The organism is Anaerocolumna sp. AGMB13025 (assembly GCF_029689925.1).
In the GTDB taxonomy this organism is placed as follows: Bacteria; Bacillota; Clostridia; order Lachnospirales; family Lachnospiraceae; genus Anaerocolumna.
In genome coordinates this window covers 4,867,986-4,925,656 of record NZ_CP121445.1, presented here as the reverse complement: position 1 = coordinate 4,925,656, position 57,671 = coordinate 4,867,986, and the positions used below count along the sequence as shown (strand labels likewise).

Genomic DNA, 57,671 nt, shown 5'->3' with positions numbered 1-57,671 from the left:
ACCTTCCCAGACGTATCTAGTTGCAGAATGCAATCAAAATAACTACGAATCAATTTTTGAATCGGTCATAAAGGAGTATATACCAGCCAATCACTTAAGTCTTGTAGGTGCTGTCCATGAACATTATCCGGTACCTGGAAATAAAGAGGTGGTGGAATTATATTTCCCAATCGCCAAAGGAAATTATTTCTGCCAAAGCTGCGGTATGCCAATGAACAACGAGGAAGACAGGGGAACGAATAAGGATAAGACTAAGAGCGAGGATTACTGTCATTATTGCTATGAAGACGGCAATTTTTTATCCGAGGAAACCATGGATGAAATGATTGAAAGTTGTGTTCCCTTTACCTTGGAGTCAAATACTTACCCTGATGAAAAGACAGCAAAAGAAGCAATGTACTCATATTTCCCCACTTTAAAACGATGGAAACAGGCGTAAGGAACAGTAGTAAAAAGGCAAGTCAAATTATCACAGAAGCAGACATGTTATTGACCGATTCAATTTATAGTTTTTAAATTACCGGTCTTCAAGGAGACTGTTGCAAAATTTATAAGAGTAATTGCAGGTAGACAATAATCCTTAATCTACCGCTAGGTGAACCAACTCTTTGATTTTGTAGCAGCCTCCTTTTTATCTTTTTAATTAAGTTAAAATAGTTAATGTATTAAGCTAATTAATTAACCTGGATACAATGGAGTATATGCATCTATACTGTATAATATTGCTTTTTTTGGCTTATAGTTTAAAAGAGCTATTTCATTTTAATAAAAACACGTTACTTAGAAAACGATTAAGCTGCTTATATTATGATATTACTTGATAATATATCCATAAATTGTTTTATAATGTGAAAAAATCATCATTTTTCTGTCTTTTTTTTAATTGCCTTCTGAAACAAGAAGATATTTACAATTAAACTACATAATAGTACATGGTTAACCCTTAATAAAAGTAATAATCAACATATAATTCAACCTTTATATGGCGTAATTATTAAATTTTACAAATGACCAAAAATAAGTATTGCATTAACTAGTAAAATGTTATATACTAAGTCCGTACTTAATCGTTATAGTAAATCGATTAAGTAGTAAATGTATACATATTACACCTTGGTTGCACTTTTGGCTGATTATTTTAGCTAAACGTTAACCTGCACGGGGTAAGGAGGAACGTTCATGGTGTCTATGAAGGATATCTCGGCTGTATGCGGCGTGTCTGTGGCAACAGTGAGTAAAGCTTTAAATGGACATAAAGACATCGGCGAAGAGACGAAGAGATTGGTGCGGGAAACGGCAAAGGAGATGGGATATTTTCCGAATTCCTCTGCACGTACCTTAAAGACTAACAGAAGTTATAATCTCGGAGTACTGATGATTGATGAAGCCCACAGTGGTTTGACCCATGACTATTTTATCATGGTTCTGGAAAGCTTAAAGGCTGCTGCAGAGAGGCATGGTTATGATATTACTTTTATCAGCGGCAGTAAACAGAGAAAAGATAAAATGTCTTATGTGGAACACTGCAGATACCGGGGGCTGGACGGAGTGGTCATTGCCTGTATCGATTATGATGAAGTGGAAGTGATTGAATTAATCCACAGTGATTTACCAGTAGTAACCATTGACCATCTATTTAACGACAGAACGGCGATTATGTCTGATAATATCAGAGGAATGCAGGATTTGTTCAATTATGTATATGAATGCGGACACAGAAAGATCGCTTATATACATGGAGCTGAGAATGCTGCAGTAACTACTAACCGTCTGCACAGTTTTTTCAAACTTGCTGAAGAATACGGACTGGAAATTCCTGTAGAATATATCAGGGAATCTGCATATCGTGATACGGTTTCCACAGCGCTTTTAACCAATGAATTATTAGAACTGCCGGATCCGCCTACCTGTATTTTATTTCCGGATGATTTCGCTAGTTTAGGCGGCATCAATGCAATAAAGGCCAGAGGTCTTAAGATTCCAAAGGATATTTCCGTAGCAGGTTATGATGGAATCCGGGTTACAAAATTCATTGATCCCCAGTTAACTACCATAACTCAGGATACTCAAAAACTAGGGCAGTTAGCAGCAGAGAAACTAATTGATCTGATTGAAAGACCAAAGACTACATTGATTGAACATATTGTAGTACCCGGAGTATTGGATAAAGGAGCTACGGTCAGCAAAATTAATTAGTAAAATAAATTAAAGGTAAGTTTAATTAAAGTAAATATTTACAATAAGATCAGTTCAGATTAAATTTGTACAAAGTAAATGTATATAAAAGTAAGATAAATTTATAAGTAAATTTAATTAGACAGTTAAATAATATGTTAAAAAAAAGTATTGGTATTTTTATTACCGTAGTGGTGATAATAATATAAATGAAACACACTTTAATAATGGAGGACTAGCTTATGAAAAAGAAGTTTTTAAGCGTATTACTGGCAACGGCTATGGTAGCATCTATGTTAACTGCCTGTGGAAGTAAAACACCGGCAACTGACAACAACACTACTTCAGAAACCGCTGAACAAACGCAGACTCAAACACAGGATACTGCAACATCAGAAAATACAGGGACAGGAGACGCAACAACAAAAACTGATGTAGCTAAAACGAATCTTGCATATAAGGGCGAACTAGAACTTATGCATTTCTCAACATCAGAAGAATCTCAAGGAAACGGTGGTTCCGATGGATTCCGTACCGTACTTGCTGATTGGAAAACAGTACATCCTGAAATTAATGTAGTTGAGAATGTACTTGCTAACGCTGATTACAAGACACAGATTGCAACACTTGCAGCAGCGAACGATTTGCCGGATGTGTTTTTATTACAAGGTATGAATACGAAGGCTTGGGCATCACAGGGACTGCTTCTTGATATGACAGATATCATTTCAAAATCCCCTTATGCCTCCCAATATGATAACACAACTTTCTATCCATTTACTTCTGACAGCAAAATGTACGGACTTCCTGCTTTAACAGGTGGTACTTGCGCAGTTGTTGTATATGATTCCGCTAAATGGAAAGAAGCTGGATTTGATACGTTCCCTGAAACTTGGGCTGACGTTCAGAAAGCAAAAGATTACTTCTCAGGTAAAGGTATTGATACCATTGCTTTTGGTAACGGTGGTAAATGGCAGGTTAACTCAACTTTCTTAGCAACCATTGGAGACAGATTCACAGGTGCTGACTGGACTCACTCCTTAATTGAAAAGAAAGGTGCTTCCTTTACAGATAAACCTTTCGTAGATGCTCTTAAATTCACAAAAGACATATTTGCTTCCGGTATCTTCAATGCAGATTTTAATGCAATTACCAATGAAGATGCGAGAGAGTACTATATCTCCGGTGATGCAGCAGCTTATATTGGTGGTAACTGGGATGTTTCCTATATTCAGGCTACTTTAAAAGATACTGATCTTTACAATACTACAAAGTTTGCAGTTCTTCCTCAGCCAGATGGTGCTACTGCTTCTTACAAGACACATGACACTGGACTTGGATATGCAGTTGCAATCAATCCTAAAGTAGCAGATGATCCTAACAAATTAGCTGCAGCTGTAGATTTAGCTTATGAACTTACAGGACCTGCTTTTGCTAACTATGTTGCTTCCAATTATGCATTAGGTGGTTTAACAAAAGTACAGAACGTAGATTTAAGCAAGTTTGACCAGTTCACACAGGATTTCTACAACTATCAGTATGTTGATAACAAACCTTGTGAAATATATGACTCTTATATTTCAAGTGCTGTTTGGGATGTATTAAATACAGATCTTCAAACAATGTTAAATGGACAGCTTTCACCAGAAGATGTAGCTAAGAATGCAGCAAAAGCATATAATGATAATTATTAATTCTTAGACAGAAAATTAATATCATAATAAGTATTAATTCCTAATTAGTGTATTGTTGAAAGTAGTAAAATTTAAAGCTTGATGTCATAAAAATAGTTCTTATAACTTAAAATAGTAATATAACTTGAAGCAGGCCTTATCTGAGCAGGGTTTCTCAGGTAAGGCCTATATAAATAACGATACGTTTTAGGAGGCGAAAAATGTTAAGTTCAATTCGACCCAAAAATAGAGTAATATTTGCATATTTGTTATTCCCGATTGCATTGTACGTATTTGCTGTATTTATTCCTTTAGTTACAGCCGGATTTTACAGCTTCTTTGAATGGAAAGGTGGACCTAATAAAACCTTTATTGGATTTGAAAATTATGCGACTCTTTTTAAGGATTCTGTTTTTTGGAACTCTTTCAGTCATAACATATATTTAGTAATTGCATGTATCATCGGACAGATTGGTCTGGCATTTGTATTTGTTTTAATGATTAACTCACGTTTGGTTAAATTAAAGGGAATCCACCGTACCTTCGGTTTTTTCCCAAGTACCGTATCTGCTGTTTCCATCGGTTTTATCTGGTCAATGGTATATGATTACAAACGTGGTATTTTAAACTGGTTCTTAGATTTAATCGGTAAACATGACGCTACAAAGGTTTGGTTAAATGAACCAAAATTAGTTATGTTATTAATAGCGATACCGCTTATCTGGCAGTTTATTGGTTATTATATGGTTATTATCCTATCGGCTATCTCTTCCGTGGATAAAGAAATATTTGAGGTTGCAGAAATTGATGGAGCCAATGGCTTTCAAAGGGCAATCTATATAGTACTTCCATTAATTAAAAATACCTTATTAGTCTGTGTAACACTTTGCGTTGCAGGTAATATGAAAGCCTTCGATCATATCTTTGTTATGACCGCCGGCGGTCCTGGCAATGCCTCCATGGTTATGGCACTCTATGGTTATAAGATTTCTTTTGCACAGCAGAACATGGGTTATGGTAGTGCGATATCAATTGGTATCTTTTTTGCAAGCTTGGTCGTAATCGGTGCGACACAACTGTTGGTAAAAGCATTATCAAAGGATCAAGGAGGAGATAAATAATGGCTAAGAATAACGGCAGAGATACTGGTTTGATTGTAAGAACCAGGATAATATCCTTCTTTATGAATGCAATTTTGATTATTTTTTCGATATCTTGTATATTCCCTTTGGTTTGGATGTTCTATTCATCCTTAAAAGATAAAAGAGTTTTTAACGCTGACATTATGGGTTTACCAAGGAATCCAAGCTTTAGGAATTATGTGAATATTCTTACCAACAAAGATTATCATATATTTGAATCCGTATTTAACAGTTTAAGAACAACGGTAATTTCTGTGTTTCTAATTATTATTTTCGGATTTATAATCGGATATATATTAGCAAGAATTAAGTTTCCCGGAAATCGTTTTTTATACGTAATCTTTTTAATGGGTATGTTAATTCCAATCCACTCCTTATTGGTACCGATTTATGTTGTATTTACCCGTACCGGCTTAGGTAATCAGTGGTTTACCTTAATTATGCCGTATGTTGCTTTTGGTTTTCCGATTGCTATATTCTTAGTAGAGGGTTACGTAAAGGGAATACCGGTTGCCCTAGAAGAGGCGGCGGCCATTGACGGCAGTAGTTTCAGCAGAACGTTGTTCTCCATTATTTTGCCTATGTGCAAACCGATTCTAACAACCGTTGGTATTATTCAGACCTTTAGCTGCTGGAATGAATTCTCTTTCGCATTAGTACTGATTAAGGACCCCAGACTCCAGACGGTACCTTTGGCAATGACACAATTTACCGGACAATTCAGTTCTGACTATACCAAGATTATGGCAGCTATGCTAATTACAATGGCGCCTATCGTTGTATTCTATTTCGTATTCAGCAAACAGATTATTCAAGGTATGGTTGCTGGTGCTGTTAAAGGCTAATAATATAATCAAAGGATCTCCCTTTACTTCGGATGAAGACAAGGGGGATTTTTTTGTTTACCCTAAAAAGCTATGAATAAATAGTATAATTATTATCAGTCAAGTTTAGCAGGTTGATTGGGATAGTACTGTAATATAAGGATTGAATTTAGGATATGAATTAATATACAATAAAAGTGAATAAAACATTAAGTTAAATATAATTATTTATACAGATATAGTCGGAATTACATTTTATTTGCCAGATTTTAAAGAAAAATGTTTATTTATAGATTTATATTTACATAATACTCTTGTAATATTATGCGGGTTATGGTAACATAAGGAAATAATACATAACAATTAATACAAATACATGGCAAACTTATTGAAAAATAAGGACGCAAAGCTAGAGCCTGTCAAAAGATAAAGATATCCTTTTATGGTAGTTCAGTTGCAACTAGAGTAGAATTGATTAAATTCTATCCGGTTGCTTTTTTTATTTTACAGGAAGTTCTTTGAACCATCCTGTAAAATAAAAAGCCCTCCGTGCTGGATGCGCACCTCGCGGATAGGAAGTAGTTGCTTCGCAACCTGCTATTGCGCGGTAAATGTGCCAAGGCAACCTCCGGGCTTTACTCGAAGCTTTGTCCATATATACATAAGAGATGGAAGGAATGATAATTATGAAGCTGTATGAAAAATTACTAAAAGGGGAAGAAAAGCTTGCAGTCGTTGGACTTGGATATGTTGGTCTGCCTATCGCAGTTGCCTTTGCCGAAAAAGTAAAAACCATAGGATTTGATATTAACAGAAATAAAATAGAACAGTATCAAAAAGGGGAAGATGCTACCAAAGAAGTTGGAGAAGAGGTTATAAGAACTACCTCATTACAATTTACCTGGGAGGAAGAAAAGCTTCGGGAGGCAAAGTTTATTATTATAGCAGTACCTACCCCGGTTCATATTGATAAAACCCCTGATTTGTCACCGGTAATACAAGCTTGTATCCTTGCAGGGCGAAATCTTGCAAAAGATTCCATTATTGTATTTGAATCAACCGTGTATCCCGGAGTAACAGAAGAAATATGCGTTCCGGTACTCGAAAAGGAATCAGGATTCCTCTGCGGCAGAGATTTTAAGGTAGGTTATTCCCCGGAACGGATTAATCCTGGCGATAAAGTACATAGATTAAAAAATATCGTAAAAATTGTATCCGGAATGGATGTTGAAACCAGGGAAACCGTGGCCAAAGTATATGAATTGATTATTGATGCCGGCGTACATAAGGTTGGAAGCATTAAAGCTGCGGAAGCAGCCAAATTAGTAGAAAATGCCCAAAGAGACATCAATATTGCTTTTATGAACGAACTTGCCATGGTATTTGAAAAGATGGATATTAATACCAGAGAAGTGATCGAAGCAATGAATACAAAGTGGAATGCTCTTGGCTTCACTCCAGGTTTGGTAGGTGGTCATTGTATAGGAGTTGATCCTTATTACTTTATTTATCAGGCGGAAATTCTGGGATATCATTCCCAGATTATTTTATCAGGCAGAAAAATCAATGATGATATGGGCGGTTATATCGGAGAAATTATTGTAAAGAGAATGATTAAAGCTGGAAAGCTTGTGAATAAAGCTAAAATCTATATTATGGGTATTACATTTAAAGAGAATTGTCCGGATATCAGAAATTCGAAAGTCCTTGATATTATTAATAGATTAAGGGAATATGATGCAGAAGTTACGGTTGTAGATCCCCAGGCAGATAGTGCTGAAGTAAAAAAATTTTATAATCTGGAAGTTGTTAATTTATCAGAGGTAACAGAAGCGGATTGCATCGTCTTTGCTGTTGCACATAAAGAATTTGTTGAATTAACAAGAGCGCAGATTGATCGTATGTACCGGGTCCTTCCTCCAAGAGAAAAATTGATGATTGATGTAAAAAGTATCTTTAACAAAGAGGAAATGGAAGATTTAGGTTACGCCTATTGGAGTTTATAAGGAAAGGGGAGATATTATAACATGAGAAAATTATCAGGTTATGTTAAGGTCTTAATGTTCTTGTTCGCTTGTATCTTAATTGTAATTACCGTATTAGTTTACCCTAAATACAGTAAAGAGGGTATCAAGCCGGTTGCGCAAACCTTATATGATGCAACTGCTTCCATTAGTAAAGCTATGAGTCAGTTGCAGGAGGAAAATTTAGTAGAAGCGGATATTATTAAAGATGTTAAAACCTCAGATAATGTAATTGCACTTACCTTTCAAGGTTTGTCTGATACACAGACCAATAAAGAAATTCTCAGGCTGTTAAAAAACAACAAAAGAAAGGTTAGCTTTTTCATACCGGGTATTTCAGCAGCTGAGGATGAGGAATCCGTTCATGCCATATTTGCAGAGGGTCATAAAATAGAAAGCAATACCTTATTAGCAACAAAACACTTAGAGACTTACTCCCAGAAAGACTTAGTGGAGGATTTCTGCAATGCCAACAGTATTATTCAGACCATTGTGAATGTAGATCCAGAGATTTTATTATGTAATGCTACCGAATATACTCCTGAATTATTAAAAGCCGCTTATGCTTCGGGAAATCATAAGGTTCTACAAAGTACTCATTATTTAAACTATCAAAGTTTCAGGAATTATGAACAGGTTGCTGCTTACATCAGTAAGTTGGAAAAAGGCAGTATACTTACCTTTAAAATGAATGGGGTACTAGACAAAGAAGAATACGAACCCGCAGAACGAGAAGAGACTCCTGCGATAGACAAAGCCCCGGGTCTTGATAAGAACGAAGCAACCGTGGAAGTTTTATCGGATAAAGAGCGGTTATTATTAGTTGTCCAATGGGTTCTAAAAGCACTAGATGAGTCCAATTATCAAACCGTATTTGCAGAAGATTTAACGAATTATTACGATCCGGATTATGTATTAAATTTCGCTGATACAAGAAAAAAGAACAATGGTAAACACTCTGAAGTATATAAACAGGTAAAAACCCATAGTAACAGATTATCTTTTACTTTTCGAGGGCTTGATGACGAAGATAAGTTAAATGAAATTCTGGATTTTTTGGAATATAATCAGTTAAATGCTACTTTTTTTGTTACTGCTGATGATATCCTTCGCTATCCTGACAGAATTAAGACAATACTTGATAAAAATCAAAGAATTGCAAACGGAGGCATGACCGGTAAGGATCTAACTACAATGGATTTTGACGAAATCTGTTTGGAAATCTATAAATGTGATAAGCTCCTTATGGAGAAATATTTAGTAAACAGTGATTTATTTATGCCGGCTTATGGTAAGTATAATGAGTTGGTCTTAGAAGCCGCCTCTTCCTTAGGTTATAAGGTGGTGACATATAATAAAATTCCTCTGGCAAGTAATACTGCATCCCTTGATGAAGTCATGGATAAATATAAAAAGGGTTATAACAAAGGAGATATTGTCTTTTTTAATCTGGATTATAAGCAGCTTTTAACTGTTATTACCCAGATATACGCATCTTATATTAAAGATACCTATGAGGTATGTGATGCGGAAACGCTGATTGAAAATATTGAATTGAAACAGAGTAATAACAGCAAGGACGTTGTTAACTTTACTAAGCTGGCTACCGTAGATAAAGCTGATATGAATGTAGTAAGCTATATTAGAAAGCTTCCACAGTACTTGACTTCTAAGACTGCGAATGGGGATAAAAACAAAACTGCAAAGACGTCAAGCCAAACGGGACAGACATCAAAGCAATCGGTGGCGGTCTCAAAGCAATCAGTGGGGGCATCAAAGCAATCGGTGACAGCATCAAAGCAAACAGGAAAGACATCAGGAAAAACGGTTACACCAGCAACACAAACTACAAAATCAATAAATAAAACGGAGCAGCCAGTTTACACAAAAAAAGAACTGGATGTTATTCGAAAGAAGAATAAAAATAAAAAGGCACAGGTAATCAATACCGTTCACACCACAGAACAGGCAATCAGTTTTACATTTTATGGAGTTGGTAATAAAGCAGTTACGAACGATGTATTAAACAAGCTGGATTCTTTAAATGCTAAAGCTACCTTCTTTGTAACAGAAAAAGATTTAAAAGATAATGCCAAAGTAATAAAGAAAATAACGGATCAGGGACATGAAATTGGAATCTGTCTGATTATGCCGGAGAAAGCAGATTTTTATTCCGTAGCCGGTAATATTTTAACGATGCAGAGCCAGGTAAAAAAATTATGTGGTAAAAAACCTGTTTTAGTAAGATATGCTTATAATGTGGATATGACGGATGAGATGCTGGAAGCGGTATCTAGTACGGGCTGCAAAGTGGTAGGGCAGGATTTAGCCCTTACCAGTTCCAGATTGGGAGCAGCAGCGACCCTTGAGGATATAAACAGATATGCGTTTAACAGCGGCAATGTTGTAGTGAAGCGAGGTTACATAATATATATCAGAATGGATTTTTACGAAGATCCTGCTCTAGTGGGTAACCTTATACTTAATATTGTAAAAAACAGGATTGAACCCATTACATTTAATGATGGATTTTTAGATAATGGTTCTTCCTATACAATAAAAACACTGGGAAGTTTATTAAGCAGCAATAAAGTATACACCTATCCTTTAAACGATACGGCGGTTTTGCAGACAGTCAAAAATGCCATATACCCGGGACATCTGATTTCTCTTAATGCAGATGAGCAATTTGATTATATGAAAAAACATTATATCGGCAATCCATTTATTAATACCGTATCCACATTACCTGGATTTACTACCTCCCAGGTCAGTGAAATGGATCAGACGGGAAGATTTACCTACGACAAGGTATTGTTTTTAACCTTTGATGACTGGGGATCTGACAAACCAATTACTCAGATCTTGTATGTATTAAATAAATACAATGTTAAAGCAACCTTTTTTGTCAGAACCAGTTATGTCCAGGACAATCCCAACTTGTTAAGGGCAATTGCCGAGGCAGGTCATGCCGTCGGAAGCCATACGGATAAACATCTTCCGTTTGCTAATTCCCGAACAGGAGATGCCTTTGATATCAGTACTGATTTTACATCCCTGACTTATGAGGATATGAATCAAAGAAAAGGGGATTTATTAGTATCCTATAATAAACTACAAGGTATTATCGGTGATGTTGAAGTAAATGGAATGCCTTCCTTAACAAAAATATTGAGACCGCCTACCCTTGCAATGAGCAAAGAGGGTATGGAAACCATCTTTGACATGGGATTTCAATACATCGTAAGCGGAGATTACAGTACACATGATTATGCGGAAACAGATGCTGCTGTTTTGGCAGATCATTTAGTAAATGGATTAACACTTAATGACGGCTCGATCCAACCGCTGACAAATGGCAGTATATTTGTTATGCATATGTCGGATGACAGCTTTACACCAACCCCAAATGCTGATATTACAGCACAGGCTTTAGATATGGCAATTCCTAAATTATTAGCCCAGGGGTACAAGTTTGCCAGATTAAGTGATTATTTGCCGGATACCAGCGTGGCAGATAAATCCAAGTAAAGGACGGGACATGATTTTTAAAAAGAAAAAAAAGAGAGAGAACAACGGTCTGGATATATTGTTAGAAACGAAGAGCGACAGGCGGGTACTGCCCAATGTGCCGGATAAAACTGAAGTACGCAGTAATCTGGACCGAAGAGGTAAAGTAAACGGAAACTCCCAGGAAACAATTTATGACTATATCGAAAATCATCATAAGGGAGTTCGTTATAAAGTTTCATATGACGTAGAGGTAACTTATAAAAAGGGCAGGAAAAAGGTGAGTTTTACCTGCTCTGGAATTGATATATCCATGTCTGGCATTTTATTAAGCATTTCAGAAAAAGAACAGATAGACGGGATGAAGGGTGCTAAGAAGATTTGGCTGAAATTTGATATATTACCAGGTACCATGCCGGAAGGGTTAGAGATGACGGTAAACATGACAGCTGGTATAGCCAGGATAAAGGAAGTATCCGACCAGGAATTTTTATGCGGTTTGGCATTTCACCAGCCTTTATCTGTATATGCCTCCAAAAGAAGAGGCAGATATATGCTTATGATATCCAGTTTATTGCTGTTGTGTATCACCTCTTTTATTGTGTTAATGCGTGCAGAAAGTGTTATATATTTTAAGTTTAATAAATGGCTGTATTTATATAGTATCATTGCCGCCGGATTTTTACTCAGCAGATATTTATTTGGATTTTTATACCGGGAGGTGCCAATTGATATTGACTATACCCCTGGTGTAACGATCCTGATTCCATGTTTTAATGAAGAAGAGTGGATACAAAGAACGATAATCAGTTGCATGAATCAGGATTATCCGGTTGACAAGTTGGAAGTAATTGTAATTGATGATTGTTCAGACGACAAGTCAGTAGAAAAAATTGATGAAATCTGCCAGTCCCTCTATGAGGCCGGTGAACAGTATGATGTCAGAAGCCGTTTAAAATATATTGTGCAGGAACAGAATGCCGGTAAAAGGGAAGCACTGGCCAAGGGAGTATTAGAGGCAAAACATGACCTTATTGTCTTCGTAGATTCCGACAGCTTCTTAGATCCTTTTGCAATCCGTAATCTGGTTCAACCCTTTAAAGATCCTAAAATGGGCGGAGTTTCAGGAAGGACAGATGTAGCCAATACTTATACCAATAATTTAACCAAGATGCAGTCTGTCCGGTATTACATAGCTTTTCGAATTATGAAAGCAGCCGAAGCATATTTTGATACAGTGACTTGTTTATCCGGTCCTCTGGCATGTTACCGAAAAGAGATTATCTTAAAAAACCGGGAAGCCTGGTTAAATCAGAAATTCCTGGGACAAAGGGCGACCTTTGGCGATGACAGGGCAATGACTAATTTTGTGCTGAAAGAATACCGAACAAGTTATCAGGATTCTGCAATATGTTCAACGATAGTTCCCAATAAGTATAAAGTTTTTCTAAAGCAGCAAATGCGTTGGAAGAGGTCCTGGCTGCGGGAATCCTTAATAGCCGGGAAATTTATGTGGAGGAAGGAGCCCTTTGCGGGATTGTCCTTTTACATGGGGTTAATCGTTCCAATAGCGGCTCCTATTGTGGTTTTATATAATCTTTTCTATGTACCGATTATGCAGGGGATATTCCCGAAAACATTTCTTATTGGCTTGATTTTAATGTCACTTCTAATGAGTATTGCACAGATGTTACTTAGAAGGAGTACCACTTGGGTCTTTGGTCTGCTGTTTTGCTTTTATTATGAAGCGGTTTTATTATGGCAGATGCCAATTGCATGGGTTACCTTCTGGAAATCCACTTGGGGAACGCGTATGACTCCCAGTGATATCTTAGAACAGCAGAAAAGAAGAAAACAGGACATCAGTAGCATGAAGAGCATGCATAGTACAGAATAGGGGTGGATTCCCATGAAATCAATAAGAAATAAGAACAAGATAAAGGTAGTCAGAAGTATTGTAGAAGGTTTGATTTTAGCTGGTTTACTAATCCTTTTACTACGGGCCTTTCTAAATTTCGATCAGTATGAACCTTTCGATAAAGATGATGAGAATATCGTAACAGGCATGGATAATGGCTTTATAGGTATCTCCTATCTTGCAGTAGACAGAAGCGGTACGGAAACAATGATAGGTACAAAAAGGCTTCAGGAACAACTAGAGGCCTTATATCAGAACGGATATAAAACGATAACGCAGGAGGATATCATAAACTATTATAAGAATGATGTGGCATTACCTGAAAAAGCCATGTTTCTAATGTTTGAAGATGGTCGGACCGATACCTCCATATTTGCCCAGAAGATAATGGAGAAGTACAATTTTATCGGAACAATGTTAAGCTATGGGGATAAACTTAATACGAAAGATCAAAAGTTCCTAAAAGGCAAAGATTTAAAAGACCTGGAAAAAAGCACCTTCTGGGAACTGGGTACAAACGGATACCGTTTATCCTATATTAATGTATTTGACCGGTATAAAAATTACCTGGGAGAGCTTAGCTCACTGGAGTATTATCGTATAAAGCCATATCTGGACCGGGATTATAATCAATATCTGATGGATTATATCAGAGATAAGAATTTTATACCAAAAGAGACCTATACCCAGATGGCTGCCCGCATTCGAAATGATTATGAACTGATGGATGATACCTACAAAAAGGAAATAGGAAAAGTACCGGAATTATATACCTTGATGCACGCGAATACCGGAAGTTTTGGTAATAATGAAAAGGTAAGTGCAGTCAATGAAACTTGTATGAAAGATTTATTTACCATGAATTTTAACAGAGAAGGGTATTCCTTCAATAATAGAAAAAGCAGTATCTATGATTTAACCAGGATGCAGCCCCAGGCTTATTGGTATCCCAATCATTTGCTTATGAGAATAAAGGATGACACGAAGGCGGATATCAAATTTGTAGATGGGGACTTAAAAAAGAAAGAAGATTGGGAAATACTAAAGGGAGCTGCAGAATTCAGAGATGCAGTAATAGCCCTTACCTCCGAATCAGAGGGTAACGGACTTCTTCGGTTAAAGAATAGCAAGGACTATAAAAATATTGAACTATCGGTTATACTAAAAGGAAATAAGCTAGGTACCCAGTCCATCTTTATGAGGGCAGATCAGGAATTAAAACAATATATATCCGTTAAACTGCAAAACAATACGATCTACCTGGAACAAGATGGAAAGCAAATATTTAAACTTGATTTAAATGAGTTTGATGGTATAAAAAAGCAGTCTGTCGAAGAAAATAAGCAAATGGCCGAAGAAGCAGAATATAATTTATACAAAAAGAATACCGGCTTTCAAAAAACCACCAGTATGGAAAAACAGTCAGAAGTCATAGATAAAACTGCTAAATCAGTGGAAGACGGCGCGAAGGAGTATATCCCGCCAATACAGATACAGGAAGCTGGAAACAGAAAGATTGATGTTATCTTAAAAGAGGATAAAATTTCACTATCCATTGATGATAAAGAAGTGGTAAAAGAATTATCAATACACAGCAATTCCACCGGTTCTGTTTACCTCCAATCGGCTTGGGGTGAATATGGATACAGCCAAAGGAATATTGCAGATGATGTTTATGATGGGGTTTTTGAAAATCTTTTGATAACCGGCAGTGAAAATAGCAGTGATATTTTATATGACAATCAAATCCATGGCTGGAACAGGGCTGTATATGACATTAAGGATACCTGGAACAATGTACTGAATTGGTTTATTAAAACCTTATAAAAATAAATATAGTTAATGGAGTTGATGTGGATGAGAAAAAAAATTTCAGCATGTATCCTGTGTGCCTTGTGTTTTTTACTTTTAGGCTGTGATAATAAGAATGCATTGAATAATGGCAACAGTAATAAAAGTAAAACCAATGCAGAAAGTGCGGCGGGAGGAAAAGAGTTTTCCGTATGGTTAACTTATTGGGATTTAAAAAATTATGAACAGGAAATTGACGCTGTTAAAGATAATATTACTAATATCTGCTACTTTGCGGCTTATTTCGATGCGGAAAAAAAATTATTTATCCCCCAGGAAATAACAGATACTTATAAAGGGATTAAGAGCAAGTACCCAGATAAAAAGTACAACAGTTACTTGACTTTTGTAAATGATTTGCTGAAACCAGACGGAACCTCTTCCTTAAAAGACACAGAGCTTTTATACTCCTTATTTTCATCTACAGAGGCAATGAACAGCCATATTAATGAGATAATAAACTTAACCATCAATGGTGGCTATAATGGCATAGAAATTGATTATGAGGGTATGAAAGGTGACAAAAACCTCTGGAACTTATACCAAACCTTTGTAGAGCAGTTATATAAAACTGCATCGGTTAAAAAGATACCGGTAAGAATTGTATTAGAACCCAGTGTTCCGGAAAAAGAACTGAAATTTATCAAAGGTCCTGAATATGTTATGATGTGCTATAATTTATATGGAGCAGGAACAAAACCAGGTCCTAAGGCAAATGAAAAGTTTTTAAAACAAATGGTTAAAAAAATGAAAGCATTTCCGGGAAAAGTAAACTTCGCACTCTCTGCCGGAGGATATGATTTTGCTCAAAGCGGGACGGCAAAACAGGTAACTGAACTAGAAGCCGAAACCCTTAAAAAAGAATATAATGCAGTTACGACAAGAGATAAGGATAGTAACTGCCTTGTATTTACCTATGTTGACTTACAGGGATTATCCCACGAAGTGTGGTATGCAGATAAAGAAACCTTGAATTTTTGGTATTCGGTTATCAGTAAATATGGAGATTATGGATTCTCTCTATGGAGAATTGGAGGGAATGTCTGTACCGGTTTTTAAAATAGCAGAGGTTATTGTTTTATATACACGTTATCGTTGCAATAATCCAGGATTAAACATTTTTATGCTGTTATTTTAAGCCGAGATAAGGATACCCAGTTTTTATAGGCTAGAAAGGGATTTTCTTAATAACCAGGGTTATAATAAAAATTTATTATTGATTATTCTGAAATATACAAGAAAGCAGATGTAACAGTTTAATGAAAATAACATAATATAGATTGAAATTATTAATTGAATCGTTGAAAGGGTGGTAAAATGATTCCTCCTTTTTTAAGCTATATTACGTTTAATCGTCTTGGGCTAACGGCAAGAAGCTTAAAATCAATACTTGATACACCAGAAGATTTTGAGATGCATATTATTGACAGTAACTCAAAAGATGAAACATGGGATTATATCAAGTCTTTAAAAGATAGCCGCATTAAATCGATAAGCCGGCTTGATAAGAATTACGGTCCAGTTTTTGCTTTAAACTTAAATTTGTCAAAGCGAAAGGAAGATCAGTATTTTTTCTCAGTTGACAGTGATGTAGCCATAAAAACTAAAAATTGGCTTTCACTTTTTATGGAAGTATTCGAAACCTTTCCTGAGGTAGGTTTATTAGGAGTTCAAAGGACTGCACCTTATTTTCCTATATATCCTCAGGTTATCCCAAGAACGAAAAATGATGTTACTTACCTGGAATTAAAAAACGGGTATGTCGATGTGCTGCTAGACTTTATACATGGATGCTGTATGGGCATGAGACCGGAGGTAATAAAGGAAATCGGTTATTGGAGTGAAGAAACCTGCTATGGTGACGCCGAATTATCCCCGAGGATTGTAAATTACACAAACTTTAAAGCAGGCTTCATGAGCGACCAGAATATGATATCGAAAATTGTAATTGACATGTCTCAAAGTATAACATGTGCCGAATGCACCGTAAAAGAATTTTGCAAACAGGACAAGGTTAATCAAACATGCTTTAATGTTCATAAGACTTCTAATGTGAATACTCCTTTTGTGACTAAATTCAAATGGAAGTATCTTGAATTTTTCAAAGAACTTGATGAAGGGAAAAGATCACCTTACTGCGCCTCGGCAAGCGATCAAGAGTCCATGGCTAATCATGTTTATAATAAAGAATGGGCCATGGAGAATTTGAATTATTATAAGGATAATAGTAACTGAAGAAGGCAGTTTGCATGTTATTTTCAATATAAGCCAATTGTACTGAATAAGATATTGTAAAAGATATTGATTAGTAATAGTCAATATCTTTTTTGCTGTGTCCTAAGTTAGTTCAATTAATCTCTGCAGCTTTTAGGTTTTGTTGACGACACAACTGGGAATGAGGTACAATATATCTTAAATAAGACGGATTTCCTAGTCCAATGCTGGTAAGCAGGTTAGCCTAGTGGAGAGGATGAAAAGTAGACATAAAATGTATATTCAGAAATGGTAATAATCCAGGAGAAGTTGATTACGGAAAAGATATTATAATAAAGGGGTTGAAGATATGAGTGTAATATCTAAAACATTAGAAAACGAAAACGACGACCGTGTTTAAATATTTGGCAGATGTATTTTCAGAAAGTAATTCTCTTAATGAATGGACAAGATTTGCTCTATATATAATTGAAAGAAAGGAAATGATTCAAAGTTAAAAGTTTGAATTATAGGTTTTTAAATGATTATAGAATCTAAAGAAGATCAAAAAAAGCTAAAAAAGCCAATATCAATTTTACTAACTTTCTGTTGCTACCTTTTTTGGATAATTACAGCAAGCACTCTTATATTAGATGATAATAGAGTATTTATTATGTTTTTAACTGTACTGTTTTATACACAATAAGTTGGTTTTTAGTATATAGATTTTATTTGCAAAAATTGTAAGAGATAGCAAAGATATCATTTCAAGAGAGAAGAATTAAATGAAGGACGTAAAATGTGACAATAACCAACTATAAGTAGGAGTTTATTGATATAAGAGGAAAAATCAGCATTACTCTATGGAATTATAGTATAAGAATGTACTTGAGTCCGGTTTGCACGGATAGGAAATTCAATTTATAAATTATAAAAGACATGCACGTTTCCATTTACTGCAAATATACATAGTATATCAGCGCAGTATCAAGGAGACATAAAATGAAAAAGAAGGGATTAACAGTCCTTGCCGTATTCGCTTTTACCGCAGTACTTTTAGCCGGCTGCAGTAAAAGTAGCGAGAAACTTATAAAGGTTCAGTTAAATGAAGTAGCGCATTCTATTTTCTATGCGCCTCAATATGCAGCAATTGAACTAGGATATTTTAAGGACGAAGGACTTGATGTGACATTGGTAAATGGACTTGGCGCCGATAAGACCATGACTGCGGTTTTAAGCGGGGATGCCGACATCGGATTTATGGGTTCAGAGGCTTCCATTTATGTGTACAATGAAGGAAAAGAAGATTATGTAATTAACTTTGCCCAGTTAACACAACGTGCCGGAAACTTCCTGGTTTCCAGAAATGCCAGTGAAAACTTTACCTGGAATGATGTAAAAGGGAAAACAATCATAGGTGGTCGTGCAGGAGGTCTACAAGGCATAATGTAAATTTGAACTCGATTATAATTGTATGTAACTGGGTAAGCCACATTCAAAGGTGATATAGTAATGATAAATAGTACAACCAGTTAGTTTGGTAAGTTGATTACTGCATTGGGATGGACTGATGAATATTATTGTGATGTAGATAAGTGTATTAAAATATGATAAAATGTAGTATATTGTATTTGCGAATGCAGTAAATTTTTATAAGGGAGTTATAAAATGTTAATACAAAAGATAAAAAAAAATGTTTGTCCAATTCTGGTAGTGGCTTTAATAATCGGCTTATTTATTTCAGGTAGAGAAACGAGTGCAGCAAGTAGTGATTTTTATATTCAAGATGGCATATTGGTAAAGTATAACGGAAAAGGCGGAGTCGTTAAGATACCGAATACGGTAAAAGAAATAGGAACAGATGCTTTTATCACTTCGAACATCACTGCAGTTATAATACCAAAATCAGTTAAGAAAATTGGTGTTAATGCTTTTATGAGCTGTACAAAGTTAAAAGAAATCAGCATCCCAGCCAGTGTGACTAAAATTGAAACGAGGGCATTTTGCAATTGTGAAAAGTTAGTAACTGTCAAGATTGCCAATAAAAAAATTATAATTGAGAATGAAGTATTTGCAAACACAAAATGGGTAAAGAATTTCAAAGATGATTATGTGGTCATAAATGGAAATTTAATCTATTATAAAGGAGATGACCCTATATTAACGATACCCAAAAATGTTAGAATTATCTGCGGAGGAGCGTTTAACGATCTGGAAGGTTTAGAGAAAGTCACAATTCCAAATAGTGTTGAAATAATTGGTAAAGAAGCCTTTAATCAATGTATGGACTTAAGAAAAGTAACAATGGCTGATTCAGTAGTTGAGATTGGAGATTATGCATTTAATCAAAACTATAGTTTACAAAACATAGAATTCTCTAAAAATTTAAAGAAAATAGGTGATGTCGCCTTTTATGAAACGGGTTTAATTAACATATCTTTTCCTAAATCTTTAAAGATAATAGGGGACAGTGCATTTGAGGAAACACCTTGGGTGGAAAATGCAACAGATGAATTTTTAATACGAAATAACATATTGTTTAAATATAATGGTAATAAAAAAAATGTTGTGATCCCAGACGGAGTTACGACTATAATGAATGATGTTTTTTTTGAAAAGAAAATAAAAAGTGTAACAATGCCGGATAGTGTTAAATATATACATTCATTAGCCTTTTGTAAATGTTATGAGCTTACTTCTATTAAGCTGTCACCATCCATTATAAGTATAGGTAATTATGCTTTTAGTAATTGCAGCAAGCTGACTAAAATAACACTTCCCTCAAATTTAAAGACAATTGGAGATGAAGCTTTTTCAAATACAGGATTAAAAAGCATTGTTATTCCAGAAGGGGTAACCACCATAGGTCATATGGCTTTTGATTGGTGTACCTCCCTGGAAAAATTCACGCTGGCTAGTACTGTAAAAAACTTTGGTTATAGTATTTTTTATAATACGGATATTAAGAAATTCATTATTGCCAATGGAACCAAAAAATTAGTGTACATAGAAGGTGTTAATAATTTGGTGGTGCCTAATTCGGTTGTTACTTTTGACAGTGCGTATAGTAAATGGGGTAACAATGTTACGTTTACATGTAAAAAAGATTCCAAAGCTTATAAATTTGCAAAAAAGAATAATATTAAAATCAAACTAATGAAATAAAGAAGGTGAGTGAAAATGAGAATACAATGGTGGTTACATAGAAAAAAATTAATTATATTATTTTTGTTGTTCTTTTTTCCTTTGATATTAATAGCAAGAAGCAGTGGAAAGACAAGTGATTTTTTCATTAATAAAAATGGAGAACTTTATGAATATAAGGGAACAGCAGCTGTTGTAAAGATACCTAAAGGGGTGAAATCTATTGAGAAATTTGTATTTGAAAATCACAAGGAGATTAAAGAGATTGTAATACCCAGAGGGGTTACTGAAATTAATAGTGCTGCATTTGGCGGATGTACAAATCTGACAAAAGTTACATTACCAGATACATTAGTATTAATTGATAGTTTTGCCTTTGAAAAATGTACAAACATTACATCGATTATTATTCCTCAAAAGGTTAAATTTATTGGAAACAATTGCTTTAGGCAATGTAGTAAATTGAAATCAGTTACAATTAAGGGGAGTATCACAAAAATACCTAGTTATACTTTTAGTGACTGTGTAAACCTGACTACGGTAAAACTTCCGAAAAGCGTTAAAACGATTGAGTTTAATGCCTTTTATGAATGTGAAAGTTTAAAATTCATTGAGTTACAGGAAGGATTGGTTGAGATTCAAAGCAGTGCTTTTGAAGGCTGCAAAAGTTTAGTAAGCATAAATATCCCAACTACTACGAGAAAAATTGGTAAATCAGCTTTTTATGGATGCTCTTCCCTTAAGTCCATTTCATTACCGTCAGGGATGAAACGTGTAAGTAGTGAAGTTTTTAGGTTTTGCACAGACTTAACAAGTGTAACTTTACCTTCTACATTAAAAAGCATAGGTAGCGAGGCTTTTGCATCTTGTTATAAACTTGAAAAAATAAAAATACCAAGTAAGGTAATGAGTATAGCTCCAGGTGCCTTTAAGGAATGTAATAGTTTGACAAAGGTGATACTACCTGAAAGTGTTATTAGTTTAGGGTTTGAAGCATTTCAATCCGGTGAGAAATTGAATGAGGTATACTTATCTAGTGGAATAGAAGAAATAGAAAAATATACTTTTGCATATTGTCACAATTTGGCAACAGTTAATATTCCGAAAAAAGTGACAAAGATTGGAGAAAATGCTTTTTATGGTTGCGATGCCCTTGAGATCTTTACATTGCCTGATACAGTGGTAACTATTGGCGAAAATGCATTTGCTTTTACTGGATTGAAGTATGATAATAAAAGATAAATTAAAAGGTCCATAATAAAAGGACGTCTTAAAGTGAGTATTAAATTATCAGAGCTACCAATGAGACAAGGTTTACTTGATGATGAAGTTGTAGTATAAAAGCTATAACAGCTCAAAATAATTCGTTGATATTTTAGCGTAATTATGATAATATATTAGTGGAGGTGATAGGAATGAATAAAATCAGACCAGTATCAGACCTAAGAAATAATTTTGCTGAAATATCCAAGACCGTACACGAAACCGCACAACCTGTTTTTCTTACCAAAAATGGTTATAGCGATATGGTAGTACTAAGCATGGAAGCATACGAAAATCTGCAATTTGACAGTGAAGTTTATTTTAAGCTTCAGGAAGCAGAGCGAGAAGCAGAGATAACGAAACAACGGTTTTCTTCTAAAGATGTACTAAAGGCAATGAAAGAAGCCATTGGAGGATAAACGAATGTACAAGTTAGAATATCTGCCCGTTGCAAGACAGGATATGATAGATATTGTAAGGTATATTAGTCGTGAGCTTTCAAATCCTGAGGCGGCTGAAAAATTAGCTGGTGAAATGATTGAAGCGGCCGACCGATTGATGGATTTTCCGTATAAAAACCGGGTATATAATCCGATCAGACCGTTGAAACAGGAGTACCGCCGATTGCTGGTACAAAATTATATTATTTTTTACTATGTCGACGAGCTGAAAAAACTTATAACGATTTCGCGAGTTATTTATGCACGCAGGGAATATGGAAAACTATTAGATTAGATTGCATTTATAAACTAAGTCACATTTACCAAGGCTTCATTTATTACGATACACCTATATATTTTTGGTTTAACTTTTCATTTATAAAGTAATGTAGTCTTCCCTGATATAAAGGAGGGAATGACAATAACAATTGATTCAGATGTTCTGTATAAAAAAGAAATGAAAGAGACCTCTCTTCCATATCTTTTATAAACTTGAAGTAATATTTGAATATTAACGTTTATAAGTACTTATAAAATAGAATATTGATTTACCCAGGGATAATGTTAATATAACAATATCCCCTTTTTTATGTGTCCTTAAAGTATTAAGGCTTCATAAATGGATGGGATAAAATATAAGCAATGAGGTGACACATAGATAAAGTAGAAATTTAAAGCAACTTTACTTTTTATTTGAATGTAACTCAAGGGAATTATAAATAAGGAGTGTAGGAAACATCCGGAGTTCGGGTGTTTATTTGTGGTTAAATTATTGTGAATAGGATTTATTAACCTATCGGTTTAAGGAAGACTTTTTTACCATAGGAATGATATGTCAATTATTTGTCAATAATTAAGTTGATAACATTCCGATAGGATGCTATAATAATCAGTAAGGAAGGTAGGGATGAGATATGGAATATATCACGGTCAGCCAAGCTGCAACTAAGTGGAATATAAGCGACAGAAGAGTAAGAATATTGTGCAGTGAAGGAATGATTGAGGGAGTTGTAAAACAGGGACGCAGCTACAGGATTCCTGCTGATGCAGTGAAACCCCTGGATGGAAGAATTTTTCGCGGTAAAGAAATTGATGAAAAATATAGAACACTATTTCGAAGAATTGATGGTAAGAAGGAAGAACTTGCATCACGCAGACCGCTGACACAGGGAGAACTGAAACGCTTACAGGAGGAATTCCTTCTGGAATTTACTTATAATTCGAATGCCATAGAAGGCAATACACTAACCTTACAGGAAACGGCAATGGTTCTTGAAGGTATTACAATAGATAAAAAGCCATTAAAAGATCACTTAGAAGCGGTAGGACATAAAGAAGCATTCGAGTATGTAAAACAGCTGGTATCAGAAAAACAGGAATTTTCAGAGAGAATGATAAAGGAAATCCATTCTTTAGTTCTCATGGACAGGCGGGAAGACAGAGGTGTATACCGAAAAATACCCGTCCGTATTCTAGGAGCAGCGCATGAGCCACCGCAGCCATATATGGTCCCGGTATTAATGGAAAAGCTTATAAAAGATCATATGAAGATTCAAAAAAAGCTACATGTAATCGAATTGGTTTCAAGATTTCATATGGACTTTGAGAGCATTCATCCATTTATTGATGGAAATGGAAGAACTGGAAGGTTATTATTAAATTTGGAATTAATGCAGAATGGATACTTACCCATTAATGTGAAATTTACAGACAGGAGAAAGTATTATGAATGCTTCACTGCGTATCATCAGAACGGAGATGCGGATCCAATTGTCAGTATGGTAGCGGGTTATGTTGAGGAAGAATTGGATCGGTATTTAGGTATGCTGTGATATGGAAGGAAGTATATCCCTTTAACAAATTATTTTATATCTGCACCAATGGTATAGTATGAGCAGATATAGTTGGAAGAGATTACAAGACCCAGGAACTAATATTTATTATGTGGGTTAGTGTTAAAAATGAAAGCAAAGAAATTAAATATTGATTTAAGTACAGCCACTCGTAAAGAAAAAATAAAAGTACTAGCAAAATATAATGCAAATATTACTACTGCATATGGTCACCATGTGATTAAGTATTATGATCTGTTTAAGAAGTACAATCAATAGGAAGAAGGCTAATAATGAATAAAATTAACAAGCATATTACTATTATATTATTACTCTGTCTTTTATTTCTTTCGGGCTGTAGCAAAGGTCCGACTCCAGAAGCAGAGAATGATGATTCAGAAATAGTTTTGGATGGAAATATTGATTCCATAAAATCAGGGCTACAATTTGCCAAACAGAGGGTTGAGGAATGGAGAGATACGATGCATCTTAACTATATTAATGCTGGTTTTTATGGAAAAGAACAAATAAGCAGCAGAATGGGTCGTATAACTTATTCCTTTTATGAGGAAAATGTTACTAACAAATTTGATGCAGATGCATCTGTAGACATAGATATGAATAGTAACAGCTTAGTAAGATTCTCATCAAGTTATGGGACACCAAAACAATTAGGAGGTAGTGAAATTATACTCAATACGGAGAGCTGGACAATAGATATCAATGAAGCTTTTGATATTGCAGTAGCAGAAATGGGGGTAGATACTATAGATCATTATGAAAATCCAAAGGTTGTTTTAGGTTGCAGTGAAAGTTTTTGGGATTTTTCATTATACGCTGAACCTGATGCTATGTTTGCAGATTTTGTAATAACAATTAATCCTCAAAGTGGCATAGTTACTAATGTACATGATAATAGAGAAGCAGGTAACTAGTATCTCCATTAATAACAGATTTGAAGTATAAATAATGATAATCAAAATACCCAGGGATATGTCAATATAACAATATCCCCATTTTTGTGTGTACTCAAAGTATAGACTTTACGTATGACAAGAGGAGGATTAAAAATGGGTTCAATATTAACAGAAAGTAAAAACTTATTAATCACAAATGAATATGAAGAAGTATTTTTAATTTTCAAAAGGAGTAATAAAAAAGTATATATTGGAGATTTTTATGGAGATCCACAGGCTGCTGCAATTTCTAATGATGAAAGCTTTTGTGTAATGGTTGGGTATGGATTAATTATCTACTACATACAAGAACCTTTTCAAGAATTTAGTTATAATAAGTCTACAAAGCAATGGAAAGAGTTGTTTAGAGAAGATGGTAAAGAGTGGGAGATTGAGGATGTTGAGGTTATGGACAATTCAACAATCATGTTTACAGTAGAAGCATCAGATACTGAAAATGAGGGCAGATATAAATTGAATATTAATGATATGGAACTAATCAAATGTACTTGATTTTGATAGGTACGGATTGGAATTAAGAGATTTATATGAATCTCAATGTTTTTCTTATTCTAAGAATTGAAATACATTTACGTCATATGGAGGTTTTATAATTATATGAATCCTATATATAAGATAAAAAATATTGATGTTAATCAATTAAAAAATGATTCTCCTTTAGACCAATGGTTTGCAAAAATGATAATAAAAGAAGAAAACGAATTAGATATTTTGGATATATCAAGAATGCTTCGTCAAGATGTGTTTTCAGACATTGCGATTCCTATAGTTTGGAAAATTTTAAAGGAAAATCCTTTTGAAGGGGAAATGTATGAAGGGCAGCTATTAGAATTACTTATTAGAAATTTGAGTAACAATCCAGAGAAAAAGAATAAAAAAGATTATATTGAATTCATGAGGCTATACGAATTTTTTAATGATAATTCAGAAGTCAAAGAAGATTATGAAAATTTAGTTTATAAACTTAAAGCAATATTTGAATATTAGCGTCTGAAAGTACTTATCTAGCCGTTAATCTTATACTATAAATATGAGAATTATATACCTAGGGATACTGTTAATATAACAATATACCCCTTTTATGTGTCCTTTAAGTATTAGGATCCATAAAAGGAGGGGATGAAAATATATGGTAAATTTAATGAGGTGAAGGTAAAAAGCTTAAATATGGAAAAAATAACTTATGAAAACTTTAAAAGTATAATGGATTATGACATCACTCAAAATCAAGCCAGCATAGAAATAGAATTCAGTGTTGACAATTGCGATGCTTTTCAATCAGCTTGGTTAGGAAAAATGTCAGATAAGGAAGCCAATAAAGCTATATATTGGTTTGGATTAACTGAAGATGGCTCACAAGCTTATGATTTTGTTTCCTTTGAGGAATTTGTAAATGCGAAAGTTTTTAACGATAAGAGTCTTATAGAGATTTGGGATTCAATTACATTACTCTCTATTGATGCTTGCGATATCCAAGAACGATTACCATTTTATTTAAGTTTAACTTAAATCTCTAATTCAATCAACGAATGAAATCTTATAGATCAAGATTATCATGTAACAGAGAATTTGATGTCTGGGGATGGCGGAAGTTATAATAAAGGTGATTATGATGATAGCTATGATGATTATTATGACCCAGGAAGAACAGATAGGTTAGGAATGCAATAAGGAAATGATCCAGGGATACTGTTAATTTATCAATATCCCTTTTTTTATATGTTCTTAAAGATAAGGCTCCAAAAGCAGCATATCGACGTCTGATAGAACGGTGATTAATGTATATTGGAAAAGAAAGTTGTCTATGAAGACGTAGTATGGCAACCCAAGGTAGTAAAGGAAGGATAGATTAAGTAGGTGTTCTTAAAGTATTATGGTTTCTCAAACTATATTTATCAATTATCTGTAGGAAAATATTACTCTGTTAGAATAAATGGTAAATATAGAGCTTATGGAAGAAAACTAGAAGACGGAGGAATTGAGTGGATAGAAATAAATGGGCATGATTATGAAAAAGCTTTGAGAATGCTAGAAAATATGAAATAGGGAGGTTATGAATATGAATCATATCGTAATAGAAGCTAAGTGTTTTTATCACAGTGATAAAAAAGAAAATGAAGCCGCACCAGAATGTTGTAATTTTGGTCCGAATAACATAAGTATCAATTGTTTGAAATTTAATGAAGGTACAAATCAGTATTGTCCATTTTTAGTCTTTGGAAGCACTAGAACAGCTATTGTATTAACAGACCAAAATGGTATTACTACTAATTCAAGTAGTTATTGGGGGGATTTAAAACTATCTGATGAAGAGTGGCTAATAAAAGAAAAGGAATGGATGGAAAAGCAAAATAGCTATATTAATAAAATAAATGGTGATAAGGAGTTGGAAAGTTAGAAAATTACAGGAGTATAAATAAAATGATTATTAAAATGGATATGGAGATTTGGTTATCATGAGCATGGAAACCTATGAGCAAATTATGTGGATAAGTGAAACTGATGCAGCCCTTGAAGAATCAGAAACCGAATTGGAAAATGGTGGAGAATTACTTAATGCAAGAGAAGCTTTATTTACGTTAAGATGGAAGCACTTTGGATAAATCTTAGGGGGTTAATAATGAGAAAGAGTAAAATTAGAGTGGTTAAGAATGTAGTTTTAGGAATTGACATTTTGGTTGTATCTGTATATTTATTTTTAGATGACTATATCAAAATTCCAGATGTTGTGGTCGGTGTATTTGCAGGTATTTCATTTATTATTATATCTGTCTTAGGTTTAGCAGCTCATGAGGTGTATTTTACAAGGTCAGAACCTTTGAATTACAAAAACTCAATAATGGGAAGAGCTGTAAATATCTTTTTTGGATTATTAGGAATCGCGTTCATTATAATGACGATAATAAGTAATTGAGTAGAAAGTGTGTTACAGATTACTGAATGCATAATAGAATTATTCCAAGTTCCTCAAAAACAGGCTGATGAATATGCGAATGATTTAGACAGTAAAATTATATGCGTGATTGGACTAGGAGGCTTAAAAATGTCATATTCAGTATCATTAAATATGAAGTTAGATACAAATAATATCCACAACTGTAAGGAAATTATTGACCTTTTAATAAAGTCTGGATGGAATGTTCAAAGAGATGGTAAAATTACATTTTTACCTTTAAATGATGACGATATGTTTGAGTGGACAACATCAAAAATCTCTTTAAATGATTTCATTAAATTAGTGGATGAAAAAGAGCATATGAAGGAGTTAGTTGGGGTGGAGTTATACTGGGAAAATACAGATATTGGTGGACACTTATTGATGTCTGATAATAGAAATTTTTTATTTGTATTAAATATAAACACGAAATATATTGAAGAAAAGATCAAAATTCCTAATTATAACTGGTATGCCGAAAGGATAATACCATACATAGAACAAGAATATCATATAATAGAGTACAATTTTGAATATACTTACTAATTTGGATTAAGAGATTTATGTACTATTCTCAATGTCATAACTATTTATAGATATATATACCCAGGGATACTGTTAATTTAACAATATCCCCCTTTTTATGTGCCCTTGTTTGACAATTATAGAGATAGGGGTTATCGAATTATTTAATGGAAATATATTCAAAATGTTAAAAAATGGATTGATTAGTCGTTTAGACTTGAACTATGGTAAAGAAAATGGTAACGTAGAGTTAAGAATAATATCAAAAAATCAGATGAATATAATTAATGAGGTAAAGTGCTTCTAAATGCTGCTGAAATCAGGGATGAAGAGACTTCTGGTCCAGTGGATCAGAAGATGGATTTCGAGGGACAATGTTTTATAACATTAAACTTATTAGGAAGTAGTGCAGCTGGACAAGAGAAAATTGTCTGTGTTTATTACATTCACAAATCAAGGAATAGAACATTGACCATGTTAATATTTATAGTAAAACCAAGGATTTAGAGTTCATATTACATACATGAGGGAATTAGTGTGGAAAAAATAATAGTAAGAAATAATATTAGCAAAAAAAGTTATTCTTCTTCAAAATTATTGAGTTAACAGCTGATTATAATTTCGTCACGGTAGAAGAATTCATAAATAAATATGGTTTAAAGACGGTCATGTTTGAGCTGTTTAATGAAAAAACTGAAGCGGAAGTAATTACAAAAGACAAATTGTATATTGAATACCTTAAGGTTCTAGAAAGTGGAATAGCAAATGATTCGTTTGTAGTTATGTATAAGTTAGATGATGAATTTTGTATTTCTATTACAGAAAACATATATCTTTACCACATTGTTTCTGGAATTGAAATAGCAAATAAGACTGTACTTCCTTGGACTTATGTGGACAGCAAGCTATTTTTAGGGGATAGTTGGTGGGAAAGCGATAAAGATATTATATTTGATATACAAAACCTTCCGGTTATGGAGTTTATAAAAAAATATAAAATGATTTAAGAAACAATCCAAGAAAAACAATAAAGATTTTAATGATTTATAAGGCTAATGTAAGTAAAAAGGTACATATATTAAAAGATAAATTAATAGACAAAATAGATTATGAATATTGAGTTGATGAGCATGAAGAATAGTACTATATGAGGGTGAGTAATTATGAAATATTTTGGTAATAAAAAGATTTTTGCAATTGCATATGAATTAAAAGAGAGTCCATTTAATGAACCTGGGAAGTATGAACCTACATGGGGGGAATTTCAGATGTGGGTTTATAATAATTCAATTTGTACTTTTTCAATGAATGATAAAATACGTGAATATGAATGGGATTTAAGATTTATTGTTGATTGGTTTTGCAAAAATAAAAACTACATTCTTGAAGAAAGCCCATTTCCATTACCTTGTGAAGGAAACAATGCAATAGAGTTGTACAATAATAGTGGTGATTTTGATTCAGATGATGATAATGAATTTGATTTATGGTTTGAAAAAAGACAAGACTGGCATTTTAGTCATTCATGGTATTCGGACAGAGGGGGATCATATTTAGCAGATGTTATTTTTAGGCGAGTTAATAATACTATTGAATTAGCATGGGACAACACAATATTATATAGCAATATAAAGTATGTTAATCCCAAAGGAGTCTTTTATATACCTGTAAAATTGTTTCAAACTGTAATTGATGATTTTATAAAAGAATTCATGCAAGAAAAATTGGTAATGAACTTCTAATTGTTCAGCAAAGAAAATGGGTTGCTCTGGAGTGGCTCTGAGATCCTGTTATTAAAGAAGTAGCAGATACAACAAAGGGAATAATACATTATGGTAAAAATGGAGTACATATTGTACCTGCCAGGCATTAATAATAAAAGGAAAACTTTATGGATGAGATGATTGAAAAAGTTAGCAGATATCCTAACGGAACGTTTTTAATGAAATTGATACAGTATATGAAACCAATAATGGTTTAGAAGAAGATGATAAATATCAAGAGTTCTATGCCTGTACAGTAACTGTAAAAAAAGTAGTTAATAATTCAATTGACAAGGTCGTTAGTACTGATGACTTAGTTGAATTATCTATAGAAAATTCACCTACGAGTATTATATTAGGTGATGGAACGTTTATATGGGGAAAAAGTAATTGAACAGATAGAGGAACTGTTGTAGTAAATAGCGAAATGGGCATGATTATGAAAAAGTTTCTATTTGTATATTTATCAGCATCATCAATAAATCAAAATAACGTTGAGAGGTAAATTATAGTGATTACAAAAATAAAACAAGTCATTAAAGAACGGTGGAAATTTTATTTGATCGGCTATATTTTGGGCTATTTAATCCCAATTATAAATGATAGGCAGATAAATATATATTATTTATTTCCGCTAAAGTTAATGGGTCTTGCATGTGCATTATTACTTGGAACAGCTTTTTACTATGGTTCAAAGCAAATGCCCGTATTTGAAGGAATGTTTAGATCGGTTAAGTATGTTCTTTTTATGATAGTGTTATTTGTAGTTATCTTATTGATCAAAGTTATCATAAGCAGTATAACAGGGTTTGATATTACTCCCTTTATTGGTTTACCTAATGAGTAAATAGTTAGTGCTGCTGTGGTCTTTAAATTTAAAAGGAGTAAAAAAAAATTACCTTTAAATATAAAATTAGATATATTTTACCCAGGGATACTGTTAATTTAACAATATCCCCTTTTTTTATGTGTCCTTAACGTATTAAGGCTACATAAAAGGAGGGGATGAAAATAAAAACAACGAGGTGACACATGGATAAACTTGAAAAATTAAAGCAGCGTTACTTTTATTCTGTATCAGAAATGTTAGAAGATCCAATAAGGTGGAAAGAGTTCTTACAATATGTATAAGTATGACTTTGTAACATTGGTCACAGCCTTTGAACAGAATAAGAGCTTTACACAACTAGCCACCTACGATGCCTGACAATCAGTCGGAAGGCAGGTGAAGCGGGGAGAAAAAAGCATACCGGTATTAGTAAAAAATCTAAATGGTGTTGCTCATTTATTTGATGTAACTCAGCTTCATGGTAATCAGAAACCCTGGATATGGGAAATCAAAGAGGAAGATAGGGAGGAATTTATATCCCGGTTCCTTTTAAAAAACCAGAAATATCAGAATGAATAAAAAAGAGGAAGTGCTGGCGGATGATGAGGTTGATATGGAAAATAAGAAAGTTACAAATGCTTCTATTCCTATGAGAAATTATAGTAATGATGAGTTACTTGAGGAAAATGAGATGGAACCATAGGCGAATATGAAGGTACTTACAAAGCAATAAAGGTATGGATTACAATATAAGTATTAAAGGTATAGTTGGTTCCATTTATATCTTATACTTCGTTAAATATAGTAAAGTAAGTAATAGACACACTTTTGAATAAATAATATTTGATATTTGGTAGATTATGCATTACTATACATTATAGATAAGAGCATCATTTAATTAGGAGGACTAAATGAATAGAAAGAACGTGTCTATACTAGGAATAACACTATGTTTTACATATTTTATTATAACTTTTGGACTAATACTATCAGGTTCACAAAAATGGTTGATTGCTATGGAACTAGTAACAATGGCTTCTGGTATATTAATGGTTATGTTAGTATTAGTGCTTCCGCTTTCAAAAACTGAGAAAATGAAAAGTTATAAAATTATGGCTATTATTTTTGCAGCGGCCTGCATGGTACTAACCAATGTTGCACATATGGCAAACCTAACGGTTACGGAGCAATTAATTAAAAATGGAGTTAATATTCCTGATTATTTACTAATAGGGAAATGGCCATCTATTGAAATGGCTATTGACTATTTGGCATGGGGATTATTCATGGGGTTAGCATTTCTTTTTTCATCATTTGGAATAGAAAATGAACTAAAATTTAAGAAACTCAAAATAACACTGATTGCCTGTGGAAGTTTATGTATAGTTGGTTTTATTGGTGCTATACTGATTAATCAAAATCTATGGTATATTGCACCTTTGGGATATGGTATTGGTACAGTAATACTTTGTTTTGAATTGTTGGTATTAAATAAGCAAGTAAATTAAGCTTCGACCTATTTTTAAAATCTATGTGTAATTCCGAGTATACTACAACTATTAATATCAGTTGGCAGTTTTTCAGTTATTATAAAATAAGCATGTGAGGTGATATTAATGTATAGTAAAAAAGGAAAACGTAAAATAATCGTAAATGATAAATTATATTATTGGTGCATAACAGTAGATAAAGATACAGGTATTGAGCCTATTATTTTAAGCGTTTTTTCTGAAGAGAAATATCTATTTGGAAGGCAGTATCTATACGAAAGCAAAAGATGGGAGCGTTATGAAGAACCCAATCCATACAACAGCCATAAGCTGATATTAGGCGAGGCACCTCAAATTAAACCGTCTACTGTTAGTAAGCTAATTTTGGATTACCTCAGTCAGTAAATTAAGTTTGGTTAAATCTCAATAGATTCATAAATCATTATATGTGAAAAAACTATCGGCTATCAATTTCAAAGATAAGACTAAGATTTAACGAGAAAGATAGTATTGGAATAAAAAGGTAGAGATAATCTGTTTGTAGTGGTATAATATAGTATTGATTCGTTACTGGATAATAACTAAGCAACCTATTTATATTGGAGAGATGTCCTATGAATGTTATATTTAAACCATTATTATTTGGTCTAATAATAGGTATATCAGTATATGCAATTATAAAAGCAAGTAAAGATAATCCTACAGTTATAAAAAAAATATCAATCATCGTTTTGAGTATTTCAATAATTTTGTCTGTAATAATATTATTTTTCTTACTCTTTTCCGTATTCAATTAATATCACTTATGGAGGACTATATGGAATTTGAAAAGCTATACAAAAAACTTGAAACAACCAACATGGGTGAATTCTATCATGTTGATACTGATTTCATGCTAGAGATATTAGAGTTAACAAAAATAGAAAATTACAATATTCCTGATTGTATTCGAATATATAGTACGATATCACAATGGTTTGGGAATTCCTTGCGAAGTGGAGTCTGGACTTATTATGAAATTGCGGACATGCAGGATTTAGAATTAACAGCACAATACTTATCCAACTGTTCCTGGAAAGAGTTCTATGATATGTTTTATTTGGGGATACATAATTATCAGTCTTCTGAATTTATTGTAAATTTTAATTATCCGCAGAAATGGATTGATGAATCTGAATCCATTGATGAGTGGATTATGAATAACGAGCAAAAATTGTATGAGTGGCAAAAAGAATTTCTGCTTGAATATAAAGATGATATATGTTCTCTATAAATCTACACGATTAAGGTGCATAATCAGAAGTTTTATTTCTCAATACTGTTTTAATATGGACTATCAACTAATTATAATTAGCTAGTAAATTTGAAGCATTGAACAATTATAGACTAAATTGTGAACTTAAGATATAAAAATGCGACAAATTTGAAATTGGAGGAAATAATTATGCATAAGACAATCGTTGAAGACTGGGAATTTGTAATAAACGTAACAGATGTAAAAATTCATATGTGTATCAGGATGAATGGAAGATATGATAGAAAGCACAGGTTGTTAAAATGGATAATGTTATTCTCAGAAAATCAACGATCCAAGATATTGAAAAAATTAGCTGTCAAGTCGAGATCAGTTATAAATCTGCTTATGATGGACTCATGGATGGGCAATATCTTTCCTCATTGTCAAAAAATCATTGGGTTCCTATATTGCAGGAAGCCATCTGTGGGGGAAGTATTTGTTTAATCGCAGAAAACCACCGTGAAATTATTGGCAGCCTTGTTTTTGGTCAATCCACCACAATATCTATTGCAGACACTGCAGAATTGTTTGCTATATATTTATTACCGGAGTATGTTGGATGTGGTATTGGTCATAAGCTATATGCTGAGGCAGAAAAAATGATGGTAGAACAAGGTTTTAAGTCATGCCTTTTGGAGGTATTATCTGAAAATACACGAGCCATTCAGTTTTATCTATCGCATGGTTTTAAAGAAATGAAGACATTTACTGTTACAGAAAATGGGATGACATTGAATTGTAAAGCCATGATAAAGGACCTGCAGAAGGATACATACTACGATAGTCAGTCTGGACTGAAAAATTGATATAATTTGTTAATCAAATTTTGAAGGGAGAAATTGAATATAAAAAAGATTGCAGCAGTTATATCCTTACTTTTCTTTACAAGAAATAACTACACTAACTTCTTGCTTGAAGATATGGTTTAGGAAAGATATTGATTATTTAGGTAGTGAGCTAAATATTTTTGAAAGTAAGAAGGATTTCAAGTAACACCTACAAAAACTTTTAATGATGTAAATATGGATGATTACAGTTGTCTTATATTGCCTGGAATTATTAATCCTTTACCTGCTTTATATGATAATGGACTTATTAATTTTCTTTCTGAATTGAAAAACAGAGAGATTATAATAGCTTCCATATCAAGTTCGCCGCTTTTGTTAGCTAAAGCAGGTTTATTAAATGAAGTACAGTATACAGCTGGTATCTTTATGCAAATGTTTAATATATTCTCATTCATTAAAAAGGATAATTTTATTCGTCAACCTGTAGTAAAAGATAAGAATATTATTACTGCAATAGGTTTTGCTTTTAGAGAATTTGCACAGCTTGTCTTAAATGAATTAGGACTAGATGTTGGTGAATCATTCATGCTACCTATTACGAAAGAATACACAGAAGATGAATTAACGTTTAATTGGGAAGATAAAGATTATCAAGAGTTTTTGGAAGAATTAGATAAATATTCAAAATAATATGGTCTTCAAATATCTTATACTAAATTTAATGATTAACCGGGCTACTAACCAAGGTGTTGGTAGCCCGGAATATATACTAGTTTAAAACAGTACAAGGAGATGACTAATAATTCAAAAGTCACTACACTAGTGGAGGAACAGTTACGGAAGTACTAAGGTTAGGCTAGAAAAGGTGGGAAATTATACTGTTACATATTCTGTCAAAGACAGTGCAGGGCATCTATCTAAGAAAACTATAAAAGTTGTAGTTAAGAATAAAGAAACTACTCCATCAAGAAATGGAAAACAGTCCAAAACTTCTGATAAAAATAATGAGTCGGATAGAAATAATGGAACTAATAGAAATAAAGATACTTCTTCAGGTTTTCAGTTATTTGATGTTAAACCATGTGGCAATATACCAAATGGCGATGTTCCTGCAAGTGGTGAACATGTAGGCAAATGGGATTAAATTATATATTATTATTTAGGCATAGTGTGTAGCTATACCTTCAGATTGCTAGTTTGATATAATTAGTATATCAGAATTTATCGAGTAACTTTGAACTGCTGATTATTTATATAATGGAGATTTTTAAATGGGGACTTTAATGAAGAAGAATATTGTTACTGCGATGGTATCATTTATACTATTCGCTGGATTAGCAACACCGGTTTATGCGCTATCGGATACACAGTCTATGGCGATACAGACATTGGTGGATAATGCTTGTCATATATCAGGTGTACCGGGTATGTCAATTTCTATAATTGATGGAGATGAAATGTTATATTTTTCATCCGGCTTCGCAGACCGTGAGAAAGGTCTGCCTGCGAGTGAAAACACTATATACGAACTAGCTTCGGTTAGTAAGGCTTTTACCGGTGCGGGGATTTTATTGTTGGAGGAGCAGGGATTACTTTCCATGGCAGACCCTGTTCAGAATTATTTACCCTGGTTTACGCTAAAGTATCAGGGGATGCCCGTTGATATGCATAGCCTTACACTTAATGACTTTCTGCACCATACCAGTGGCTTGACAAATGAAAAGCATATTCAAAATATCCCGCAAGGCAACACGCCAGATATGTTGCAAAAAACCGTAGAAATGTTGGTAGATGCTGAACTGGCATTCCCTCCAGGTGAGAAATACGAATATGGAACTGTCAATTATGATGTGTTAGGTCTGGTTATTGAGGTTGTGTCGGGTCAAAGCTATGAAGACTTTATGGCTGAGCAGGTATTTCAACCTTTGGGATTATATAATACTTACGTCTATAAAGCAGATGCTCAACAAACGGGGCAGCTGGCGCAGGGCTACCGTACTTCTTTTTCTATTACAACGCCATATGACGCCCCGGACTATGCTGGTAACAAGCCAGCGGGATATATTATGTCAAGTGCTACGGATATGGCGCGTTGGATGAACATACAGATGGGCGTTATACAGGATATCCCCGAAGTATTTAAAATGGTTATCATGAAATCCCATCAGGGAGACGTATCTGTTCCGGCTGTCAACGAGATGTATTATGCGGCAGGATGGTCGGTCAACACCGACGGAACAATTATTGAGCACGAAGGAGGCAATCCCAATTTCGCAACAGAAGTGGTAATACTGCCAGATGAGCGGGTCGCAATCTGCCTGCTGTCCAATAGCGCTAATACAAACGTCAAGCTGGTAAAAAGCATTAAAAACATACTGGACGGAAACCTTACCCAGTCATATAAAATAAGTGGTAGACAGCTTTTGGACATGGTTCTTTCGTCTGTTACAATTATTGTTTGCCTATTGGCTGTTGTTTTTTTCTTTTTAGGTTTACGCAGAAAGAAAATGAACAAGCGGCAACAAATAACAAAAAAAAGAATGCTCATAACCATTGTTTGGCTGACGGTTACCGTTGCCATGTGTATTATGTGTTGGTTTTTCCCAATGTTCAGCGGATATGATTGGTCAACGATACTTGTTTGGCAAACATACAGTATTCTCACAACCTTCATTTCACTGGCGTTTTTGTCTTTGTCTGTCACATGGTTTGTATATGCTCGCTGATATAACGCCATATTCCGGAAATGAGCATAATGCAAAACTTACAAATTGCAATCTTAATAATAATAATTTATAAAAGCACGAATATTTTTTCGTGCTTTTGTTTTGCATGAATATGCAATTATTGTATACTGGCTTGTAATGATCCACTTGGGATATTAAGTTTAGTCTCTGAGCCTTCTAATATAAGCTTTTCTGCTACTAATTGTACATTACTGTCTGAAAGATGTGCCATAGATTACCTCCCTTGCTCAAATAGCAATATTCTCAAAGATGAACACTTCACCATAAGAAAACTACTTTATTATTTAAGAATAGTTGGCAACATTTTTAATAATTTAAAAATCACGGGTTGTTTTTCTTTCCATTTCTCCAATTGACTTATCCATTCTGCTTCATGCTTTAACATTTGGTCACGGCTTTTATCCAACCCAAAATTCTGAGAGAGGTAGGAATATAGTGCGCGCTCCGTAGAACCCAAAGTTGTAATCATTTTATCTAATAAGAGCAAATACGAAGGAATATCAGAATCAAAAAATTCTTTTCCAAACATATTCTCATAATAAAATTTTTTATCGCTGCTTAATCTTAAACTTTGAATTTTCACTGTCTCAGATTTGAAATAATTCTTATAGATATCATATATTTTCTTTTTGTAATATACAAATTCCACCAGGTGAAGGAATTTCCAAAATGTGTGAAGTATTGCATCTCGCTTTATGTTTGAAAAATAAAAATTTATTTTACTCTTGTAATATACATAGTCGGTTGTCATTTCATTTCGCCAGTCGGTTCGCATCTTAAATTTTCGTTTGAAAATATCAGTTGAATTGTAATAATGATTTTGGTGAAATAAATCAGTTATATCGGATTCATTATTTACATCTGATATTACTAATGCTGAGGCAATCCAATCAGGCTCGGTTATAGTTATATTTTCCTGTTGTGTATATATTGATAGAAATAAGTTTTTGTATAGTTCCTTGCAGAGTTCAGCAAGTGACAAAGAACCGAATTTACTATAAAAGGTAAATCCTGTATTACTTAATAATGGCGAAAATACATTTATGATGTTTTCAAGATCTTCTCCTGATTGAATTTGGTCACAATTAAGATAAGAAAATGATAAATGCAAGTAGAGGTATCCGCTAGGATAAATATGGGCAAATATTTTCCCAGTAGCAACCAGTTTTTTTTCGGAGTCAAAAACTTTTAATTTGATTGGAGGACACAATTCGAAGTAGAGAAAATTCATTCTTTGATCTTCTAAATCAGAGAAATAACCAAAGATTTCGTTCTCTTCGTAATCCCGAAAGTCTCTGCGGCTAATTAGGTAAGCAGATTTAGTATGAAAACCAATATGTCCCATATTACTAATAAAAGGAGCTCTTGATAGTCCCGCTCTATATTCTTCAGTATCATAATCCAAAATATTATCATACTTTTCTCCATCACAGATAAACCTTCCCATTTCAGTAAAGCATTTTTTGTTGCTAAATATAGTTTGAAAAGCGGGGCGGAGATTATCTAATGAGTGGAGTGGTAATGTACATAAGTTTATCATACAAGACTGATCAATATATAATGACTGAACATGCATAAACATACCTCCTAATCTGGTAATATAAGAAAAGCCATTAGTTAAAGAAAAGAATTAGGGCTAACCTATATTCATGAGGCGTGATACTACTGACGCTACCAACTTTACTAACAGCTAAGACAAGAATATACCATTATATGGAAAATGTCAAGAATGCTTATATTTATAACAATGGAGGATCACGATAATGCGCTTATCAATAACCATCCATAAAACATGCCAACTGGTAAAACTGTAACCTATTCCTATGATAGTTTAAATAGGCTGAATCAATATAAGATTAACACAACCGCTCCAATTACAGTCGATTATACCTATGCACCGTCTAAAAGAAATTCAGCGGGTCAGACTACTTACCAGACTACTAAACTATATCAGGAGACAGCAGGTAATACCGGAATCAGGTACAGTTATGATGAATTGGGAAATATAACTGAGATTAATGAGCTGCAGTCAGATGGAAATTATCTGTTGGTAAATTCATATGAATATGATGAGTTAAATCAGTTGCTCCGGGAAAATGATAAAAAGCAGAATAAAACTAAGGTATATACTTATGATCTCGGTGGTAATATAATAAATATAAAGGAATATGATTTCACACCGCAATCGGAAGTACCTGGTGAAGTAAAGAATACGATAACATATGAATATGCAGATGCCAATTGGAAAGATAAATTAACTTCTTATAATGGACAAGCAATAGTATAGATTCCATTGGAAATCCAACCAGTTATAGTGGATATACGTTAGGTAGTGCTGGACATGAATATCAAGATAACCCCAGTCAGAATATAAGACCACATTTTAATGATCCTTCAGGGAATCATTATTACTATTGAGGAGGTTTATGATGAAGATCTGGAATGAATATAGCGAAGATGTATTTAGCTATTTCGAATACTTTAATAATGAACGTAGTAATTATAATGAAATAATGCATACTATGCATGTATATAGTATTAACTCTAAATATATTCAAAATATTGAAGAGAAAAAGGAATTTTTGCATAGGAGTGCGGAAGAAATCGGTAGAATATATTTGAATAATTGCAGTAATAATCGAAAAATATATTTATCAGTTGTACAGAAAATAGATAATCCAAATTCCCAAGTTGATAAATATTATAAGATCTGGAAGAAAATAAACAAGTCATTTGATATAAAAGATTTTGGACTAGGTCAAGAAATAACTTTTGAAGATGAGAGTGACATCTTTTATTTTGGAGTAGCTGAAGTACCTATAAATAATCTAGAATTGGCCTTGGATATTGTCGCTTCAAATCCGGAAAGAATTACAATTTTTCTTAGTAAAAATATCGATATAGAAAACCATAATTCTGTCAATGATATAATGCAAAGCATAGTAAGAAAAGGTAAAATAGATTATTTTAAATTGTGCATTAGTTGTTACATGAATCAGGGTATCGTAATAAGATATGGAACTTCGTTTGAAGAAAGTGAGTTTGCATTAATACATGACCCTAACGTATATAAGATCAGAGAATATGTATAGCTCAATATTGATGATATAAGCATGATTTTATACAGAGTGCCCAATGAAAATAAATATAAAAAAGGAAAGAGTATATGATTTTTTTGTGATAAAAGAGGAATGGTTATAATAATGAAAAATAAGATTTATTTAAAAGTAAGTGAAGATGATCCGGATGTTGCTTATTTATACTTGCTTGTTACATTTGGAATAGATGGACCCGCTATTACTGTATATTAAAATACGATGGAAGTATTTTAACATAGACCTATGATAATTCTAGATTTAGTCAAATTTATGGGGATATCTACACAAATATAATCAGTAATTTATTTACAGAAACGATTCAAAATAATGATAATCTTATTGTAACCAGTTATCAAAGCAATTACTCCTGATAATAAAGACTTTATTGTTTACAGAGACATTATATTCACTAATGTCAGTAGATTATATTAGTATCAAATTTATCACCCAATGAAAAAAAATATAGCCAGTAAAGTATGCTATAAAGCAAAAATTACTAAGACCTAAGGGTAAATTTCCTGTACCGTTAGACTCGAAAGCACCTAGATTCTTTAGAACAGAACATATTATAGGTACAGGGTTTGTTTGCTGGCATATTGTGGATTCAGAGACGCTAAAAATTAGACCAGTTAAAAATCTTTCACCAGAAGAAAAAAAATTATCCGAATGGGATATTATTTCAATATCAGATCTTGTAGAAAAGATTGAAATTGGTTGGACCCCTGAGAACTGGATATAGTTGTGGATGGAAGAACAAGTGATTTGTTAATTCTCAAGAGCGGAGGAGTGATTCATGAGTGATTGGAGATTAAGAAATCAAGAAATGTTTTTAAAAAATAAGGTACTAATATTAAAAATTATAAAAATGCCCGTACTTTAAACACATCTACCAGTCATGATCACTGCGAATTTTGCTTTGATAAATTTAGTGAAGAAGGACAGGATATTCACAGGGGATATTGTACTGAAGACAATTACTATTGGATTTGTCCTGGCTGCTATGAAGATTTTAAAGAGCTTTTTCATTGGTGCTAATTTAAATAGAAGTTCTATGCTATAATAATTCCTATAATCTAGGAGAGGATGTATTTATATTGGTTACATTAATATGTCTAAAGGTGGAAGGCAAAACATAAGGGATACTGGACTTGTAGGATGGACTGATGAAGAGATTAGAGATCGATTAAAAGCTCCTAAGACGTCAAATGAAGAGAAACAACGCCTTAAGAAAGAATAAAAAGCAAGAGGAAATCGTAATAAGCAGAAAAGGGGTAATCGATGACGATAGAAGAAAAAATTAGTTTATTAAACGAGTATATGGACATAGAAAAACTATCAGATAAACACTTTGAAATACTTCAAGAATTTTCTATTGATGAAGATGCAATTGTTAGAAGTATGGTAGCTCCGTTGCTTGTCGATTTCATCAATGAAACAGCGAAGGATATATTGATAAAACTTGCACAAGATCAAGATGCCTTAGTAAGAACTGAGGCATATGATTCGTTATCTGTTTTTCCGTTCGGTGATGTTGAGACACTACTAGAAGAATTTGTGAAATTAGAAAAAGATTCACTTGCTCGTAGCTATGCTATACTTTCATGGGCTGATGTTACATGTGGTTTAGGTCATGTTTCAATCGATAAAATTAACAATCTCAAAAAAGCAAAATTAAATGAAAAATCAATTGAGTGCTCATTAGGTTATTGTTACGCATTATATGTTTTTGGTGAAATCGAAATTTTGAATGAAATATTATGTTATTTGAGAAATGATAGTTATCAAATTAGGTGTATGACTATAAATCTTTTAAACGAAATCATTAATGAAAAAAATGATTTCATCATAAAAGATTCAATAAAAAGACTATTAATATCAGAGGATACAACAGCAGTTAAAGAACGAGCGAAAAATTTTTTAAAAGACAACATGTGATATTAATGCCAAAAAAGTATTTGTTTATTTCCTTTTACTGTTGGAGTAGGCGTTGGTGATAGAGTGAGTATATCTTCAACTTTACTTTCATAAACCAATGGTCCTCAATATATACTGATATGAGCAAATGTTAATAAGCTTGCAAAATCCGAGAAACATAAACCCAGGGAAAGAACACAAAAAGTAATAGTAGAAATATAGGGTGAAAAGGATGCATATTTGGCTAATTAACAAATGGAAAAAAATTGCCTGAAGTTTTAAAAAATAGTGTATTTAATGCTGTCGGTTCAAATAACTACTTAAAGAAAATTCCAGGGAGGTGCTGTAAGTCAGTTTCTCCCTGGAATTTCTGTGGATTCTGAAATTACTCGGTGTTTTTCTATGTTTTACAAGTGTTGCTGTAATACTTGTTATAAATAGGTGATATTAAGGCACTTATAGAAATCCAGATTTCATGGATTCTCATATTAGCAGTTTCTGCCCCCATTAAAATTATCTCTCCCCCATTATTCACCCCACAAATACCTCCATCCATCTCCAAAAACTACATTCTGGAAAAACTATACACATCAAAGCCCCAACTCCGCCATTCCCAATTTCTTACTAATGATAAGAAAAATCCTAAATTATATAATTGAATCAAATTCGTAACAATGAGTTACTTGAGTATAGATATCAATTATTTAAGGCGGGAGAAAAAAAATGAAAAAAAATACTTCTTAAGGTAGTCTGTGGAAGAAAGTATATAAGGATGGTTATGATATATTTGGAAAGAAAATTTCAATACACTATTTTGAAAGTTCTTCCGGTAAAGTATTTGACGTTAAAGTTATTTCGGGTGGAGTAATTAATCGAGAGGAGATATGTAATTGAGTTTCAAAATAAGTATCGAAGCAAAGGAAGAAATTGAAAAATTTATACTAATTTTTAATATTGGTATTCTTATAGCACTTAAAAAAGGACTAATTAGTATTGAAGATGCGGAAAAAATTCTTTATAGTCCATACTCAGTAGATAAGTTAAGGGATTTAAGTTTAAACGAAGAAGTAATAAGATTAATTGAATTAGGATGTGAGTTGGAGGATGTGGAAAGTCTTATTCCTTATAAATTAGAGAATTCAATTGATGATATTTACAATAGGACTATAGAATTACTCCATACTTCGCCCGAAATATATTCATTTGAAAAAAAATGGATTGAATAATATTAATTTCAGCTTTTTAAGCTGGGATTTCGGAATATACAATTTCTAAGATTCCTAGTTTCTCTTCAGATTTTATTTAGATTCCCAATGTTAGGAAGGTGATATTAATTATGAAATACTTTACATCAGATTTATGGATAAAACTAAATAGTTATGATGAAAACGAACGGAAGTTAGCCGAAATACAGTGGGATGCGAATAATCGAAAATATAGTGAATATTTTTCTGAAATTGAGAGATTATTACCGCAAAAATTTATTAAAACATATTTGAAAAATTATGGATTTCATGATTATAAGATAAATAGCATTAATATAAAAGCAGAGAAAAAGAAACAAAAATCAACACTTACAATAATAGTTGAAATAGAAAATTATAAAAAATCATTTTCAATAATTTATCAAGATGTGAACCACTGTAATGTGGACATGTCAGATGTAACCAATTGTTTTTGGGGCGAAATTAACTGGGGATATTCTGAATTTGAATTATTAGATTCAGGTCTAATAAAACAAAATATTTCTTGTGATATAAATTCAGAAATTGAAATTGAATTTAAAAAAGTAATAATAAAGAGTAAAAAAAGTTGACAGAAGGATGTTTATATTTTTAATGAATGCTTTAATGGTACTTAATTTAATTTGCTGATACAGTTTCAGAAAAGTAGAAAGAAGAAACAGAAAATAAGATAATGTATATATTAGTCTGGCTTAATATCAAGTTGCCAAAAATGGTTCGGCAAAATTAAAAACAATAATAATTGCAAAGTAATAATAAAATCTAAAGGAAAGAGTATTTGATTTTTTTGTGATTAGAGAGGAATGGTTATAATAATGAATAATAAGATTTATTTAAAAGTAAGTGAAGATGATCCGGATGTTGCTTATCTATACTTGCCAGGTCACCCTGGAGAAAAAAAAGAAAATATTATAAAAACACAAATAAGGCTATATGATATTATTAATAATTATAAGGGACCAGATATATATTTAGATATTGATCAAAAAGATAATATTGTTGGAATAGAAATTTTAGGTTAAGTAAAAAAAGGGGACAGGAAATACTTTTGATATTATCTTATCTTGTTCCATATTGTTAACCGATCTTTGTTTTAAAGTATCCGAAATATTCAATATAGATGATTAAAGGAGGGATGAATTTGCGGTTACCAAAGGTTGATTATGGAGAAGCCTTTCAAGTATCGCTTACAAATGGTTATGGTTTTGTTCAATGCGTCAGAGAAGCAACTAAAACCGAATGTGAGATTATACGAGTACTTCCAGGTATTTACGGTGAAAAAGACAATCATAGTATTGAAAAAATCATAGAGAAAAAGGAACTGTTTTTTTTGCAACTTCCAGTAAAGCATGCTATAAAGCAAAAATTACTAAGACCTATGGGTAAATTTCCTGTACCGTTAGACTCGAAAGCACCTAGATTCTTTAGAACAGAACATATTATTGGTACGGAGTTTGTTAGCTGGCATATTGTGGATTCAGAGACGCTTCAAATTAGACCAGTTAAATATCTTTCACCAGAAGAGAAAAAATTATCCGAATGGGATATTATTTCAATACCAGATCTTGTAGAAAAGATTGAAACTAGTTGGACCCCTGAGAACTGGATATAGTTGTGGATGGAACAACAAGTGAATTGTTTATTCTCAAGTTGAGAGAGGAAGAGTGATTTGATGAGTGATTGGAGATTAAGAAATCAAGAAATGTATTTAAAAAATAAGGTATTAATATTAAAAGATTATAAAAATAGAACCACATCTACCGATCATGATCACTGCGAATTTTGCTTTGATAAATTTAGTGAAAAAGAGCAGGACATTCAAAGGGGATATTGTACTGAAGACAATTACTATTGGATTTGTCCTGGCTGCTATGAAGATTTTAAAGAGCTTTTTCAGTGGTGCTAATTTAAATAGAAGTTTTATGCTACAGTAATTCCTATAATCTAGGAGAGGATGTATTTATAATGGAAAGTTTGCTTAAAGAACAGGTTTTTAAGTATAATCTAGTGGAAAGAAGTATGGAAGCATTTTGGTTAAATTTTAATTCATATGCAGAGGAAGAAAAGGAGGAATTCGGCGAGTATTTTCCTAACTATCAACGGGCAAATCTATTTTGTGAGATTTCTGATATCTCATTTAAACTTAATTGGCCACAATGTGATAATAATGTTATTATTATACATATTCCTATGAATTATAATGATAAGCCTGTTGGGTATTACAGTATTGAATATGATCTTAATGGAGAAATTTTTGATGACTGGTTTGTATGTAGATAATATATAGTGAAAAGAAGGTTAAATAGGCTATAATATGATTCCTCTGTGTAGGAGATGAAAATGAAGAACCTACTTTGGAAGGGGTTTTATGGTCATTATCAAATCCGCTTGTGAAAGATTAGTATATAAATTTTAGATACTGTATAATACAAGAAAATATGGAAAGTTATGGGAGATGTTTTGATTTGAAGAAATTATTTTTTGTATATATCATGCTAAGCGTATTAGTAATTGCTAGTTGTTCAAATAAAGAAACTAACGAAACAAAACAAGATGTTGTTAATCACAACTATATTTTTAAAGGTGAAAGTGATATGTGGGTTGCTGAGTATAAGGTAGTTGGTACTGAGACTTTTACAGAAAAGGATGGTTTACTTGATGTAGAGACTGAATCAGACAATGAGCTAACAGTAACTTACAAAGGAGAATTAGCAAATTTATCATCCGTTAAACATATGGAAATTTCGTATGAAAGTAGTACTAATAGTGGAAAGATGGTAAATGATTATGATAAAGATGAGAGTATAACTTCTAATACATTTATTATGAAATCTGGCGGAAAAAACTGTGCGATACCAAACGAAAATAATATCATTAAAGTTATTATAAATATTGATGGGGTTGAGCATACTCTTGAACTAAAAAATAAATAATAATATGAAAAAATATAAAGGACTTTAGAAAGTAAAATCCATGAAACGTTGGCAAAGTAAGAAATTCAGGTCTTTGCTTCGGTTCCTGGATTTTTACTGCAATTAATTCATCATTGAATGTGCAGGGTAATTCCCACCAAAGAAATATTTGGTCTTATGCTTCATTGAAAATTGAAACAAATATAGATAAATAAGTTTTAGTAAACATATTACGGTACAAAAGCAAGGAAGTTGAACAATCAGCTTCCTTTTTTTATGAAACTGAGAACATTTGCAAATGAAGTACATATAATAATAATATTATTTATGGGCAGGAAGGACGTGTATAGATGGCGAAAGGTGCTATTTCAAAACCGACTTATTACCTTTGGAAGACAGAAGATATGAGCCAGGAAGAGCTGGAAGAGCAAAAGAAATATTGGATGTCACTTGGTTTTCGTATCGTGACATTCTTAGACGGAAATAGCAATAAAGATATACACGAAGGATTAAAGGCAGTCATTAAAAATCACTTATCTGGTTGACATTTGTTGTATTAAATTATATCCTATAGTTACATAATGCATTGCATCAAAGAACATAGTGTATAGAGGAAAGAGAAGAGTAATGAATGCTGAAAGAAAAATTAGTAATTCTACATCGTTAAAAGTAGCTGGGTATGTTCGCCTATCCAGAGATGATGATAAAAAGAACTATGTTTCAATAGAAAACCAAAAAATGATAATTAATAAATTTGCGTTAGAGCAAGGCTGGGTAATTGACAGCTGGTACGAAGACGACGGGTTCTCCGGTTATAGCTTTAAAAGACCTGACTTTATGAAATTAATGGAGGATCTGGACCAAACGATTGATATTGTAATAACTAAAGATTTATCCCGTTTAGGCAGGCATAATGCAAAGGTTTTACTGCTTCTTGATGACATCAAGGAGCGGGGAAAACGTCTAATCGTCATTGATGATGATTATGATACCTTAGAGGATGAAGACGATACCATTGGGATAAAAACCTGGTATAACGAAAGATATGTGAAAGATACCAGTAAAAAAGTAAAAAGAGTAATTTCAGCTCTCCAGAACGAAGGAAATCTGCTTGTTGGAGTACCCTTTGGATACCAAAGAGATAAAAAAGATAAATTAAAAATTCAAATAGTAGAAGAGGAAGCAACCTATATACGGAACATATTTGAACTGTATTTACAAGGGTATGGATACCGGAAAATAGCTGTCATGCTTTCCGAGCAAGGGATACCTACCCCTTCTATGATTATGCAGAAACGAAATCTTTCTGAAGGTAAAATTTCGAAAAGACGTGTTACCAGGGAGTGGTCAGATGGCATGGTTTCCAATATACTAAAAAATGATTTTTATATTGGAAATCTTAGATTACATAAAAGAGCACGTACCATAATTAATGGTATGGATCATAGGATAAAAAAAGAAAATCAAATCTTATTTAATGAAAATCATGAAGCTATCATTGAGGAACCTACTTTTGAATTAGTGCAAGATATCATGCGAAAGAGAGTCAGGACCAATTATAGAGGACAAAGCGAAGAGGGTAATATATTCGGAGGCTGTTTATTTTGCAAAGATTGTGGGGGGCGTTTGACTCCTATCTTGCGTAAGAATAATACAAATCGTAAATATTATATCTGTAACACTTACAATTCAAAAGGAAAACGATATTGTGGATACGCACACCTGATCAATGAAACTACCCTGATTAATGACGTTACTAAATATATAAGCTTATGCCGCAATACCTTAAGTGAAATCATCAAAACCTACGATATGAAAGACTTCGTTCAGGAAATAGAAACCGTAGAGTTAAAGCGTAATAAAATCAAAGAATTAATTCATGATAATAAGAAGCAATTAAAGATTATGATTTCTCAAAAAGTGAAAGATATTTCTGATGGAGCTGATCTGGCTATTATTAATGATGCCTATGAATCTCTGCAAGGAGAGATCTTAGCAAAGATACATGGATATGAACAGCAATTAAAAGAGCTGGAAGAGACCAGTTTAGACAATTCTAATATACAGGCAAAGTTAAAAACTGCTCTTCAAGTAGTGGATGAAATAATAAAAAAAGGCAGCCTCAACCGTAAGGATGTTGAGATTTTAATTGAAAAGATAATTGTAGATAAAGATGGTATGCCGGAAATTGAATTGAAGTATGGGCTTAGTGGTTTAATCAATTATAGTCCCCTTGAGGAATTGAATAAATACGAAAATGAAATTATTCTTGCAACCATGAAGCTTATTAAGGAAGAAGAAAGAACGTACACCTCTGCCAAGTATCTATCAGCAGAACTTACAAAGCAAGGCTTTAAAAAGTCCAAGAAATCGGTACTGCCGTATATTGCAATCATGATAGAGAAAGGAATAGTAGAAGCTACGGAAGATAAATTAAAGCCGTACAATATTGTTGCTGCGAAGGATGCAATCTCCGAAATGATTGATATTTACATGGAGTCTATGACGACCTGGAGGTATGCCGGAAATGGTACTTGAGTATATCTTGAAGAAAAATGGCGTTGACCCGAAAAAAGATTTAACCATTGTACAAAATATTGATTTTGGTCTGACTGCCCAGGCATTTGCTGCAGGAACAGGAGATTATACCGTAGAGTTCGAACCTGGTGCAACCGCACTTGAAAAGGAAGGTACCGGTAAAGTAGTAGCCTCCTTAGGTGTAGAAAGCGGTAAAGTTCCATATACAGCTTATTCTGCTAAAAAGAGTTATATTGAGAAACATCCTGACATCATCCAAAAATTCACCAATGCAATCCAAAAAGGGCTGAATTATGTGAACTCCCATAAACCTGAGGAAATCGCAAAAGTAATTGCCCCTCAATTTAAAGAAACCGATTTGGATACCATAACGAAAATCGTAACCAGATATTATGATCAAAACACTTGGAAGGATAATACGATCTTTGAAGAAGACAGTTTTACCTTGTTGCAGGATATTTTGGAGGATGCAGGGGTTTTATCAAATAGAGCACCGTATAAAGATTTGGTTAATACAGAATATGCAAATAAAGCTTATGGTAAGTAAAGGAGCGGAATTCAAAGAATTTCCCCCAACACTTGACACAAGGCCAAATAAATTAAACTACTAAAAAATAGCTTTAGAAAATAGAAATGAGCCTGTCTATTAAATTCGCGCAGGCTCATTTGTTTATAATAGAAATCTTTATTCAGTAGCAGTATCATCTGAACCGGCTTCCTCTACAGAAGCAGCTTTGGTGGCTTTATCACCAAATTCACAGTTGCAGGCACTTTCTTCCTCATCATCAAAATCATCATCGAAATCGTCATCAAAATCATCTTCAAAATCTTCCAGGTAATCCGGTGTTAAGTATCTGTATACTGCATAAGCAATACCGGCTACCGCGGCAACTGCACCAATTATAGCTAATATCATAAGTACGCAGTTGGTTCTTTTTTCTTTCTCTGCTGCTTCTTTTCTGTGAAGTAAATCACCTAATTTAGCTGCGTTTAGTAATTCTTCAAGTTTATTGTTCATTATAACACATCCTTTCACGTAAAATGAGTTCTATGCTATTATACCACGATATGAGTCTTTTTACTATAGAAATTCTGGAAAATGCATGAAATTACTACAACTTTTTTAATTTTGCAAAAGAAGCCAACATTTTTTTGATGCCAAAATTACTAAAATCTACCGTAACTTCATAGTCTTTACCGCCGGAATTGATATTCGTTACAATCCCAACACCAAATTTAATATGCTGTACGGTATCACCAATTCCATAGTCAATTTTACCTAGATTTTTACCTTCAAATTCTCTGGGAGTTGTAATTCCATAAGGTTTTTGAAAAATCGAATCATTTAATTTATTGTTACTGGTACTGCCGCCTATTCTACCGTCAGGTGCTTTGTACGGACTTCCTCCAGAGGTACCCCCTGACTTGCGGAATCTATCATTGGAATCCGATAAACTCATATAGGAATTACTTTTTAAAGAATTCGTCTTAAAGGGATTGCGCTCCATCGTTAATAAATATCTGGGAATCTCATTAATAAATCTGGATGGCCTGTTAAATTGAGTCTCACCTCGCAGCATCCGCTGGGAGGCAGCGCTTAAACCCAGACGCTTCATAGCCCTGGTAATTCCTACATAGCACAGCCTGCGTTCTTCTTCAATCTCTGTTTCTGGATTATCCGCATGGATCGACATATAACTTGGGAATATGCCTTCCTCCATACCGCATAAATAGACATAAGGAAATTCTAGACCCTTTGCACTGTGCAAAGTCATAAGAACTACCATATTATTGTCTTCTGTGAGATTATCAATATCCGATACCAGTGCAACTTCTTCCAGAAATTCGCTTAAAGTCGGCTGTTCAAGGGCATTCTCTTCATAGATTTTGATTTTACTTTTTAATTCACCGATTATTTCAATGCGGTCTTCGGCATCTTCTAGGTCCTGTGCTTCTATTGTACTGATATAGTCCGTAGCTTCAAGAATCTCCTCCATTAAGTCGGTAAGACTATATTCTGTCGAAGACATCTTGGATTTTAAGATTTCAATCAAACTGACAAAAGAGGAGATTTTAGCGGCAGCCCGTCCCAGGGAAGGAATATAGTCCGCCTGCTTTAAAGCAGCATAAAAACTAATACCGTTCTTAAATGCGTATTCATCGATCTTATCAATGCTGGCCAGACCGATACCGCGCTTTGGTACATTGATAATACGTTTTACAGCCAGGTTGTCCAAACCGTTATCAATAGTTTTCAGATAAGCAAGCAGATCCTTAATTTCTTTTCTGGCATAGAAATTGATACTTCCAATAATCTTATAGGGTATATTCTTAAGTACTAATTTTTCTTCGAAAACACGGGATTGGGCATTGGTACGGTACAATATGGCAAAGTCCTGAAAAGAGGCTTCGCCGGAAGAAACAGTAGATGCTATTTCGCTGACAATACTATCTGCCTCTTCATAGTCATGTTCAAACTGGGTAAAGTGGACTGGTTCTCCTTCTGCATTATCCGTCCATAAAGCCTTCTCTTTTCTTCCTAAATTATTACTGATTACTTCATTGGCAGCTTCTAAAATTCGCTTGGTAGACCGGTAATTCTGCTCCAATTTGATTACTTTGGCACTGGGGTATTCCTTTTCAAAGTTAAGGATGTTATAAATATTGGCACCCCGGAATTTATAGATGGACTGGTCGTCATCGCCGACTACACAGAGGTTGTGTTCTCTGCTTCCCTCTCCATTGATGCCATTTGCCATCAGACTGATTAATTTAAACTGTGCGGTATTCGTATCCTGGTACTCGTCTACCATAATATAATGAAAACGGTTCTGGTAATAGCTTAGGGCTTCCTTACTGGTTTCAAATAATTCCACCGTTTTACATATAAGATCATCAAAATCCAGGGCATTATTGGATCTTAAGCGTCTCTGATATTCCTTATATACACCGGCAAATTTCTGCTTATTATAATCCCCGACGGCACGCAGTTCATATTCCTCTGGGGAGATAAGTTCATCCTTGGCGGAAGAGATAATGGAAAGGAGGGAACGTTCCTTTAATGTCTTGGTGTCAATATTTAAATGCTTGCATACTTCTCTCATTAAAGCTTTTTGGTCATCCGTATCATATATGGTAAAACTGCGGTCATATCCGATATGGTCAATCCATCTTCTGAGTATCTTAACACAGGTGGAATGAAAGGTACTGACCCAGATATTTTCAGAACCATAACCCACAATTTTATCGACACGTTCTCTCATTTCACTGGCTGCTTTATTCGTAAATGTCAAAGCTAATATATTCCAGGGATTTACATCCTTATGTTCCATCAGATACGCGATCCGATGTGTCAAAACACGGGTCTTACCAGAACCTGCACCAGCTAAAATAAGTAAAGGACCTTTATCATGTTCTACTGCAATTCGCTGTTCTTTATTGAGGGTATCATATATACTCATGTTTTTTACCACCTGACTTATGTATTCATAGTACGTTCTATCATTTCATAACGATAACCGGTAAACTGTCAAACAATCCGCCGGTTAATTGCAAACATATGTTTATATTATATCATGAAACTATAGTCAGTACAACCCATACTTTTTAGGTATTTGACCTTCGTTAATACCTTACAGAATAACAGGCGGTATATTTGGTGAAGTAGCGGAATCCTTGTTTGGATTCAGTCTTTTCCTTTGAAGGGATATTGTTCCTAAGGTAGTACCGATTTGCGCCAGGAGTACTGCGATTAAGTCAATTTCATCCGTACTTTTATCCTTTGCTATTGCAATTGCCAGGGAAGCTGCCAAAGCTGCTAATTCTTCCGAAGACATAGAATCACCTCAATGTTAATATATGATTTAGTAGTTAATTCGTGCACACTCTTAGCTCATGATTTTTTCCACTTCAGCGCAGGTTTAATATTTATGCATTATTAAGAGTTATGATGAACTCCGGTCAAAGGAAACGGTTGCGAAATATATCGTAATAAGCAGGAAAGGAAAAAGTTATGAATGATAAAGTGAAATATATGTTTACATATAGTATTAAATACTATATAATGAACAGGAGAGGTGATAATAGTGGATTCTAGTAATCAAGATTACTTACAAAGCTTAATTGACAGCATCAGAAAATTGGATTATATTAATCCGGATGAGATTCCTAATATTGATTTATACATGGATCAGGTCACCACATTTATGGATGAGCATCTAAAATCTTCCAAGCGGTTTAGTGAAGATAAGCTTCTAACCAAAACCATGATTAATAATTATACCAAAAATGAATTGTTACCTCCGCCTAATAAAAAGAAATACTCCAAAGAACATATTCTATTATTGATTTTTATATATTATTTTAAAAATATTTTGACTATTAGTGATATTCAGCACATCTTTAATCCCCTTACGGAAAAGTATTACGGCAAAGGTTCTGATATCGGCTTAGAAGCAATTTATAAAGAGGTATTTAGTTATGAGCGGGATCAGATGGACAATCTGTTAAAAGATGTTATCCGAAAGTATAACAAATCCAGAGAGACTTTTTCGAATGTAGAATCCGAAGAAGAAAAAGAATTTTTAAATACTTTTTCTTTTATATGTATGCTGAGTTTTGATGTATATGTAAAAAAGCAGATGATTGAAAAGTTAATTGATGAATCTATCTTAGAGAAGCCTAAGAAAGACAAGAAAAAAGATTAATGTTATAAGGATTTATTATAATTACAAAACCAATAAATAATGTGAACTAATAAAATATCAGAGACAAAATTATGTGATTTAATATAAATAGGAATCCATAAATTATGTGAATTGAAAAATATATGAATTATAAAATAATGTGAACTATATATAAGTGTAATAAATTTGTTTAATAAAATATTGGAACCAATAAGATGTAAAAACCCTCCACACGCTGAACCGTATGGAGGGTTTTGCTTATATCATGTCTTTTATTACAGTTAGTACAGCTTGTATAGATTTCACTTAGTACAGTACCCATTGTCGACACCAATGTAGTGTAGTCGTAAAGCAAGATAGTCGCCGCCACGTCACATTCCTCCGCCTTGCCTTAGAGTAAATATCAGGTAAAGAAGCTAAACTTACGCAGGACTGTACTTGCATTATTCATTGCCATCTTTTATCTCGGATATTCTGGAGAAGACCATATCGTAACCGTCTTTACCGTAGTTAAGAGAACGGTTTACCCTGCTGATTGTTGCGGTGGAAGCACCGGTTTTTTCTGCAATTTCGAGATATGTCTTGTGATTACGGAGCATACGTGCAACTTCAAAACGCTGAGATAATGATAAAAGCTCATTCACCGTACAAATATCTTCAAAGAAGGTATAACATTCTTCCGAATCTTTTAAACTTAAGATTGCTTCAAATAAATGGTCCACAGCAGAGGTTCTTATATTTTTGCTCATATTTCCATCTCCTGATCAGTGTTATTCTAATAGTACAATTTTAACACGATAAAGTCGTAAAGTAAAGCATTATTTTCCATGGCTGGGACAGGCATAAATACTGGGTTTTATGATATCTTACTATTCCTTTTTTGTGGCTTGACTTCTTTTTGACTTCCGTAAAACTATTCATTTTTAAATACATAAACTACCAAGTATTAATATCAGTCGGTAGTTTTTTTGTGCAGTAAAATAGGATTTAACTATTTTGACTGAGAGGCATATATTGGTTTAAAGATATATTAGGGGTGAATCATGGAAACAAAAAGTTATACCATTTCATTTTTTGGACTTGATCCCCAATACTACACAAATGCTATTATTGGAGATGTATGGAACACGGAAGCAATTAGAGTTAATCAGGAAACCGGTATTAGCATTACTGGAGAGGTACATGACAGATATTTTGTTAATCCAGAAATTGAAGAACTTAACGGTAGCACTATTTTTTTGATTGAAAGTAAAAAAGCTCCCGATCAAGAAGTAACTGACCAGGATTACTGGAATGCATATAGGGAAGTGGCTGAAAAAATCTAATGTAAGCCGCAAGTGGTAGTAATACCACTTGACTAAAAAATGTACTAGCAATACAGGGGGATTGATTGACAGAAAAGGAATTAAGATGACCTAATCCGACAATAGAAAAAAAGTGTAGTGAATGTGAAGCTGTATCCATCAGACCAGCCAAGTTTTAGAAGAGTAAAACCTTTCTGACATTTATGCTCAACCTGGTGGGTTAATGATTTCAGCTGCTGTAATTACTTCTTCTTTAGAGCCTCAGTATCAAGTCCGGCCTGTCTTAATGCTATTTCCGCGGCATTTAAAACCGCATTACAGGTAATAGTTGCCCCAGATATGGTGTCTATGGAAAGACTTTGATTGGCTACAATCGTTTTGGCTACTCTGGGAGCAGCAGTACCGCCGATATCGGGAGTTTCATTTGGGGCGTCCACTTTTAGAGAACCGATTTTACCGTTTTCAGTAGCAGTTACCTCTACGGTAACATCACCGCCATATCCAGCTACAGTGGCAGAAAATTTTTTGTTGGCCGGATCTTTGGAATCCCGGTAATTACACCCAGTTAACAGTAACCCCAAAACGCTTATCAATATGACGCATCGTTTTCTTAGATAACAAAATTTAAATTCCATATTCACGCCTCCATAATTGTTTAACTTTTTTATAAACCTTTGACTAATACTATTATTGTCAAATCTTTTAAATTCAATCTGGCAAAATTCTCTTATTGTGAAGTGAATTAAGTTATGTAAAATCCACAGTAATAATATCAATAAGTTAACTCTATCATCTTGATTTGAATAATACATCTTTTTCAGGTGTAATTAATCATTTTCATTCAAAAAGTAATATTATCTTTTGATATCCGTATTTTAATATCCGCTTTTGTATCCTCATTAATATCCTCGTTAATATTTGAATAATCTTATGAATGAATCTGTATTTTTTATAATCATTCTATTAAATTTTTAAGCTGCCCCCAAATCGTATTAACATATATACAGCAAAATGTTATAATACATGAATACATAAAACACTTGTACGAAACGAAAGAGATAAAAAAGAATAAAATTATTATTTTAAGCAAAGCGAGGAGTAATGGATTATGATGACAAGAGTGAACAACAAAAACGGAGATGAATTGTCAATCCTTGGTTTTGGATGTATGCGTTTCCCGACCAAGGGCGGAGGTATTGATGAGCCAAGAGCTACTGCTATGGTTCGGGACGCCATTGAAAAAGGCGTGAATTACTTTGACACTGCCTATATCTATCACGGCGGGAAAAGTGAATCCTTTTTAGGTTCCGCTTTATCGGGAGGATACCGGGAACGAGTCAAAATTGCAACAAAGCTGCCGCCTTTTATGGTAAATAAGTTAGACAATGCCAAGAAAATTTTTGCCACACAGCTATCCAGGCTTAAGACAGATTATATTGATTACTATTTACTTCACATGCTGACGGATAAACCTAGTTATGACCGGCTTGCGTCCCTTGGTGTTATGGAATGGCTGGAGGGCTTAAAAGCGGAAGGTACGATTAAGAATATCGGTTTTTCCTTTCATGGAGGAAAAGCAGATTTTGAAAAGATTGTTAAGGCTTACTCCTGGGATTTCTGCCAAATCCAGTATAATTACATGGATGAAAATAACCAGGCAACCAAGTCAGGCCTTAAACTTGCCGCAAGTTTAGGAATTCCGGTAATTGTTATGGAGCCTTTGCGGGGCGGTAAATTAGTGAATAATCTGCCAAGTGAAGTAACCAAAACCTTTAATAGCTATGATCCAAACCGTTCCCCGGCTGAGTGGGCGCTAAAATGGGTATGGAATCATCCGGAAGTTACTGTTTTATTATCCGGTATGAGTACCGAAGAGCAGATTGCAGATAACCTCCGTATTGCAAGTGAAACCAAAGCGGACTCTTTAAGTAAGGAGGAACTGGAAATCTTTGAAAAGGTAAAAACTGTTATGCGGGAAAAGACAAAAATACCCTGTACCGCCTGCGGCTATTGCATGCCATGTCCGGCAGGGGTGGATATTCCCGGCTGTTTCTCAGTTTATAATGATAAATACCTGTTAAATGACAAGTCCATGCGCTGGAAATACCTCCAAACCTTAGGTGCCCTGTCTAAACAACCGGCCAATGCCTCACAATGTAAGGACTGTGGAAAATGTGAGACCCATTGTCCGCAGAATATAGCGATTCGTTCCCAGTTAAAGGTAGTAAGCAAAGAGATGGAGGGTATTTTATATAAACCCATGGTGGGAATCGCAAGAAAGTTATTTAAGGTAAAATAGTAGTTGATTTGGAATTCCAGTTGTTACTTTTTTGTATAAGTTTATGAATAAATATGTCCAGGGACCGGAGTCTGTTTTGTGCAGAATACGGTCCTTTTATCTCCTTTTTTCGTGCATTCTGTCATTGTTTTTCTATTTTATACGGAGTATGATTAGACCTGTAATTTCATATATTTATAAAAACCGAAGAGGAGATGGTTTTATGGTTTTATATTATGTAATTGGGGCTGTCGTTGGTGCAGTCATATTGATTTACCTGATTATTTTTAAGATTTTAGGTTTAAGGGTAATTGATTCCGATGAAGTTGCTGTAATCGAAAAATGGTGGAGTATGAAA

At 33.7% G+C, this 57,671-nt stretch carries 61 protein-coding genes, 1 pseudogene and 1 riboswitch (2 of these 63 cut by a window edge); of the genes and pseudogenes, 56 read left to right on the top strand and 6 right to left on the bottom strand.

Annotated features, from left to right (window positions below; all coding sequences use genetic code 11):
- The 39 genes and pseudogenes from QA584_RS28635 to QA584_RS20215 all read left to right on the top strand — a co-directional run.
- Window positions 1-439: the 3' portion of a zinc ribbon domain-containing protein gene (locus QA584_RS28635; protein ID WP_331487690.1), read on the top strand. Its footprint begins 296 nt before the window's first position; the window shows 439 of its 735 coding nt (coding positions 297-735); the start codon falls outside the window, past its left edge; the stop codon is at window positions 437-439.
- A 740-nt stretch (window positions 440-1,179) separates the two neighbouring features.
- Entirely contained in the window at window positions 1,180-2,196 is a 1,017-nt protein-coding gene (locus QA584_RS20395) for a LacI family DNA-binding transcriptional regulator (protein WP_278270949.1), read from the top strand.
- A 221-nt stretch (window positions 2,197-2,417) separates the two neighbouring features.
- The gene (locus QA584_RS20390) at window positions 2,418-3,869 is read left to right on the top strand and encodes an extracellular solute-binding protein (protein ID WP_278270948.1); all 1,452 of its coding nucleotides are present in this window, start codon (window positions 2,418-2,420) and stop codon (window positions 3,867-3,869) included.
- Between the two features lie 200 nt (window positions 3,870-4,069).
- On the top strand, window positions 4,070-4,969 hold the full coding sequence (locus QA584_RS20385; RefSeq protein WP_278270947.1) for a carbohydrate ABC transporter permease: 900 nt from the start codon (window positions 4,070-4,072) through the stop codon (window positions 4,967-4,969).
- Window positions 4,969-5,835 (top strand): carbohydrate ABC transporter permease, encoded by an 867-nt coding sequence (locus QA584_RS20380; protein ID WP_278270946.1) that lies wholly within the window; start codon window positions 4,969-4,971, stop codon window positions 5,833-5,835. The genes QA584_RS20385 and QA584_RS20380 overlap by 1 nt, the downstream gene beginning before the upstream one ends.
- A gap of 347 nt (window positions 5,836-6,182) precedes the next feature.
- A riboswitch (cyclic di-GMP riboswitch) is annotated at window positions 6,183-6,276 on the top strand.
- A 224-nt stretch (window positions 6,277-6,500) separates the two neighbouring features.
- Window positions 6,501-7,820 (top strand): nucleotide sugar dehydrogenase, encoded by a 1,320-nt coding sequence (locus QA584_RS20375; RefSeq protein WP_278270945.1) that lies wholly within the window; start codon window positions 6,501-6,503, stop codon window positions 7,818-7,820.
- Between the two features lie 21 nt (window positions 7,821-7,841).
- The gene (locus tag QA584_RS20370; protein ID WP_278270944.1) at window positions 7,842-11,369 is read left to right on the top strand and encodes a polysaccharide deacetylase family protein; all 3,528 of its coding nucleotides are present in this window, start codon (window positions 7,842-7,844) and stop codon (window positions 11,367-11,369) included.
- A 10-nt stretch (window positions 11,370-11,379) separates the two neighbouring features.
- Window positions 11,380-13,245 (top strand): glycosyltransferase family 2 protein, encoded by a 1,866-nt coding sequence (locus QA584_RS20365; RefSeq protein ID WP_278270943.1) that lies wholly within the window; start codon window positions 11,380-11,382, stop codon window positions 13,243-13,245.
- A 12-nt stretch (window positions 13,246-13,257) separates the two neighbouring features.
- Window positions 13,258-15,093, top strand: coding sequence for a glycoside hydrolase (locus QA584_RS20360; protein WP_278270942.1), 1,836 nt, complete (start codon window positions 13,258-13,260; stop codon window positions 15,091-15,093).
- A 30-nt stretch (window positions 15,094-15,123) separates the two neighbouring features.
- Window positions 15,124-16,176 carry a glycosyl hydrolase gene (locus tag QA584_RS20355; protein WP_278270941.1) on the top strand — a complete coding sequence of 351 codons (1,053 nt, stop codon included), beginning with the start codon at window positions 15,124-15,126 and terminating at the stop codon, window positions 16,174-16,176.
- A gap of 258 nt (window positions 16,177-16,434) precedes the next feature.
- A complete protein-coding gene (locus QA584_RS20350; RefSeq protein ID WP_331487689.1) occupies window positions 16,435-17,352 on the top strand; it encodes a glycosyltransferase family 2 protein in 918 nt (305 codons plus the stop codon).
- A 960-nt stretch (window positions 17,353-18,312) separates the two neighbouring features.
- Window positions 18,313-18,747, top strand: a pseudogene (locus QA584_RS20345) (ABC transporter substrate-binding protein); the annotation flags it as partial.
- A gap of 231 nt (window positions 18,748-18,978) precedes the next feature.
- Entirely contained in the window at window positions 18,979-20,475 is a 1,497-nt protein-coding gene (locus QA584_RS20340; RefSeq protein ID WP_278270940.1) for a leucine-rich repeat domain-containing protein, read from the top strand.
- Window positions 20,476-20,490: 15 nt separating this feature from the next.
- Window positions 20,491-21,696, top strand: coding sequence for a leucine-rich repeat domain-containing protein (locus QA584_RS20335; protein WP_278270939.1), 1,206 nt, complete (start codon window positions 20,491-20,493; stop codon window positions 21,694-21,696).
- A gap of 173 nt (window positions 21,697-21,869) precedes the next feature.
- A complete protein-coding gene (locus tag QA584_RS20330; RefSeq protein ID WP_278270938.1) occupies window positions 21,870-22,136 on the top strand; it encodes a type II toxin-antitoxin system Phd/YefM family antitoxin in 267 nt (88 codons plus the stop codon).
- A gap of 4 nt (window positions 22,137-22,140) precedes the next feature.
- Complete coding sequence (locus QA584_RS20325; RefSeq protein WP_278270937.1) at window positions 22,141-22,452, top strand: type II toxin-antitoxin system RelE/ParE family toxin; 312 nt, start codon at window positions 22,141-22,143, stop codon at window positions 22,450-22,452.
- A gap of 619 nt (window positions 22,453-23,071) precedes the next feature.
- On the top strand, window positions 23,072-23,989 hold the full coding sequence (locus QA584_RS20320; protein WP_278270936.1) for a Fic family protein: 918 nt from the start codon (window positions 23,072-23,074) through the stop codon (window positions 23,987-23,989).
- Window positions 23,990-24,282: 293 nt separating this feature from the next.
- A complete protein-coding gene (locus QA584_RS20315) occupies window positions 24,283-24,924 on the top strand; it encodes a hypothetical protein (RefSeq protein ID WP_278270935.1) in 642 nt (213 codons plus the stop codon).
- Between the two features lie 135 nt (window positions 24,925-25,059).
- Complete coding sequence (locus tag QA584_RS20310) at window positions 25,060-25,458, top strand: hypothetical protein (RefSeq protein ID WP_278270934.1); 399 nt, start codon at window positions 25,060-25,062, stop codon at window positions 25,456-25,458.
- 105 nt (window positions 25,459-25,563) lie between these two features.
- Window positions 25,564-25,953, top strand: a complete 390-nt coding sequence (locus QA584_RS20305; protein ID WP_278270933.1) for a contact-dependent growth inhibition system immunity protein — start codon at window positions 25,564-25,566, stop codon at window positions 25,951-25,953.
- Between the two features lie 132 nt (window positions 25,954-26,085).
- Window positions 26,086-26,475 carry a hypothetical protein gene (locus QA584_RS20300; RefSeq protein ID WP_278270932.1) on the top strand — a complete coding sequence of 130 codons (390 nt, stop codon included), beginning with the start codon at window positions 26,086-26,088 and terminating at the stop codon, window positions 26,473-26,475.
- Between the two features lie 348 nt (window positions 26,476-26,823).
- Window positions 26,824-27,012: a hypothetical protein gene (locus tag QA584_RS20295; RefSeq protein WP_278270931.1), complete on the top strand. Its 189-nt coding sequence runs from the start codon at window positions 26,824-26,826 to the stop codon at window positions 27,010-27,012.
- A gap of 13 nt (window positions 27,013-27,025) precedes the next feature.
- Complete coding sequence (locus QA584_RS20290; RefSeq protein WP_278270930.1) at window positions 27,026-27,364, top strand: hypothetical protein; 339 nt, start codon at window positions 27,026-27,028, stop codon at window positions 27,362-27,364.
- A gap of 58 nt (window positions 27,365-27,422) precedes the next feature.
- A complete protein-coding gene (locus tag QA584_RS20285) occupies window positions 27,423-27,569 on the top strand; it encodes a hypothetical protein (RefSeq protein WP_278270929.1) in 147 nt (48 codons plus the stop codon).
- A 17-nt stretch (window positions 27,570-27,586) separates the two neighbouring features.
- The gene (locus QA584_RS20280; RefSeq protein WP_278270928.1) at window positions 27,587-27,880 is read left to right on the top strand and encodes a hypothetical protein; all 294 of its coding nucleotides are present in this window, start codon (window positions 27,587-27,589) and stop codon (window positions 27,878-27,880) included.
- 129 nt (window positions 27,881-28,009) lie between these two features.
- Window positions 28,010-28,447, top strand: a complete 438-nt coding sequence (locus QA584_RS20275) for a hypothetical protein (protein WP_278270927.1) — start codon at window positions 28,010-28,012, stop codon at window positions 28,445-28,447.
- 647 nt (window positions 28,448-29,094) lie between these two features.
- Window positions 29,095-29,433: a hypothetical protein gene (locus QA584_RS20270; protein ID WP_278270926.1), complete on the top strand. Its 339-nt coding sequence runs from the start codon at window positions 29,095-29,097 to the stop codon at window positions 29,431-29,433.
- A 156-nt stretch (window positions 29,434-29,589) separates the two neighbouring features.
- A complete protein-coding gene (locus QA584_RS20265; RefSeq protein ID WP_278270925.1) occupies window positions 29,590-30,168 on the top strand; it encodes a hypothetical protein in 579 nt (192 codons plus the stop codon).
- Between the two features lie 50 nt (window positions 30,169-30,218).
- Window positions 30,219-30,299 carry a polymorphic toxin type 50 domain-containing protein gene (locus QA584_RS28885; protein WP_442870364.1) on the top strand — a complete coding sequence of 27 codons (81 nt, stop codon included), beginning with the start codon at window positions 30,219-30,221 and terminating at the stop codon, window positions 30,297-30,299.
- A 401-nt stretch (window positions 30,300-30,700) separates the two neighbouring features.
- A complete protein-coding gene (locus QA584_RS20260) occupies window positions 30,701-31,036 on the top strand; it encodes a hypothetical protein (protein WP_278270924.1) in 336 nt (111 codons plus the stop codon).
- Between the two features lie 378 nt (window positions 31,037-31,414).
- Window positions 31,415-31,597 carry a hypothetical protein gene (locus tag QA584_RS20255; RefSeq protein WP_278270923.1) on the top strand — a complete coding sequence of 61 codons (183 nt, stop codon included), beginning with the start codon at window positions 31,415-31,417 and terminating at the stop codon, window positions 31,595-31,597.
- A complete protein-coding gene (locus QA584_RS20250; RefSeq protein WP_278270922.1) occupies window positions 31,590-31,721 on the top strand; it encodes a hypothetical protein in 132 nt (43 codons plus the stop codon). The genes QA584_RS20255 and QA584_RS20250 overlap by 8 nt, the downstream gene beginning before the upstream one ends.
- Before the next feature lie 208 nt (window positions 31,722-31,929).
- A complete protein-coding gene (locus QA584_RS20245; protein ID WP_278270921.1) occupies window positions 31,930-32,526 on the top strand; it encodes a hypothetical protein in 597 nt (198 codons plus the stop codon).
- Between the two features lie 108 nt (window positions 32,527-32,634).
- Window positions 32,635-32,913 (top strand): hypothetical protein, encoded by a 279-nt coding sequence (locus QA584_RS20240; RefSeq protein ID WP_278270920.1) that lies wholly within the window; start codon window positions 32,635-32,637, stop codon window positions 32,911-32,913.
- A gap of 412 nt (window positions 32,914-33,325) precedes the next feature.
- Window positions 33,326-33,781, top strand: coding sequence for a hypothetical protein (locus QA584_RS20235; protein WP_278270919.1), 456 nt, complete (start codon window positions 33,326-33,328; stop codon window positions 33,779-33,781).
- Window positions 33,782-34,065: 284 nt separating this feature from the next.
- Window positions 34,066-34,611: a GNAT family N-acetyltransferase gene (locus QA584_RS20230; protein ID WP_278270918.1), complete on the top strand. Its 546-nt coding sequence runs from the start codon at window positions 34,066-34,068 to the stop codon at window positions 34,609-34,611.
- A gap of 216 nt (window positions 34,612-34,827) precedes the next feature.
- Window positions 34,828-35,283 (top strand): DJ-1/PfpI family protein, encoded by a 456-nt coding sequence (locus QA584_RS20225; RefSeq protein ID WP_278270917.1) that lies wholly within the window; start codon window positions 34,828-34,830, stop codon window positions 35,281-35,283.
- A 175-nt stretch (window positions 35,284-35,458) separates the two neighbouring features.
- Window positions 35,459-35,737, top strand: coding sequence for a hypothetical protein (locus QA584_RS20220; RefSeq protein WP_278270916.1), 279 nt, complete (start codon window positions 35,459-35,461; stop codon window positions 35,735-35,737).
- A 127-nt stretch (window positions 35,738-35,864) separates the two neighbouring features.
- Window positions 35,865-37,319, top strand: a complete 1,455-nt coding sequence (locus QA584_RS20215; RefSeq protein ID WP_331487686.1) for a serine hydrolase domain-containing protein — start codon at window positions 35,865-35,867, stop codon at window positions 37,317-37,319.
- Window positions 37,320-37,620: 301 nt separating this feature from the next.
- On the opposite strand, the gene QA584_RS20210 is transcribed toward QA584_RS20215, so the two are convergent.
- Window positions 37,621-38,916 carry a hypothetical protein gene (locus tag QA584_RS20210; protein WP_278270915.1) on the bottom strand — a complete coding sequence of 432 codons (1,296 nt, stop codon included), beginning with the start codon at window positions 38,914-38,916 and terminating at the stop codon, window positions 37,621-37,623.
- 216 nt (window positions 38,917-39,132) lie between these two features.
- Here QA584_RS20210 and QA584_RS20205 point away from each other — a divergent pair, with 216 nt between their 5' ends.
- From QA584_RS20205 to QA584_RS20145, 13 genes are all read left to right on the top strand, one after another.
- Complete coding sequence (locus QA584_RS20205) at window positions 39,133-39,627, top strand: hypothetical protein (protein WP_278270914.1); 495 nt, start codon at window positions 39,133-39,135, stop codon at window positions 39,625-39,627.
- Between the two features lie 139 nt (window positions 39,628-39,766).
- Window positions 39,767-40,432 carry a hypothetical protein gene (locus QA584_RS20200; RefSeq protein ID WP_278270913.1) on the top strand — a complete coding sequence of 222 codons (666 nt, stop codon included), beginning with the start codon at window positions 39,767-39,769 and terminating at the stop codon, window positions 40,430-40,432.
- Window positions 40,433-41,716: 1,284 nt separating this feature from the next.
- Window positions 41,717-42,373, top strand: a complete 657-nt coding sequence (locus QA584_RS20195; RefSeq protein WP_278270912.1) for a HEAT repeat domain-containing protein — start codon at window positions 41,717-41,719, stop codon at window positions 42,371-42,373.
- Window positions 42,374-43,242: 869 nt separating this feature from the next.
- A complete protein-coding gene (locus tag QA584_RS20190; protein ID WP_278270911.1) occupies window positions 43,243-43,578 on the top strand; it encodes a DUF3969 family protein in 336 nt (111 codons plus the stop codon).
- A 110-nt stretch (window positions 43,579-43,688) separates the two neighbouring features.
- Window positions 43,689-44,168: a hypothetical protein gene (locus tag QA584_RS20185; RefSeq protein ID WP_278270910.1), complete on the top strand. Its 480-nt coding sequence runs from the start codon at window positions 43,689-43,691 to the stop codon at window positions 44,166-44,168.
- A 243-nt stretch (window positions 44,169-44,411) separates the two neighbouring features.
- Window positions 44,412-44,618, top strand: coding sequence for a DUF2283 domain-containing protein (locus QA584_RS20180; protein WP_278270909.1), 207 nt, complete (start codon window positions 44,412-44,414; stop codon window positions 44,616-44,618).
- Window positions 44,619-44,737: 119 nt separating this feature from the next.
- Window positions 44,738-45,208: a hypothetical protein gene (locus tag QA584_RS20175; RefSeq protein ID WP_278270908.1), complete on the top strand. Its 471-nt coding sequence runs from the start codon at window positions 44,738-44,740 to the stop codon at window positions 45,206-45,208.
- 57 nt (window positions 45,209-45,265) lie between these two features.
- Window positions 45,266-45,502 carry a hypothetical protein gene (locus tag QA584_RS20170; protein ID WP_278270907.1) on the top strand — a complete coding sequence of 79 codons (237 nt, stop codon included), beginning with the start codon at window positions 45,266-45,268 and terminating at the stop codon, window positions 45,500-45,502.
- 59 nt (window positions 45,503-45,561) lie between these two features.
- Window positions 45,562-45,876, top strand: coding sequence for a hypothetical protein (locus tag QA584_RS20165; protein WP_278270906.1), 315 nt, complete (start codon window positions 45,562-45,564; stop codon window positions 45,874-45,876).
- Window positions 45,877-46,061: 185 nt separating this feature from the next.
- A complete protein-coding gene (locus QA584_RS20160; protein WP_278270905.1) occupies window positions 46,062-46,529 on the top strand; it encodes a hypothetical protein in 468 nt (155 codons plus the stop codon).
- Window positions 46,530-46,858: 329 nt separating this feature from the next.
- Window positions 46,859-47,053 carry a hypothetical protein gene (locus tag QA584_RS20155; RefSeq protein WP_278270904.1) on the top strand — a complete coding sequence of 65 codons (195 nt, stop codon included), beginning with the start codon at window positions 46,859-46,861 and terminating at the stop codon, window positions 47,051-47,053.
- An 82-nt stretch (window positions 47,054-47,135) separates the two neighbouring features.
- The gene (locus QA584_RS20150; protein ID WP_278270903.1) at window positions 47,136-49,046 is read left to right on the top strand and encodes a recombinase family protein; all 1,911 of its coding nucleotides are present in this window, start codon (window positions 47,136-47,138) and stop codon (window positions 49,044-49,046) included.
- Window positions 49,036-49,593: an ABC transporter substrate-binding protein gene (locus tag QA584_RS20145; RefSeq protein ID WP_331487685.1), complete on the top strand. Its 558-nt coding sequence runs from the start codon at window positions 49,036-49,038 to the stop codon at window positions 49,591-49,593. Before QA584_RS20150 ends, QA584_RS20145 begins: the two co-directional genes overlap by 11 nt.
- 138 nt (window positions 49,594-49,731) lie before the next feature.
- On the opposite strand, the gene QA584_RS20140 is transcribed toward QA584_RS20145, so the two are convergent.
- From QA584_RS20140 to QA584_RS20130, 3 genes are all read right to left on the bottom strand, one after another.
- Complete coding sequence (locus QA584_RS20140; RefSeq protein WP_278270902.1) at window positions 49,732-50,064, bottom strand: DUF4366 domain-containing protein; 333 nt, start codon at window positions 50,062-50,064, stop codon at window positions 49,732-49,734.
- Window positions 50,065-50,158: 94 nt separating this feature from the next.
- On the bottom strand, window positions 50,159-52,507 hold the full coding sequence (locus QA584_RS20135) for an ATP-dependent helicase (protein WP_278270901.1): 2,349 nt from the start codon (window positions 52,505-52,507) through the stop codon (window positions 50,159-50,161).
- Between the two features lie 171 nt (window positions 52,508-52,678).
- Window positions 52,679-52,882, bottom strand: coding sequence for a DUF6774 domain-containing protein (locus QA584_RS20130; RefSeq protein WP_278270900.1), 204 nt, complete (start codon window positions 52,880-52,882; stop codon window positions 52,679-52,681).
- A gap of 249 nt (window positions 52,883-53,131) precedes the next feature.
- On the opposite strand from QA584_RS20130, the gene QA584_RS20125 reads away from it, so the two are divergent.
- Complete coding sequence (locus QA584_RS20125) at window positions 53,132-53,752, top strand: DUF1836 domain-containing protein (protein ID WP_278270899.1); 621 nt, start codon at window positions 53,132-53,134, stop codon at window positions 53,750-53,752.
- Between the two features lie 422 nt (window positions 53,753-54,174).
- Here QA584_RS20125 and QA584_RS20120 read toward each other — a convergent pair whose 3' ends face one another.
- Complete coding sequence (locus QA584_RS20120) at window positions 54,175-54,480, bottom strand: YerC/YecD family TrpR-related protein (RefSeq protein WP_278270898.1); 306 nt, start codon at window positions 54,478-54,480, stop codon at window positions 54,175-54,177.
- A 294-nt stretch (window positions 54,481-54,774) separates the two neighbouring features.
- Here QA584_RS20120 and QA584_RS20115 point away from each other — a divergent pair, with 294 nt between their 5' ends.
- Window positions 54,775-55,056 (top strand): hypothetical protein, encoded by a 282-nt coding sequence (locus QA584_RS20115; RefSeq protein WP_278270897.1) that lies wholly within the window; start codon window positions 54,775-54,777, stop codon window positions 55,054-55,056.
- 221 nt (window positions 55,057-55,277) lie between these two features.
- Here the strand turns inward: QA584_RS20115 and QA584_RS20110 are convergent, their stop codons facing one another.
- Window positions 55,278-55,670: an FMN-binding protein gene (locus QA584_RS20110; RefSeq protein WP_278270896.1), complete on the bottom strand. Its 393-nt coding sequence runs from the start codon at window positions 55,668-55,670 to the stop codon at window positions 55,278-55,280.
- A 473-nt stretch (window positions 55,671-56,143) separates the two neighbouring features.
- Between QA584_RS20110 and QA584_RS20105 the strand changes: the two genes are divergently transcribed.
- Window positions 56,144-57,334, top strand: coding sequence for an aldo/keto reductase (locus QA584_RS20105; protein ID WP_278270895.1), 1,191 nt, complete (start codon window positions 56,144-56,146; stop codon window positions 57,332-57,334).
- A gap of 202 nt (window positions 57,335-57,536) precedes the next feature.
- Window positions 57,537-57,671, top strand: partial view of an SPFH domain-containing protein gene (locus QA584_RS20100; protein ID WP_278270894.1) — the 5' portion only. It continues 1,932 nt past the right edge of the window; only the first 135 of its 2,067 coding nucleotides appear in the window; its start codon is at window positions 57,537-57,539; its stop codon lies beyond the right edge, outside the window.

Excerpts from the sequence above, each read along its gene's own strand:
- QA584_RS20185 (WP_278270910.1), top strand. The coding sequence starts at position 43,689 with ATGAAATACTTTACATCAGATTTATGGATAAAACTAAATAGTTATGAT.
- QA584_RS20290 (WP_278270930.1), top strand. The coding sequence starts at position 27,026 with ATGAATCATATCGTAATAGAAGCTAAGTGTTTTTATCACAGTGATAAA.
- QA584_RS20305 (WP_278270933.1), top strand. The coding sequence starts at position 25,564 with ATGAATCCTATATATAAGATAAAAAATATTGATGTTAATCAATTAAAA.
- QA584_RS20180 (WP_278270909.1), top strand. The coding sequence starts at position 44,412 with ATGAATAATAAGATTTATTTAAAAGTAAGTGAAGATGATCCGGATGTT.
- QA584_RS20235 (WP_278270919.1), top strand. The coding sequence starts at position 33,326 with ATGGAATTTGAAAAGCTATACAAAAAACTTGAAACAACCAACATGGGT.
- QA584_RS20225 (WP_278270917.1), top strand. The coding sequence starts at position 34,828 with ATGGATGATTACAGTTGTCTTATATTGCCTGGAATTATTAATCCTTTA.
- QA584_RS20150 (WP_278270903.1), top strand. The coding sequence starts at position 47,136 with ATGAATGCTGAAAGAAAAATTAGTAATTCTACATCGTTAAAAGTAGCT.
- QA584_RS20340 (WP_278270940.1), top strand. The coding sequence starts at position 18,979 with ATGTTAATACAAAAGATAAAAAAAAATGTTTGTCCAATTCTGGTAGTG.
- QA584_RS20310 (WP_278270934.1), top strand. The coding sequence starts at position 25,060 with ATGGGTTCAATATTAACAGAAAGTAAAAACTTATTAATCACAAATGAA.
- QA584_RS20145 (WP_331487685.1), top strand. The coding sequence starts at position 49,036 with ATGGTACTTGAGTATATCTTGAAGAAAAATGGCGTTGACCCGAAAAAA.
- QA584_RS20115 (WP_278270897.1), top strand. The coding sequence starts at position 54,775 with ATGGAAACAAAAAGTTATACCATTTCATTTTTTGGACTTGATCCCCAA.
- QA584_RS20105 (WP_278270895.1), top strand. The coding sequence starts at position 56,144 with ATGATGACAAGAGTGAACAACAAAAACGGAGATGAATTGTCAATCCTT.
- QA584_RS20300 (WP_278270932.1), top strand. The coding sequence starts at position 26,086 with ATGAAAATATATGGTAAATTTAATGAGGTGAAGGTAAAAAGCTTAAAT.
- QA584_RS20270 (WP_278270926.1), top strand. The coding sequence starts at position 29,095 with ATGTTTGAGCTGTTTAATGAAAAAACTGAAGCGGAAGTAATTACAAAA.
- QA584_RS20230 (WP_278270918.1), top strand. The coding sequence starts at position 34,066 with ATGGATAATGTTATTCTCAGAAAATCAACGATCCAAGATATTGAAAAA.
- QA584_RS20240 (WP_278270920.1), top strand. The coding sequence starts at position 32,635 with ATGTATAGTAAAAAAGGAAAACGTAAAATAATCGTAAATGATAAATTA.
- QA584_RS20360 (WP_278270942.1), top strand. The coding sequence starts at position 13,258 with ATGAAATCAATAAGAAATAAGAACAAGATAAAGGTAGTCAGAAGTATT.
- QA584_RS20155 (WP_278270904.1), top strand. The coding sequence starts at position 46,859 with ATGGCGAAAGGTGCTATTTCAAAACCGACTTATTACCTTTGGAAGACA.
- QA584_RS20365 (WP_278270943.1), top strand. The coding sequence starts at position 11,380 with ATGATTTTTAAAAAGAAAAAAAAGAGAGAGAACAACGGTCTGGATATA.
- QA584_RS20385 (WP_278270947.1), top strand. The coding sequence starts at position 4,070 with ATGTTAAGTTCAATTCGACCCAAAAATAGAGTAATATTTGCATATTTG.
- QA584_RS20200 (WP_278270913.1), top strand. The coding sequence starts at position 39,767 with ATGATGAAGATCTGGAATGAATATAGCGAAGATGTATTTAGCTATTTC.
- QA584_RS20205 (WP_278270914.1), top strand. The coding sequence starts at position 39,133 with ATGCCAACTGGTAAAACTGTAACCTATTCCTATGATAGTTTAAATAGG.
- QA584_RS20195 (WP_278270912.1), top strand. The coding sequence starts at position 41,717 with ATGACGATAGAAGAAAAAATTAGTTTATTAAACGAGTATATGGACATA.
- QA584_RS20280 (WP_278270928.1), top strand. The coding sequence starts at position 27,587 with ATGAGAAAGAGTAAAATTAGAGTGGTTAAGAATGTAGTTTTAGGAATT.
- QA584_RS20355 (WP_278270941.1), top strand. The coding sequence starts at position 15,124 with ATGAGAAAAAAAATTTCAGCATGTATCCTGTGTGCCTTGTGTTTTTTA.
- QA584_RS20250 (WP_278270922.1), top strand. The coding sequence starts at position 31,590 with ATGAATAAAAAAGAGGAAGTGCTGGCGGATGATGAGGTTGATATGGAA.
- QA584_RS20370 (WP_278270944.1), top strand. The coding sequence starts at position 7,842 with ATGAGAAAATTATCAGGTTATGTTAAGGTCTTAATGTTCTTGTTCGCT.
- QA584_RS20165 (WP_278270906.1), top strand. The coding sequence starts at position 45,562 with ATGGAAAGTTTGCTTAAAGAACAGGTTTTTAAGTATAATCTAGTGGAA.
- QA584_RS20285 (WP_278270929.1), top strand. The coding sequence starts at position 27,423 with ATGAGCATGGAAACCTATGAGCAAATTATGTGGATAAGTGAAACTGAT.
- QA584_RS20390 (WP_278270948.1), top strand. The coding sequence starts at position 2,418 with ATGAAAAAGAAGTTTTTAAGCGTATTACTGGCAACGGCTATGGTAGCA.
- QA584_RS20380 (WP_278270946.1), top strand. The coding sequence starts at position 4,969 with ATGGCTAAGAATAACGGCAGAGATACTGGTTTGATTGTAAGAACCAGG.
- QA584_RS20395 (WP_278270949.1), top strand. The coding sequence starts at position 1,180 with ATGGTGTCTATGAAGGATATCTCGGCTGTATGCGGCGTGTCTGTGGCA.
- QA584_RS20210 (WP_278270915.1), bottom strand. The coding sequence starts at position 38,916 with ATGCATGTTCAGTCATTATATATTGATCAGTCTTGTATGATAAACTTA.
- QA584_RS20265 (WP_278270925.1), top strand. The coding sequence starts at position 29,590 with ATGAAATATTTTGGTAATAAAAAGATTTTTGCAATTGCATATGAATTA.
- QA584_RS20135 (WP_278270901.1), bottom strand. The coding sequence starts at position 52,507 with ATGAGTATATATGATACCCTCAATAAAGAACAGCGAATTGCAGTAGAA.
- QA584_RS20330 (WP_278270938.1), top strand. The coding sequence starts at position 21,870 with ATGAATAAAATCAGACCAGTATCAGACCTAAGAAATAATTTTGCTGAA.
- QA584_RS20140 (WP_278270902.1), bottom strand. The coding sequence starts at position 50,064 with ATGAACAATAAACTTGAAGAATTACTAAACGCAGCTAAATTAGGTGAT.
- QA584_RS20130 (WP_278270900.1), bottom strand. The coding sequence starts at position 52,882 with ATGTCTTCGGAAGAATTAGCAGCTTTGGCAGCTTCCCTGGCAATTGCA.
- QA584_RS20315 (WP_278270935.1), top strand. The coding sequence starts at position 24,283 with ATGAATAAAATTAACAAGCATATTACTATTATATTATTACTCTGTCTT.
- QA584_RS20335 (WP_278270939.1), top strand. The coding sequence starts at position 20,491 with ATGAGAATACAATGGTGGTTACATAGAAAAAAATTAATTATATTATTT.
- QA584_RS20325 (WP_278270937.1), top strand. The coding sequence starts at position 22,141 with ATGTACAAGTTAGAATATCTGCCCGTTGCAAGACAGGATATGATAGAT.
- QA584_RS20245 (WP_278270921.1), top strand. The coding sequence starts at position 31,930 with ATGAATAGAAAGAACGTGTCTATACTAGGAATAACACTATGTTTTACA.
- QA584_RS20320 (WP_278270936.1), top strand. The coding sequence starts at position 23,072 with ATGGAATATATCACGGTCAGCCAAGCTGCAACTAAGTGGAATATAAGC.
- QA584_RS20215 (WP_331487686.1), top strand. The coding sequence starts at position 35,865 with ATGGGGACTTTAATGAAGAAGAATATTGTTACTGCGATGGTATCATTT.
- QA584_RS20110 (WP_278270896.1), bottom strand. The coding sequence starts at position 55,670 with ATGGAATTTAAATTTTGTTATCTAAGAAAACGATGCGTCATATTGATA.
- QA584_RS20375 (WP_278270945.1), top strand. The coding sequence starts at position 6,501 with ATGAAGCTGTATGAAAAATTACTAAAAGGGGAAGAAAAGCTTGCAGTC.
- QA584_RS20120 (WP_278270898.1), bottom strand. The coding sequence starts at position 54,480 with ATGAGCAAAAATATAAGAACCTCTGCTGTGGACCATTTATTTGAAGCA.
- QA584_RS20275 (WP_278270927.1), top strand. The coding sequence starts at position 28,010 with ATGTCATATTCAGTATCATTAAATATGAAGTTAGATACAAATAATATC.
- QA584_RS20350 (WP_331487689.1), top strand. The coding sequence starts at position 16,435 with ATGATTCCTCCTTTTTTAAGCTATATTACGTTTAATCGTCTTGGGCTA.